The sequence below is a fragment of the Shimia sagamensis genome, from assembly GCF_900182745.1.
Taxonomy (GTDB): Bacteria; Pseudomonadota; Alphaproteobacteria; order Rhodobacterales; family Rhodobacteraceae; genus Shimia; species Shimia sagamensis.
Genome location: NZ_FXTY01000009.1, coordinates 1 through 55057 on the forward strand (window position 1 = coordinate 1; position 55057 = coordinate 55057).

General features: G+C 57.7%; 59 protein-coding genes and 1 riboswitch (1 of these 60 cut by a window edge). Of the genes, 32 read left to right on the forward strand and 27 right to left on the reverse strand.

From position 1 onward, the window contains the following. The first annotated feature begins 115 nt into the window (after positions 1 to 115). The 6 genes from QOL67_RS18710 to QOL67_RS18735 all read left to right on the forward strand — a co-directional run bounded on the left by QOL67_RS18710 (position 116) and on the right by QOL67_RS18735 (position 6917). Positions 116 to 799: an adenylate kinase gene (locus QOL67_RS18710; protein WP_283427514.1), complete on the forward strand. Its 684-nt coding sequence runs from the start codon at positions 116 to 118 to the stop codon at positions 797 to 799. Between the two features lie 71 nt (positions 800 to 870). Next, positions 871 to 1131: a DUF4212 domain-containing protein gene (locus QOL67_RS18715; protein WP_168591549.1), complete on the forward strand. Its 261-nt coding sequence runs from the start codon at positions 871 to 873 to the stop codon at positions 1129 to 1131. A gap of 17 nt (positions 1132 to 1148) precedes the next feature. Further along, positions 1149 to 2936 (forward strand): sodium:solute symporter family protein, encoded by a 1788-nt coding sequence (locus QOL67_RS18720; protein WP_283427515.1) that lies wholly within the window; start codon positions 1149 to 1151, stop codon positions 2934 to 2936. Positions 2937 to 3113: 177 nt separating this feature from the next. Further along, positions 3114 to 4949: a DUF294 nucleotidyltransferase-like domain-containing protein gene (locus tag QOL67_RS18725; RefSeq protein WP_283427516.1), complete on the forward strand. Its 1836-nt coding sequence runs from the start codon at positions 3114 to 3116 to the stop codon at positions 4947 to 4949. Between the two features lie 19 nt (positions 4950 to 4968). After that, a complete protein-coding gene (locus tag QOL67_RS18730; protein ID WP_283427517.1) occupies positions 4969 to 5490 on the forward strand; it encodes a hypothetical protein in 522 nt (173 codons plus the stop codon). Beyond that, positions 5490 to 6917: a 3'-5' exonuclease gene (locus QOL67_RS18735; RefSeq protein ID WP_283427518.1), complete on the forward strand. Its 1428-nt coding sequence runs from the start codon at positions 5490 to 5492 to the stop codon at positions 6915 to 6917. Before QOL67_RS18730 ends, QOL67_RS18735 begins: the two co-directional genes overlap by 1 nt. A 9-nt stretch (positions 6918 to 6926) precedes the next feature. Here QOL67_RS18735 and QOL67_RS18740 read toward each other — a convergent pair whose 3' ends face one another. Beyond that, positions 6927 to 7286, reverse strand: coding sequence for a PaaI family thioesterase (locus QOL67_RS18740; RefSeq protein ID WP_283427678.1), 360 nt, complete (start codon positions 7284 to 7286; stop codon positions 6927 to 6929). Between QOL67_RS18740 and QOL67_RS18745 the strand changes: the two genes are divergently transcribed. Next, on the forward strand, positions 7285 to 7440 hold the full coding sequence (locus tag QOL67_RS18745) for a hypothetical protein (protein WP_283427519.1): 156 nt from the start codon (positions 7285 to 7287) through the stop codon (positions 7438 to 7440). The genes QOL67_RS18740 and QOL67_RS18745 overlap by 2 nt on opposite strands. Positions 7441 to 7457: 17 nt before the next feature. On the opposite strand, the gene pdeM is transcribed toward QOL67_RS18745, so the two are convergent. From pdeM to tmpA, 6 genes are all read right to left on the reverse strand, one after another. Next, positions 7458 to 8120: a ligase-associated DNA damage response endonuclease PdeM gene (pdeM, locus tag QOL67_RS18750; RefSeq protein WP_283427520.1), complete on the reverse strand. Its 663-nt coding sequence runs from the start codon at positions 8118 to 8120 to the stop codon at positions 7458 to 7460. Between the two features lie 113 nt (positions 8121 to 8233). Beyond that, positions 8234 to 10657, reverse strand: coding sequence for a ligase-associated DNA damage response DEXH box helicase (locus QOL67_RS18755; protein ID WP_283427521.1), 2424 nt, complete (start codon positions 10655 to 10657; stop codon positions 8234 to 8236). Positions 10658 to 10661: 4 nt separating this feature from the next. Next, positions 10662 to 10952 carry an ArsR/SmtB family transcription factor gene (locus tag QOL67_RS18760; RefSeq protein ID WP_283427679.1) on the reverse strand — a complete coding sequence of 97 codons (291 nt, stop codon included), beginning with the start codon at positions 10950 to 10952 and terminating at the stop codon, positions 10662 to 10664. Positions 10953 to 11055: 103 nt separating this feature from the next. Then, the gene (locus tag QOL67_RS18765) at positions 11056 to 12285 is read right to left on the reverse strand and encodes a mandelate racemase/muconate lactonizing enzyme family protein (RefSeq protein ID WP_283427522.1); all 1230 of its coding nucleotides are present in this window, start codon (positions 12283 to 12285) and stop codon (positions 11056 to 11058) included. A gap of 122 nt (positions 12286 to 12407) precedes the next feature. Then, complete coding sequence (gene tmpB, locus QOL67_RS18770) at positions 12408 to 13007, reverse strand: (R)-1-hydroxy-2-trimethylaminoethylphosphonate oxygenase (protein WP_283427523.1); 600 nt, start codon at positions 13005 to 13007, stop codon at positions 12408 to 12410. Then, positions 13004 to 14131: a 2-trimethylaminoethylphosphonate dioxygenase gene (gene tmpA, locus QOL67_RS18775; protein WP_283427524.1), complete on the reverse strand. Its 1128-nt coding sequence runs from the start codon at positions 14129 to 14131 to the stop codon at positions 13004 to 13006. The genes tmpB and tmpA overlap by 4 nt, the downstream gene beginning before the upstream one ends. Positions 14132 to 14238: 107 nt before the next feature. Here tmpA and QOL67_RS18780 point away from each other — a divergent pair, with 107 nt between their 5' ends. Further along, the gene (locus QOL67_RS18780) at positions 14239 to 15102 is read left to right on the forward strand and encodes a LysR family transcriptional regulator (protein ID WP_283427525.1); all 864 of its coding nucleotides are present in this window, start codon (positions 14239 to 14241) and stop codon (positions 15100 to 15102) included. Here the strand turns inward: QOL67_RS18780 and QOL67_RS18785 are convergent, their stop codons facing one another. The 10 genes from QOL67_RS18785 to QOL67_RS18830 form a co-directional block, all read right to left on the reverse strand. Beyond that, a complete protein-coding gene (locus QOL67_RS18785) occupies positions 15103 to 15474 on the reverse strand; it encodes a hypothetical protein (RefSeq protein ID WP_283427526.1) in 372 nt (123 codons plus the stop codon). Positions 15475 to 15497: 23 nt separating this feature from the next. Then, positions 15498 to 16586 (reverse strand): Zn-dependent alcohol dehydrogenase, encoded by a 1089-nt coding sequence (locus QOL67_RS18790; protein ID WP_283427527.1) that lies wholly within the window; start codon positions 16584 to 16586, stop codon positions 15498 to 15500. 96 nt (positions 16587 to 16682) lie between these two features. Then, entirely contained in the window at positions 16683 to 17885 is a 1203-nt protein-coding gene (locus QOL67_RS18795) for a TCR/Tet family MFS transporter (RefSeq protein ID WP_283427680.1), read from the reverse strand. A gap of 172 nt (positions 17886 to 18057) precedes the next feature. Continuing rightward, entirely contained in the window at positions 18058 to 18822 is a 765-nt protein-coding gene (locus QOL67_RS18800) for a lyase family protein (RefSeq protein ID WP_283427528.1), read from the reverse strand. 19 nt (positions 18823 to 18841) lie between these two features. Continuing rightward, a complete protein-coding gene (locus QOL67_RS18805) occupies positions 18842 to 19552 on the reverse strand; it encodes an alpha/beta fold hydrolase (protein ID WP_283427529.1) in 711 nt (236 codons plus the stop codon). After that, the gene (pcaD, locus tag QOL67_RS18810) at positions 19545 to 20333 is read right to left on the reverse strand and encodes a 3-oxoadipate enol-lactonase (RefSeq protein WP_283427530.1); all 789 of its coding nucleotides are present in this window, start codon (positions 20331 to 20333) and stop codon (positions 19545 to 19547) included. The genes QOL67_RS18805 and pcaD overlap by 8 nt, the downstream gene beginning before the upstream one ends. Positions 20334 to 20335: 2 nt before the next feature. Next, positions 20336 to 21538: an endonuclease/exonuclease/phosphatase family protein gene (locus tag QOL67_RS18815; RefSeq protein ID WP_283427531.1), complete on the reverse strand. Its 1203-nt coding sequence runs from the start codon at positions 21536 to 21538 to the stop codon at positions 20336 to 20338. Then, entirely contained in the window at positions 21539 to 22513 is a 975-nt protein-coding gene (locus tag QOL67_RS18820; protein WP_283427532.1) for a threonine ammonia-lyase, read from the reverse strand. After that, positions 22510 to 23355 carry an alpha/beta fold hydrolase gene (locus QOL67_RS18825; protein WP_283427533.1) on the reverse strand — a complete coding sequence of 282 codons (846 nt, stop codon included), beginning with the start codon at positions 23353 to 23355 and terminating at the stop codon, positions 22510 to 22512. Before QOL67_RS18825 ends, QOL67_RS18820 begins: the two co-directional genes overlap by 4 nt. After that, complete coding sequence (locus tag QOL67_RS18830) at positions 23356 to 24051, reverse strand: haloacid dehalogenase type II (RefSeq protein WP_283427534.1); 696 nt, start codon at positions 24049 to 24051, stop codon at positions 23356 to 23358. Between the two features lie 141 nt (positions 24052 to 24192). Between QOL67_RS18830 and QOL67_RS18835 the strand changes: the two genes are divergently transcribed. Next, positions 24193 to 24621, forward strand: a complete 429-nt coding sequence (locus QOL67_RS18835; RefSeq protein WP_283427535.1) for an FKBP-type peptidyl-prolyl cis-trans isomerase — start codon at positions 24193 to 24195, stop codon at positions 24619 to 24621. A 62-nt stretch (positions 24622 to 24683) separates the two neighbouring features. Here QOL67_RS18835 and QOL67_RS18840 read toward each other — a convergent pair whose 3' ends face one another. Further along, positions 24684 to 25013: a hypothetical protein gene (locus QOL67_RS18840; protein WP_283427536.1), complete on the reverse strand. Its 330-nt coding sequence runs from the start codon at positions 25011 to 25013 to the stop codon at positions 24684 to 24686. Positions 25014 to 25296: 283 nt separating this feature from the next. Between QOL67_RS18840 and QOL67_RS18845 the strand changes: the two genes are divergently transcribed. Continuing rightward, on the forward strand, positions 25297 to 26352 hold the full coding sequence (locus QOL67_RS18845; protein ID WP_283427537.1) for an NAD(P)H-dependent flavin oxidoreductase: 1056 nt from the start codon (positions 25297 to 25299) through the stop codon (positions 26350 to 26352). Between the two features lie 59 nt (positions 26353 to 26411). Here the strand turns inward: QOL67_RS18845 and fabB are convergent, their stop codons facing one another. The 5 genes from fabB to QOL67_RS18870 form a co-directional block, all read right to left on the reverse strand. After that, entirely contained in the window at positions 26412 to 27641 is a 1230-nt protein-coding gene (fabB, locus tag QOL67_RS18850) for a beta-ketoacyl-ACP synthase I (RefSeq protein ID WP_283427538.1), read from the reverse strand. Between the two features lie 158 nt (positions 27642 to 27799). After that, positions 27800 to 28207, reverse strand: a complete 408-nt coding sequence (locus QOL67_RS18855) for a GFA family protein (protein WP_283427539.1) — start codon at positions 28205 to 28207, stop codon at positions 27800 to 27802. An 83-nt stretch (positions 28208 to 28290) separates the two neighbouring features. After that, positions 28291 to 29091, reverse strand: a complete 801-nt coding sequence (locus tag QOL67_RS18860) for an ABC transporter ATP-binding protein (protein WP_283427540.1) — start codon at positions 29089 to 29091, stop codon at positions 28291 to 28293. Continuing rightward, positions 29088 to 30149, reverse strand: a complete 1062-nt coding sequence (locus QOL67_RS18865) for a FecCD family ABC transporter permease (RefSeq protein WP_283427541.1) — start codon at positions 30147 to 30149, stop codon at positions 29088 to 29090. Before QOL67_RS18865 ends, QOL67_RS18860 begins: the two co-directional genes overlap by 4 nt. A gap of 69 nt (positions 30150 to 30218) precedes the next feature. After that, a complete protein-coding gene (locus QOL67_RS18870; RefSeq protein WP_283427542.1) occupies positions 30219 to 31373 on the reverse strand; it encodes an ABC transporter substrate-binding protein in 1155 nt (384 codons plus the stop codon). Between the two features lie 357 nt (positions 31374 to 31730). Between QOL67_RS18870 and QOL67_RS18875 the strand changes: the two genes are divergently transcribed. Both QOL67_RS18875 and QOL67_RS18880 read left to right on the forward strand, forming a co-directional pair. Then, positions 31731 to 32243 (forward strand): hypothetical protein, encoded by a 513-nt coding sequence (locus tag QOL67_RS18875; RefSeq protein ID WP_283427543.1) that lies wholly within the window; start codon positions 31731 to 31733, stop codon positions 32241 to 32243. 73 nt (positions 32244 to 32316) lie between these two features. Beyond that, a complete protein-coding gene (locus QOL67_RS18880; RefSeq protein ID WP_283427544.1) occupies positions 32317 to 32790 on the forward strand; it encodes a tRNA (cytidine(34)-2'-O)-methyltransferase in 474 nt (157 codons plus the stop codon). Between the two features lie 143 nt (positions 32791 to 32933). On the opposite strand, the gene fabA is transcribed toward QOL67_RS18880, so the two are convergent. After that, the gene (fabA, locus tag QOL67_RS18885; RefSeq protein WP_283427545.1) at positions 32934 to 33440 is read right to left on the reverse strand and encodes a 3-hydroxyacyl-[acyl-carrier-protein] dehydratase FabA; all 507 of its coding nucleotides are present in this window, start codon (positions 33438 to 33440) and stop codon (positions 32934 to 32936) included. Positions 33441 to 33619: 179 nt separating this feature from the next. Between fabA and irrA the strand changes: the two genes are divergently transcribed. Next, positions 33620 to 34036, forward strand: coding sequence for an iron response transcriptional regulator IrrA (irrA, locus tag QOL67_RS18890; protein WP_283427546.1), 417 nt, complete (start codon positions 33620 to 33622; stop codon positions 34034 to 34036). 85 nt (positions 34037 to 34121) lie between these two features. Further along, positions 34122 to 35105: an NADPH:quinone reductase gene (locus tag QOL67_RS18895; protein WP_283427547.1), complete on the forward strand. Its 984-nt coding sequence runs from the start codon at positions 34122 to 34124 to the stop codon at positions 35103 to 35105. A 4-nt stretch (positions 35106 to 35109) separates the two neighbouring features. On the opposite strand, the gene QOL67_RS18900 is transcribed toward QOL67_RS18895, so the two are convergent. Both QOL67_RS18900 and QOL67_RS18905 read right to left on the reverse strand, forming a co-directional pair. Beyond that, entirely contained in the window at positions 35110 to 36600 is a 1491-nt protein-coding gene (locus QOL67_RS18900) for a phospholipase D-like domain-containing protein (protein ID WP_283427548.1), read from the reverse strand. Between the two features lie 44 nt (positions 36601 to 36644). Beyond that, a complete protein-coding gene (locus QOL67_RS18905) occupies positions 36645 to 37514 on the reverse strand; it encodes a hypothetical protein (protein ID WP_283427681.1) in 870 nt (289 codons plus the stop codon). 122 nt (positions 37515 to 37636) lie between these two features. Here QOL67_RS18905 and miaB point away from each other — a divergent pair, with 122 nt between their 5' ends. The 14 genes from miaB (at position 37637) to QOL67_RS18975 (ending at position 51211) form a co-directional block, all read left to right on the forward strand. After that, positions 37637 to 38971, forward strand: a complete 1335-nt coding sequence (gene miaB, locus QOL67_RS18910) for a tRNA (N6-isopentenyl adenosine(37)-C2)-methylthiotransferase MiaB (RefSeq protein ID WP_283427549.1) — start codon at positions 37637 to 37639, stop codon at positions 38969 to 38971. Between the two features lie 262 nt (positions 38972 to 39233). Beyond that, entirely contained in the window at positions 39234 to 39788 is a 555-nt protein-coding gene (locus QOL67_RS18915; RefSeq protein WP_430458979.1) for an OmpA family protein, read from the forward strand. 12 nt (positions 39789 to 39800) lie between these two features. Beyond that, positions 39801 to 40100 (forward strand): hypothetical protein, encoded by a 300-nt coding sequence (locus QOL67_RS18920; RefSeq protein WP_283427551.1) that lies wholly within the window; start codon positions 39801 to 39803, stop codon positions 40098 to 40100. A gap of 168 nt (positions 40101 to 40268) precedes the next feature. Further along, a complete protein-coding gene (locus QOL67_RS18925; RefSeq protein ID WP_430458974.1) occupies positions 40269 to 41309 on the forward strand; it encodes a PhoH family protein in 1041 nt (346 codons plus the stop codon). A 40-nt stretch (positions 41310 to 41349) separates the two neighbouring features. After that, the gene (gene ybeY / locus QOL67_RS18930; RefSeq protein ID WP_283427552.1) at positions 41350 to 41856 is read left to right on the forward strand and encodes an rRNA maturation RNase YbeY; all 507 of its coding nucleotides are present in this window, start codon (positions 41350 to 41352) and stop codon (positions 41854 to 41856) included. Positions 41857 to 41892: 36 nt separating this feature from the next. Continuing rightward, positions 41893 to 42789, forward strand: coding sequence for a hemolysin family protein (locus tag QOL67_RS18935; RefSeq protein ID WP_283427553.1), 897 nt, complete (start codon positions 41893 to 41895; stop codon positions 42787 to 42789). Beyond that, the gene (gene lnt / locus QOL67_RS18940) at positions 42782 to 44287 is read left to right on the forward strand and encodes an apolipoprotein N-acyltransferase (protein WP_283427554.1); all 1506 of its coding nucleotides are present in this window, start codon (positions 42782 to 42784) and stop codon (positions 44285 to 44287) included. Before QOL67_RS18935 ends, lnt begins: the two co-directional genes overlap by 8 nt. A gap of 35 nt (positions 44288 to 44322) precedes the next feature. Continuing rightward, positions 44323 to 44371, forward strand: a riboswitch (SAM-SAH riboswitch). Between the two features lie 4 nt (positions 44372 to 44375). Next, a complete protein-coding gene (gene metK, locus QOL67_RS18945) occupies positions 44376 to 45557 on the forward strand; it encodes a methionine adenosyltransferase (protein ID WP_283427555.1) in 1182 nt (393 codons plus the stop codon). A 154-nt stretch (positions 45558 to 45711) separates the two neighbouring features. Next, a complete protein-coding gene (locus QOL67_RS18950) occupies positions 45712 to 46566 on the forward strand; it encodes a bile acid:sodium symporter family protein (protein ID WP_283427556.1) in 855 nt (284 codons plus the stop codon). A 58-nt stretch (positions 46567 to 46624) separates the two neighbouring features. Further along, entirely contained in the window at positions 46625 to 47362 is a 738-nt protein-coding gene (trmB, locus tag QOL67_RS18955) for a tRNA (guanosine(46)-N7)-methyltransferase TrmB (RefSeq protein WP_283427557.1), read from the forward strand. A gap of 55 nt (positions 47363 to 47417) precedes the next feature. After that, positions 47418 to 48464: an amidohydrolase family protein gene (locus QOL67_RS18960; protein ID WP_283427558.1), complete on the forward strand. Its 1047-nt coding sequence runs from the start codon at positions 47418 to 47420 to the stop codon at positions 48462 to 48464. Between the two features lie 104 nt (positions 48465 to 48568). Further along, a complete protein-coding gene (gene aroA, locus QOL67_RS18965; protein WP_283427559.1) occupies positions 48569 to 49915 on the forward strand; it encodes a 3-phosphoshikimate 1-carboxyvinyltransferase in 1347 nt (448 codons plus the stop codon). A 92-nt stretch (positions 49916 to 50007) separates the two neighbouring features. Beyond that, on the forward strand, positions 50008 to 50511 hold the full coding sequence (locus tag QOL67_RS18970; RefSeq protein WP_283427560.1) for a hypothetical protein: 504 nt from the start codon (positions 50008 to 50010) through the stop codon (positions 50509 to 50511). A gap of 85 nt (positions 50512 to 50596) precedes the next feature. Further along, on the forward strand, positions 50597 to 51211 hold the full coding sequence (locus QOL67_RS18975) for a (d)CMP kinase (RefSeq protein ID WP_283427561.1): 615 nt from the start codon (positions 50597 to 50599) through the stop codon (positions 51209 to 51211). Between the two features lie 11 nt (positions 51212 to 51222). Here the strand turns inward: QOL67_RS18975 and QOL67_RS18980 are convergent, their stop codons facing one another. After that, on the reverse strand, positions 51223 to 51609 hold the full coding sequence (locus tag QOL67_RS18980) for a winged helix-turn-helix transcriptional regulator (RefSeq protein ID WP_283427562.1): 387 nt from the start codon (positions 51607 to 51609) through the stop codon (positions 51223 to 51225). 139 nt (positions 51610 to 51748) lie between these two features. Between QOL67_RS18980 and QOL67_RS18985 the strand changes: the two genes are divergently transcribed. The 4 genes from QOL67_RS18985 to QOL67_RS19000 form a co-directional block, all read left to right on the forward strand. Next, positions 51749 to 52384, forward strand: coding sequence for a nitroreductase family protein (locus QOL67_RS18985; protein WP_283427563.1), 636 nt, complete (start codon positions 51749 to 51751; stop codon positions 52382 to 52384). 139 nt (positions 52385 to 52523) lie between these two features. Further along, entirely contained in the window at positions 52524 to 52781 is a 258-nt protein-coding gene (locus tag QOL67_RS18990) for a DUF6525 family protein (RefSeq protein ID WP_283427564.1), read from the forward strand. Between the two features lie 219 nt (positions 52782 to 53000). Then, positions 53001 to 54677: a 30S ribosomal protein S1 gene (gene rpsA, locus QOL67_RS18995; RefSeq protein ID WP_283427565.1), complete on the forward strand. Its 1677-nt coding sequence runs from the start codon at positions 53001 to 53003 to the stop codon at positions 54675 to 54677. A 143-nt stretch (positions 54678 to 54820) separates the two neighbouring features. Continuing rightward, positions 54821 to 55057, forward strand: partial view of an alpha/beta hydrolase family protein gene (locus tag QOL67_RS19000; RefSeq protein ID WP_283427566.1) — the beginning only. Its footprint extends 609 nt past the window's final position; the window shows 237 of its 846 coding nt (coding positions 1-237); its start codon is at positions 54821 to 54823; its stop codon lies beyond the right edge, outside the window.

The following is a 55057-nucleotide window of genomic DNA, read 5'->3' on the forward strand; positions in this document are numbered from 1 at the left end:
ATCCTGCGCAAGATTGCTGAGAACGACTATGGCGCCCTGGGTGATACCAGCACACTGGCCGATCCCGGCGTGGTCGATGATCTCATCGAAAATCGCATGAACAAAGGGTAAGCGCATGTTGGATACAGTCAAAACAAGCGCCCCTGTCCTGATCTTGCTCGGGCCCCCTGGGGCCGGGAAAGGCACTCAGGCGCGGATGCTGGAGAACCAATTTGGTTTGGTACAGCTGTCTACTGGCGATCTGTTGCGTGCGGCTGTGGCGGCGGGTACCGAAGCCGGTAGGGCCGCGCGGGCGGTGATGGATGCAGGCGATCTGGTCTCTGATGAGATTGTGATTGCCATCCTGCGCGACCGCCTGAAAGACGCAGATTGCGCCAAAGGTGTGATCCTTGACGGGTTCCCACGCACCGGTGCGCAAGCTGAAGCCTTGGACGCATTGCTGGCTGACAGTGGTCAGCGCATCAATGCCGCCATCAGCCTAGAGGTGGAAGACAACGCCATGGTGAGCCGGATTTCTGGCCGCTTTACCTGTGGTGATTGCGGCGAAGGCTACCACGACAGCTTTAAACAACCGGCCAAAGACGGCGTGTGTGATCAGTGTGGAAGCGCTGACTTCAAGCGCCGTGCGGATGACAACGCGGAAACCGTTGCCAGCCGACTGGAGGCGTACCACGCGCAGACCGCGCCTTTGATTGCTTACTACGACGGCAAAGACGCGCTGAAGAAAGTGGATGCGATGGGCGCGATTGACGCCATTGCCAAAGAACTGAGCGCGATCGTTTCTGAAACGACCGCATGAGGGAAAGCACTGCGCGTCCCTAGCTGGGCGCGTCGGTGTGGAGGAACGGAACCGAGAGGGAGGAGACATTAATGTCTGACAACTCATCCAACGACGCATATTGGAAAGCCAATGTGCGCATCATTTTGATCAGCCTCGTGATTTGGGCGCTGGTCTCTTTTGGGTTTGGCATTCTGCTGCGCCCAATGCTTGCGGGGATCTCCGTGGGCGGGTCTGATCTGGGCTTCTGGTTTGCCCAGCAAGGATCGATCCTGGTCTTCCTGGCGCTGATCTTCAACTACGCCTGGCAGATGAACAAACTCGACATCGCCCACGGCGTTGACGAAGAATAATAAGGATCTGAGGGACAATGAGCCAATTCGCAATCAACCTGCTGTTTGTGGGCGCGTCATTCGCGCTTTACATCGGCATCGCGATTTGGGCCCGCGCTGGGTCCACATCTGAATTTTACGCCGCAGGTCGCGGCGTTCACCCGGTCACCAATGGTATGGCGACAGCGGCGGACTGGATGTCCGCAGCCTCGTTTATCTCCATGGCTGGCCTCATCGCCTTTACCGGCTATGACAACTCTTCCTTCCTGATGGGCTGGACCGGTGGCTACGTGCTACTGGCGTTGCTGCTTGCGCCGTACCTGCGTAAGTTTGGCAAGTTCACAGTGTCGGAATTCATCGGCGATCGTTTCTATAGTCCAACCGCCCGTATTGTGGCTGTGGTCTGTTTGATCGTGGCCTCCACCACCTACGTGATTGGTCAGATGACCGGTGTGGGCGTGGCCTTTGGCCGCTTCCTGGAGATTTCCAACACCGCTGGTTTGCTGATCGGTGCTTGTGTGGTTTTCGCCTATGCTGTTCTTGGCGGCATGAAAGGTGTGACTTACACCCAAGTGGCCCAGTATTGCGTACTGATCACCGCCTATACCATTCCAGCGATCTTCATCTCGCTGCAGCTGACCGGAAATCCGATCCCAGCTCTGGGCCTGTTTGGCGATCACGTTGCCTCTGGTGAGCCGCTGCTGGCCAAATTGGATGCAGTTGTGACTGAGCTTGGGTTTAAGGAATACACAGCCCACCACGCCGACACGCTGAACATGGTGCTCTTCACCCTGTCTCTGATGATCGGTACTGCGGGTCTGCCACATGTCATCATGCGTTTCTTCACAGTGCCTAAAGTGTCTGACGCTCGTTGGTCCGCTGGCTGGGCGCTGGTGTTTATTGCTCTGCTCTATCTGACAGCCCCGGCTGTTGGTGCGATGGCGCGTTTGAACATCTCTGAGCTGATGTGGCCAAACGGCGGCATCTCTGGTGATGCTGTGACAACACAGCAGATCGAGAACGAGCCAGAGTATGACTGGATGGCCACATGGCAGAAAACCGGTCTTCTGAATTGGGAAGACAAAAATGGCGACGGCAAGATCCAGTTCTACAATGACAAGAACGAAGATCTTCAGGCGATGGCCGCGGAAAAAGGCTGGGAAGGCAATGAGCTGACCAAGTTTAACCGTGACATCCTTGTGCTTGCGAACCCGGAAATCGCAAACCTGCCGTCTTGGGTGATTGGTCTTGTGGCCGCGGGTGGTCTGGCGGCGGCGCTGTCGACTGCTGCGGGTCTGCTGTTGGCGATCTCTTCAGCCGTGTCTCACGACTTGATCAAAGGGGCGCTCAACCCGAACATTTCGGAAAAGAACGAGCTCCTGTCCGCGCGTATTGCGATGGGTGTGGCGATTGCAGTGGCAACGTGGCTGGGTCTCAACCCTCCTGGATTTGCGGCGCAAACCGTGGCCTTGGCCTTTGGTCTGGCAGCTGCATCGATCTTCCCAGCACTGATGATGGGGATTTTCTCCACCAAAGTGAACAACGTGGGCGCCGTGTCTGGCATGCTGGCAGGTTTGACCGTGACCTTGGTCTACATCTTCCTGCACAAAGGCTGGCTGTTCATTCCGGGCACCAACTCCTTCACCGATGCTGACCCACTTTTGGGTACGATTAAGTCGACCAGCTTTGGTGCCATTGGTGCAGCCGTGAACTTTGCAGTGGCTTACACTGTATCGGGCATGACCAAGCCAATTCCCCAAGAGATCAAAGATCTTGTGGAAAGCGTGCGAGTCCCCCGTGGCGCAGGTACGGCTCAGGACCACTGAGCCCTTGCGCCCCCCTGACGGCGGGTTGTCCCCCAATCCGCCGTCATTTTAATTTGGTTGCCTCCGATCACGTCGGGGGCAACTTTTCTCTTCGATGATAGTATCTTGATGTCGAAAGCACTGCTGCGGCAGCGCGCCCGATTGCCGCCCGATACCCCTGCGTGACAAGGTGAGCCCATGTCGTTAACTCATGATCAAATCACCCGTTTTTTGCGTTCTGTGCATCCTTACGACAGCCTGCCTGATGAGGCGTTGCAGGGATTGGGCGCGGCATTTGAAATTCAAGTTCTGCCCAGAGATGCGCAGATCTATCGCCTTGGGGAGACACTCAAGGGCTTGTACCTAATTTACAGTGGCACCGTTGAGGTGACCGACGAGAATGGTGTCGTGGTGTCCCATTTGGGGTTGCGCAATTCTTTCGGCGAGCGTGGGCTGCTGCGCGATGGTGTGGCTGTGACCAGCGCCCGTTGTGAGAGTGAGACCACTTTATTGATGTTGCCCGTTGCGGCGTTTCAGGACGTGCGCAGCACCGAAGGTGCCGTGCAGCGTTTCTTTGACCGGGCAGGGCCCGTGGGTCGCAAGGCACCAACCAACGATCTGGCGACGACAGAAGTGGCCACCATGATGGCACGCAAGCCGATCACGCTCACGCAAAATGACACGGTGCGAACGGCGGCACAAAAAATGCGTGACTCCGGTATTTCGTCGCTTTGTATTGCGGACGGAAAGGTGCTTGTTGGCATTGTCACCACGGGTGATTTGGTGGGCAAGGTACTGGCTGGAAACCAACCGCCTGACACAGCCGTGGCAGAGATCATGACACGATCGCCGCGCACGTTGCCGTCCTCTGCAATTGGCAGCGATGTGCTTCATATGATGATGGAACATGGCATTGGCCATATTCCGATTGTCGATAATGACAAGCTGGTGGGCATTGTTACCCAGACCGATTTGACTCGGTTTCAGGCAGTCACCAGCGCGGAGATGGTGCGTGAGATTGCGCAAGCCGAGACGGCGGAGGAGATGGCCAAAGTCACCGCGCGTATTCCGCAGCTTTTGGCGCAATTGGTGGGAACCGGGCATCGGCATGACATTGTCACGCGCTTGATCACCGATGTGGCCGATACCGCCACGCGGCGGTTGCTTGCGCTGGCTGAGGCCAAATTTGGAGCACCACCGGTGCCCTATGTCTGGCTGGCCTGTGGTTCTCAAGGACGACAGGAGCAGACAGGTGTCAGTGATCAGGACAATTGCCTGATCCTGAATGACGCGGCCACTGACGAGATGCGCGATGGCTACTTTGCCGATTTGGCCGGATTTGTCTGCGATGGGCTCAATACTTGTGGCTATGTGTATTGTCCCGGAGACATGATGGCGACAGCGGACCGGTGGCGGCAGCCGCTGCGGGTGTGGCGTAAGTATTTTGCCGGGTGGATCACGACCCCAGACCCAGAGGCGCAGATGCTGGCCAGCGTGATGTTTGATCTGCGCCCAATTGGCGGAGCGCTCAATTGTTTTGCGCGGCTGCAAAACGAAACATTGGCGGCCGCGTCACATAACTCCATTTTTGTAGCGCATATGGCATCCAATGCGCTCAAGCATCATCCGCCGCTTGGCGTGTTGCGCGGATTGGCGACCATTCGCTCTGGCGAGCACAAAAACCAGATTGATATGAAGCACAACGGGGTAGTGCCGGTGGTCGATCTGGGCAGGTTGTGTGCCTTGCAAGGTCGGCTGACGCCTGCGAACACACGCGCGCGATTGCGAGCCGCTAGTGACGGTTCGGCGGGTATCTCGTCCTCTGGCGCAGCGGATCTGCTTAACGCGTATGACTTGATTGCGGAAATGCGGCTGGACCATCAGCTGCGGCAAATCCATGCTGGGCAGGCGCCAGACAACTACTTGTCTCCGGCGGATTTGTCAGACTTTGAACGCAGCCATCTGCGCGACGCCTTTGTGGTGGTCAAATCGCTTCAATCCGCGATTGGCCATGGGCGCGGCGCATTGAACTAACAACAAAAAGGGGCCGGAAATGTTTCTGGAACTGATCGCGGTAATTTTTGCAGGCATGGCCGGCGCAGGGTTGATGGCAATCATCAGCAAGGTTTCCGGCGGACGTTTGCCCAAATGGATGACACCATTGGCCGCAGGTGGGGCCATGATCGCAGCAACAATAAGCTCTGAATACAGCTGGTTCAGTCGCACCACGGAAACTTTGCCGGAGGGGTTTTCGATTGTGGAGACCGTGGAAACAACGGCGTTTTACCGCCCTTGGACCTATGTGGTGCCTTTGACCGAACGTTTTGTGACGCTGGACACAGCTTCTGTGCAGACCAATCCGACGCAGCCAGATTTGCGGTTGGCGCAGGTCTATTTTTATGGTCGTTGGTCGCCGCTCAATCGTCTGAACGTAGGAGCCGATTGTGGCAAAGGCCAACGCGCGGCACTGACCGACGGGATTAGCTTTAATGACGGAGGCACCATCGAAGGTGCCAAGTGGGTAAACGTGCCGGACCAAGACCCGTTGCTGGATGCGATATGTGAGGTGCGGTGATGGCTAAGGGGGCAATTTTGGCGGGGTTGTCTCTGCGGTTTCGGATCTTGCTGTTCTTTGTGCTGTTGGCGCTTGGCGGTCTGGCGGTCATGCTGGGCGCGCTTTGGGTAGGCTATCGCAGCGCGCTCAGTGATGGGATTGCCAACGGGTTTTTACTGGCTGGGATCATCGGCGGGTTTGGCTTTCTGGGGCTCGCTGTGGGCATCTGGCTGTTGTTTGACGAGAACGTCGCCAAGCCGATCCAAGCACTGTCCACCACTTTGCGCGCACGGGCACATTCTGGTGTAAACGCCACGGTGGACACCCATTCGGCCCGATATTTGGGGGACCTTGCGCCTGCGGTTGAGGCCGTGAGTACGCGGTTGAGCAATGCCACAATTGATATTGCCCAAACCGTGGCGCAGGAAACTGAGACCCTGAGTTCGGATCGGGATCAGTTGACCGCCTTGTTGACTGAAATTCCGGTGGCGATCTTGTTGGTCGGGCCAGACCACCGGATAGTGCTTTATGATGGACAGGCTGCAGGCACCTTGGCGCAAATTGCGCCACCGCGCCTGAATGCGTCGATCTTTGATTACCTGTGCAAGGAGCGGGTGTTGGATGCACATGAGCGGTTGATGCAAGAGGGGGCAGAGGTGGCATTTGAGGCCGCGTGTCCTGATGGGCGGGTGTCGTTTGATGCACGCTTAAAACCGTTGCGGGGCACGCACAGTTATATGATCCTGATTGATGATGCCCATGCTGAGATTGCACCAGACGCAGAGCGCCCGCTGACGTTTGATTTTGAACTGTTGGGGGATCAACCAATTTCAGACCTGGCAGCGCGGCGGCTCGATCAAATCCCGTTTGTGGTGTTCGATTGTGAAACCACGGGATTGCTGCCACACAAAGACGAGCTGGTGCAACTTGGCGCGGTGCGCGTTCTGCGTGGCGAGATTGTGCATGGCGAGTCGATGGACCGGTTTATCCATCCCGGCCGTCCCATTCCGCCAGCCTCCACTAAGGTGCACCACATCACTGACGCGATGGTGGCTTCTGCGCCGCCACCCAAATCGATTGTGGCAGAGTTCCATCACTTTGCGCGAGACGCGGTGATTGTGGCCCACAACGCACCGTTTGACATGGCATTTATGCATCGGCACGGCAATGAGATGGAGATCGACTGGCCGCAGCCAATACTGGATACGGTGCTGTTGTCAGCAGTGTTGTTTGGCACCACGGAAAAACACACGCTGGATGCGCTGTGTGAGCGATTGGACGTGGTGATCCCGGAACACTTGCGCCACACGGGGCTTGGCGATGCGCAGGCCACGGCGGAGGTGTTGTGTCGTATGCTGCCAATGCTGGCAGCGCGGGGGCACACGACGCTGGGTGATGTGTTGGAACAGACGCGCAAACATGGGCGCTTGCTGGACGACATGAACTGAGTGGCGGGCCTACTTAGGCCAGATGGGAACCATAGTGCCGGTCATCAGCGCGATCTGGGTGCGGGCGTCGCTGTCGATGGCAAAGACCTCTGCCTGTACAATCACCAACCGTTTGCCAGGCTTGATCACCTTACCAATGGCTTCCAAGCGGTCTCCCTTGGCGGGCGCAAGCAGGTGGATTTTCATTTCGCTTGTGAGAACTTCGGCCTCTAAAGGCATGACAGATAACGCAGAGTAGCCCGCAGCGCTGTCGCCAATGCCAAAGGTGAGGGCCGCATGGCCAAACCCGTGCTGCTGTTTGCATTCTTCAAGAATGGGGGCGCTGAGAGTTACACTGCCGTGTGATGTCTCTGTGATGGATGCGCCAATGGTTTACATCATGGATTGCTTGCCAAAGCTACTGTGGATTTTGGTGTTGATGTCTGGTGACATGGCCGTGGGCTCCCTCTCATCGCTGGCCAGCTTGAGTGCGCAAACCAAAGAGGTCAACGCGCGACGTGGCGTATTTCTTGAGAAGCAGTAAACGATTAGCCGCGCCGGTTAACGTGGCATGGGCAGTTGGCGTGGGGTTTGACCGGTCATGATGGCCATGGCTTCGGATCGCATGAGGGTGGCCAAAGCAGAATCGTCGGACCGAAGGCCGCCAGTGTACGTTCCATAAGCCGGAAGGATCACGCGGTCGCTGTCAAACAAGAAGGCGGGCCGCGAGATATTGCGTAGGCGAGTTTGGACACGAACTTTGGGGTGGTAATGTCCTGAAACCTCGCCGCTTTTTCCTTTTTGTGCGATATGACGAAACGTCAACGGTGGGACCGGCAGTTCCGCCAAATGCGTGCCACCTAGGTCAACGGGCCCGGGATCATGATTGCCTTCGATCCAGACCCAGCGACGTCCAGCTTGAAGACGGGAAATCCACAGCCGATCCGCTTCTGACAGGGTCTTGGCGGCTTCGACGTCATCAAAGCTGTCGCCTAGGCAAACCACGGAAGCCGCGTTGCTGGACTGGAGGTCATTTTCCAATCTTATCAATGTGTCACGGGTCTCATACGGCGGCATTGCGGGCCCGCCACGGCGCAAAACACGTTCGGTTTTGCCCAGATGCAAGTCGGAGACAATCAAGATGCGCTGATCTTCCCACCACAAGGCGCCTGAGCCAAGTGCCGTGAGGGTAATGCCTGCCAGAGAGAAGGTAACGCCGTTCATGGTATGTTCGTACGCTGACCGCCCAATTGGATCAAGAGGGCAGTTACTCCAGTTGCATAATTCGAACATTTCTCTGTCAATTAGGCGGCTTTGTGCGCGTCAGACTTCAATACCTAAACCTTTGAGAGCCCGCTGTCGTTCATCAAGGCTGCGGTCTCTTCCGCAAGCAAACGCTCCTCTGCGCTGCCGCTTTGAACGGGCACTTTGCCCACTTCCAATAACAATGGCGCGGCGAGTGGTGTCACGTGAGGCGCCGCGACATGGTCAATCCGGCCCTCGACATTATTAAGCAACACCTCGATCCGCGAAAAATCCACCAGACCGCGCAACGCCTCTTCGCGAGTGATTTGCATCAAGACGTGATCAGGATCGTATTTGAGCAAGGTATCGTAAAGAATGTCTGAACTGAACGTTGCTTGCCGTCCCGACTTACGCGCACTTGGGCTGTTGCGCTCGATCAGGCCTGCAATGGTGGCGGCGCCTCGGAAGGTTTTCTTCATCAGCGCGTTGCCCGCGAGCCAGCCGTCGAGACCGCTTTTCAGGGTTTGTAAGTCAAACAACGGGTGTGGATCGACCACTTTGTCCAGGCCCCAAATAAGGGTGGCATAGTCTGAGGAAACAAACCCCATGGGGGCCAGGTCCATGTCTTCCATGCGCTTGGTCAGGAGCAGGCCCAGAGTTTGCTGCGCGTTGCGCCCGGCAAACCCATAAACACACATGTTTTGGCGGCCATCACGCTCAAATGTTTCCACCAAAAGGCGGCCTGGTTCTGGCAGGCGAGACATGGAACGCTGTAGCTGTAGCCAGTCGGCGGTGTGGGCGGGCAGGTCAGGCCAGCTGTCCGCCTGCAGGTAGCGCAGGGTGCGTTGCGATAGCTGGGTTGAGGTGGAGAACTTTGTACCGGAAAACACAGCCACGCGCGGTTTGCGACTGGCGTTGCGGGAGACCTGTACGGTCATGTCCCGCAGGCCTTCGTAGCGCACAATTTGGCCGCCAATCAGGAAGGTATCACCCGCAGTTAGGGTTGCGGCAAAGGCTTCTTCGACTTCGCCCAGAGGTTTGCCACCGCGGTTGCGCTTGAGCTGTACTTTCAGCGTGTCGCTGTCTTGGATGGTGCCTGCGTTCATCCGCAGGCGGGCGGCGGCACGTGGGTCGCGCAGTCGCCATTCTCCGTCAGGGCGTTGTTGCAGTCTTTGCCAGCGATCATAAGTCTTTAGCGCGTAGCCGCCAGTGGCGCAGAACTCTAGGCAGGTGTCAAAAGCGTCGCGGGTCAGGTCAACATAGGCACCCGCAGTGGTCATTTCGGTGTAAAGGCCGTCTGCGTCAAAAGGGCCGGAGGCGGCGCGCAACAGGATGTGTTGGCACAGCACGTCACGCGGACCGGGACCGCGGGGATCACCGTCCAGATCACCCTCCAGTACGGCCTGAAGCGCGTTGACGCATTCAACAACTTCCCAGCGGTTGGCGGGCACCAGAAGGGCTTTGGAAGGGGCGTTGTAGCGGTGGTTCGCGCGGCCAATGCGTTGTACCAGGCGTTTGACGTTTTTGGGGGCACCCACCTGAATGACAAGGTCGACATCGCCCCAGTCAATGCCAAGATCGAGGCTGCCGGTGCAAACTATGGCACGCAGGTCGCCGCGCACCATGGCGGCCTCAACTTTCTCCCGCTGCTGGCGATCAAGGCTGCCGTGGTGGATGCCGATTGGCAGGCTCTCGTCATTGGCAAGCCACAGATTGTGAAAGAAAATTTCCGCTTGTGCGCGGGTGTTGTGAAAGATCAGCGTGGTCCTATGCGCCTTGATCTGCTCCAGCACAGCCGGGATGGCGTAAGCCGCGCCGCCGCCGAGCCAGGGCGGGGCCTCGTCGGTTTCCAGCATGGCAATGTCCGGTGCGGGACCGGGATCCGCGTAAAGGATTTTGCACGGGTCCGGATTGCGCGCGAGGAGTTTGGCGATGTCTTCCGGGTGGTCCACCGTGGCGGAGAGACCAACCCGTTTGAGGTCTGGGCAGAAGGATTGCAGGCGGGCGAGCGCGAGGAAAAGCTGATCGCCGCGTTTGCTTTCGGCCAGGGCGTGGATTTCATCAACAACCACGCGTTTGAGGCCTTTGAAGATGCGGGGTGCATCTTCGTAAGAGGTTAAAAGCGCGAGACTTTCCGGGGTCGTGAGGAGGATGTGCGGCGGGTCGACGCGTTGGCGCCTTTTCACGGTTTGCGAGGTGTCACCGGTGCGGTCCTCAATGCGGATGTCGAGATCAATCTCCTCCACCGGTGCGCGCAGATTGCGTTTGATATCAGCGGCCAGCGCCTTGAGTGGGGAGACGTAGAGAGTATGCAACCCTTCGTGTGGGGTGGTCGCGACATCGGCCAAAGTGGGCAGGAACCCAGCGAGGGTTTTACCGCCGCCTGTGGGTGCTATCAGCAGGGTGCAGGGATCGTCGGCACGGGCGAGCATGTCGCGTTGATGTGGGTGCGGTTGCCAACCTCGGTTGGCAAACCAAGCCTCGATATTGTCTGGGATCGCCGTTGCGTTCGGCAAAGGGTCAGGCCGCGTTGGGGTCGCAGAAAAGGTTATACAACAAAGAGATAACCTGGGAGGTGTTGTCGTCTGCCAAGTTGTAGAAGATGGTCTTGCCGTCGCGGCGTGTTGAGACAAGGCCTTCGTCTCGAAGACGCGCCAGCATCTGGCTGACAGCGGCCTGGCGCAAGTCCAAAAGCGCTTCCAATTCGGACACCGATTTTTCACCAGATCCCAAGTGGCACAGGATCATCAAACGGCCCGAATGCGCCAGCGTTTTGAGGTAAGCTGCTGCGGCTTCGGCGTTTTTCTCCATCTCGGAGGGCGGTGCTGGCGGGGTTTGGATATTCACGGTAATGGGCCCAATTGCTCCTGACTGTGCCTCATATAGCATCGACCGCTCCGGTTTTCGAGATGTCTTACGATTTTAGTGGGGCACCGCCTGCAAACGCGTTGCCGTTGACATAGTCACAAGGGGCGTCCTGCATTTGTAAGTGTAGTCCAGCACCGTCAAATTTGTGTTTTCTGGCAAGGGTTTCGTTGACTTCGATGCCGAGCCCTGGAGCTGTTGGTGGTATGACAAAGCCATTCTCGACTTTGATCGAAGAAGAGATCAAAGCGTCGTGGAACTTGGTTTCGATGGTTTCGATCATCAAGAGGTTGGGGATGGAGGCCGCCAGGTGGATGTTTGCGGCCCACTCAACGGGGCCGGCGTAGAGGTGCGGGGCGATTTGGGCGTTGTAACACTCTGCCATTGCAGCAACTTTTTTCATTTCCCAGATGCCGCCCGCGCGGCCAAGAGCGGGTTGCAGGATTTCGGCAGCGCCGGTGCGCAGGACTGTTGCGAATTCGGACTTGGTGGTCAGGCGTTCGCCGGTAGCCACTGGAATCCTTACGTTTTTTGCAACACGGGCCATGTCTTCGATGTTGTCCGGTGGGGTGGGTTCTTCATACCAGAGCGGGCTGTAAGGTTCCAGCGCTTGGCCGAGGCGGATAGCGCCTGCTGTGGTGAATTGACCATGGGTGCCGAAGAGCAAATCTGCTTTGTTTCCAACGGTTTCGCGTATGGCAGCGCAGAAGGCGACGGACATGGAGATGTCGCTCATTGCAGGCATGTGGCCGCCGCGCATGGTGTAGGGGCCAGCGGGGTCGAATTTCACCGCTGTGTAGCCTTTTTCTACCATGGTCAGCGCGCTTTCTGCGGCCATTTCCGGCGAGGTCCAGAAGTTGGAAATGTTATGGTGGTCAAGGGGATAGAGGTATGTGTAGGCGCGTAGGCGTTCGTTCATCAACCCGCCCAAAAGCGCATAGACCGGGCGGTCGCGATCTTTGCCCAAGATGTCCCAACAGGCGATTTCGAGCCCCGAGAAGGCGCCCATAACCGTTAAGTCAGAGCGTTGCGTGAAGCCGGATGAGTAGGTGCGGCGGAACAAACGTTCAATGTTTTCAGGGTTTTCGCCCTCAAAATACCTTTCAAAAACATCGCGGATCACGGCTTGCATGGCGTCGGGGCCAACGGAGGAGGCGTAACATTCGCCCCAGCCGGTGATGCTGGTATCTGTTTGAAGTTTCACCAAAATCCAGTAGCGCCCGCCCCAGCCAGGGGCGGGGGGCGCGGTGACGATGATATCCAGATCGGTGAGCTTCATCGGCTTAATCCTTACGACAGCGTTCGATGAAGTAAGGGGCCTTTTTGAAGTCAAAATCAACGTCGGTATTTTGTCTGTATCGCGACTGTTTCGCGGTGGTGCGTATTTGCGCGGTGGGTTTGTTAATCTGAAGACGTGTTAAGGTGCGCATCCACCACCCGCTGTACCATGGGCGCAAAATGCCAATAATCCGGCGTGACCATGTCGGCGCGTTTTCCAGCCTCGTCGAGGTAACGAACCTGAATGATCTTCTCCAAGTTGGGGTTGGCTTCAAAAGTGGTGACTTCGTCCTCAGACATTGGTCCGCCTTGTAACTCCAATGTGTGCACAGAGGCGGCGGAGAGGCGTTTGAAGTATTCCGGTTTGGTGGCGCAGAGGTAGCGTTTGGCGGCGACGTGATAGAGCACGCAGTCGGTGACCACCGAGGGGAAGAACGGCGCCAGCACTTCGGCGCCGGCGTCTTCGTGGTGGCGGTCTTCGGTGTCGTTGGGATGGTAGGTGCCAAACTCGGAGGTGAAATGGCCGATGTCATGTAGGAGGGCGCTTACGATGACGTCTTCGGGCATGCCGTTTTGCTCGGCAATGGTGGCGCCTTGTAACATGTGTTCCGCCATAGTGACTGGCTCACCGAGGTATTCCTCGCCGCCGCGGCGGTCAAAGATGTCTCCCAAGAAGGCGACGATGTTGCCCTGCGATAGGGTAGAGAAATCTGGCTTGCTCATGCGTTTGCCTCCAGCGCCGCGAGGGTGGAGAGCAGCCCGTCTTTGTCTGCGTAGCAGCCTTGGAGCCAGCGTTTGCCGGCGCCGGAGTAGCCTTTGCGGGCGTGCAGGACGCGGGTGTTGTCGACAATGAAAGCTTCGCCGGGGTTCAGCTTGAAGCGAACTTCGGATGCTGGATCGTCGATGATGTCTGAAAGCTGACGCATGGCGGCATAGTACGCGGGCATTTTGTCAAATGGTACGTCCACCGGAGCAGCAGAGGAACGGGCATTGAAACGCACCGATTGCAGTGTGCCTTCCGGCGTGAGTTCGATCACCGGACGACGGGAGGAAAGGCGTACGCCTGCCTCTCCGGCGTATTCAAAACGAGCCGAGTAGTTGTGCAAAAGTGCAAATCCTTCGGGGTTTTGTTCGCGTAGCTTTTGTGCAGCTGCAAAGCCATCGACCACCATATTCGCGCCACCCTCAGCAGAGTTCTCAAGGCAGGATAAGATTTGCAGTGAAGGCACCGGGTCGCGGTAGGGATTGTCGGTGTGAGCCTGGAGACCCAACCCAGTAAAGGCGAGGTTGGTTGGGTTGACCTCTGTGCGAACCTCAAAATGGCGGCCGTAGTTGGTTTCGCGCACATAGCCGAAAAGGTCGACAACCTTGAACAACGCGCCGGATTCCGTGGGCAGGCCGGAGACTTTGGCAAAGCCGTAACGGCGGATGGCGGCGAGCCATGTGCGTTTCGCCTCGGCGTTTGTGGCGAGGTCGGGGTAGTGGCCGGTGGGCACGGTGTCATTGAGAGCTTCGCCCCAGGTTTCTGCGTGTTCCGGCAGGTGGCCGGGCGTGGTGTCCTGTGGGAGGTCATAGGCGTTTGCGAGCAGCCACGCGATGGGGAAGGAAACCGATTTGTTGTCATCTGCAAAGGAGATATCAACGGCGCTCTCGGAGGCTTCTGCCGTGGCGAGTGCGCAGTTGTCTGGGAGGTCCGCCAAGGTTATCAGCCGCTGTCCATTTCCGGGATCGCGCGTATCTGCATCCAGCGCGTTGTGGCGCAGCCAGACACCGTGGAAACGGTGGGCGCCGGACGGTGTTGTGAGCGTAAGGATTTGATTGTCGGGAGAGAGCTGCACCTGGGTCATGAGACGTCCTTGGGTTGGGTGAGGGCGATGATATCTTGTCGACAAACTGGGGATGCGTAGGCATAAATTCAAATTATCCTTTTTCATCCTGAGAGGTGGTTTTTCTAATGGATAAAACTGGGTTTGATCATCTGCCACTGGAGTGGGTGCGGGCGTTTGAGGCGGCGGCGCGGCTGGGCAGTTTCACGGCGGCCGCACAGGAAACAAGTTTGACGCAATCGGCGATCAGTCAGCGGATTGGGCATCTGGAGGCGCGCCTTGGAACGCAGTTGTTTGTGCGCCAAGCGCGGCGGATCACCTTGACAGCGGATGGCGAGGCCTGGCTGCCGCATGTGCAGGCTGCCTTGGTGGGGTTGCGCGACAGCACGGAAGCGCTGTTTGGCGTGTCGCGTAATCGGCTGACCATTTCAGCAAGCGGCTCGATCAATGAGCTATGGCTGGTGCCGCGATTGGAGCAGCTCGCTGAGGTGAGCGGGGCGCAGATCACGCTGAGCACGATGGTTGTGGCGTCCGGCGATACCAAAGACGATGCGGCGGTTCGCATTCGGTATGGCAGTGGCGATTGGCCGGTGGCCTACGCGGTGCCGCTGTATGAGGAGCGGTTGAGCCCGGTGGTGGCACCCGCGTTGCTTGGGCGAGGAGCCTGGCAGACGTTGCCACGGTTGTCGGTCTCGGGGCCACGGCCAAGTTGGCGGCGGTGGTGTGCACAGACGGATACGTCTACGACGCCGGTATCCCATCTGCGGTTTGACAGCTTTTGCGCGGGACTGGCGGCGGCGCGGGCCGGGCAGGGGGTGCTGCTGGCGTCCCTACCTTTGGTGCAGGCGGAGTTGGACGCCGGGCGGTTGGTGCGGGTGGCGGATGAGGTGCTGCGCCACCATGAGACCTATTGGCTGCTTGGTGCCAAAGAGCGGTTGTCGCGGCGGCAGTGGCGGCAGTTGTCGGGATGTTTGGTGGACGGCACGGCGTAGTTAGGTCCCTATGGATTCGGCGAAGGCTTCCAGCTCGCGCTCGATTTCACTGATCGCAGCCTGGGTGCTGAAGAAGTAGAGGTCCGGGGCGTCGACGTCATCCATGAAGGCTTCGATTTCGACCCGGACTGGATGGCCGTCAAAGTCGGCTGTGATTTTCCAGCGTTTTGTGTCCTCGACAGGGATGTCACTTACAGCACCGCCGATGGCTTTGGCGATGTCTTCGGGGAAGGCAAAGCGGCGGTTGTTGGCCAGTTGGGTCAGGAAAGGCGCCACTTCTTCTGCGTCGAAGTTCATCGAGGTCTCAGACGTGATCGGCGGCGGCGCCTTGGGGGCGTTGGGTTTGAACAGTTCGGTGACAAACTTAAGCACGGTGGTCTCCTGACGGAATGGGGTCAGCGCTCAAATACAATCACATTGCGCTTTGCGCTACCGGTTTTGGTGTCGGCGATGGCCTCGTTGATCTGGTCCAGCGTCCAGCGGCCAGAGATCAGCTCGTCCAGCTTCAGGCGGCCTTGCTCATAGAGGTCGACCATCCACGGGATGTCGCGTTTGATCACCACGTCTCCCATTTTGGAGCCCTGCATGCCCTGGCCGATGGCAGCCATGATAACCGGCTCGTAGGTGGATTTGGCACCGGAGTGTGGCATGCCAACCATGATGACCTTGCCGCCCGGTGCAAGGTAGCGCGGGGCGTCGTCATAGGCGGGGATGGCACCAACGGTGACAATCACGGCGTCCGCGCCGCGACCCATGGCGCGCATGGCTTTGATGAAGGGCTTTTTGTCGGTGGCAAGCACGCCGTCGGTGGCGCCGAATTCCTTCGCGATGGCGAGTTTTTCTTCGCTCATGTCGACGGCGACGATGCGGCGGGCACCGGCAATGCGCGCGCCCTGGATGGCGTTGAGGCCCACGCCGCCGGCGCCAATCACCACCACGTCCTGACCGGCGCGGATTTGGGCGGCGTTCACAACCGCGCCAACGCCGGTGATCACACCACAGGCAATCAGGCTGGCGGCTTCCATCGGGATGTCTTCGGAGATTTTCACCACTTGCGATTGGTCGACCACGACCTTTTCAGCGAAGGCACCACAGGCCATGGCCTGATGCAGTTTGCCGCCGTCGGCGGTGGTCAGCGGGCCTTTGTCGCCGTCGTATGGCGTGGAGCAGATGACTGGCTTGCCTTCGGAACAGGTGGGGCAGGTGCCGCAGGCGCGGATCAGGGTGACAATGACTGGGTCGCCTTCCGCGAGGCCGGTCACGCCATCCCCCACGGAGGTGATATGTCCGGCGGCTTCGTGGCCGTAGACCGCAGGCAGACTGCCACCCCAAGCGCCGTCAGCAAAGGAAATGTCGGAATGGCAGATGGCGACGGCGGAGAGGTTGACCTCGATCTCGCCCATTTGTGGCGCGCGCAGGGTGACGTCTTCGACGACAAGGGGCTGGCCAAATTCATGGCAGACGGCGGCTTTGATGGTGCTCATGAGCGAGGAGTCCCTTGTGTTTGGTGTCACGTCCAGTTTGCGCCAGCTTAGGCACGGGCGGACGGTTCAATCCAGACATAGGGTGTCGTTTTTTGCCTAAGTGGCGCGACGTGACTTTGCAAAAACCGCAATTGCGATCATCAAAAGGGCAGCGGCGAGCAAGAAGGGCGCCCCCGGCAGGTAGAGCACAGCGTGTTTGTCGGAGAAATGCGCGAAGGTTTGCGTCATCACCAAAGGGGCCGCGATATGGGCCAGTGAGGTGAGTGAGGCGGAGATGCCTTGCAACTCGCCCTGGGCATCGTCCGAGACACGGCGGGACATAATGCTTTGGAGTGCGGGCAAGCCTACAGAGGAGAGTGCAGCGACGGGGATGCCGATGAACAGGAGGATGCCGTTGGAGATCACGGCGAGATAGATCAGGGCGACAACTTCCAATCCCAATCCGATCACAACGGTGCGGCGGTTGCCAAACCACTTGGTGAACGGGCCAATCAGGGTCGCCTGCACAATGGCAAAGCAGAGACCATAGGCGGTGAGGCTGAGGCCAATCATGGCTTCTTCCCAGCCAAAGCGCTCGATGATGAAGTAGGGCCAGATCGCGGGATAGACTGCCGCAGCAATTTGGTAAAAGAAGAAGACAATCAGTAGGTTGGTCATGGCAGGCAGCTTGCCAAGCGCTTGCAGGGCTCCCAGTGGATTGGAACGACGCCATTCAAAAGCGCGGCGGTTGGCGTCGGTCACAGTTTCCTTGAGCACCATCCAACCCAAAAGCGCGTTGCCACCTGCCAGAACTGCGGCGGCCCAGAACGGTGCGCGGGTGCCAAATTGGCCCATAATCCCGCCTATGACAGGCCCAAAGACAAAGCCCACGCCCATGGCGGCGCCGATCATGCCAAAGGCTTTGGCCTTTTCTTTGGCGTCGGACATGTCCGCCATATAGGCCATGGCGGTGGCGTAGGTGGCCGCGGTGATCCCGGCCACGATACGGCCAATCACCAAAATCCAGATGTTATGTGCAAGGGCCATGATGACATAGTCCGCCGACATCACCGCAAGCGACACCAGCAACACCGGACGGCGGCCAAAGCGGTCTGAGAGATTGCCCAGAAGTGGACCGCAAAGGAACTGCATGAAGGCAAAGACGGTCGCAAGAATACCACCCCAAACCGCCGCTGAACCAAGATCACCGCCAGCAACCTCTTGAATGAGGTCGGGCATCACCGGGATGATCAGGCCGATACCCATGGCATCGATCATCACCGTGGCCAGAATCACAAATATTGGCAGGCGGTTGCGCATCATAATGACTTTAACTCTATGGTTGCATCAGGGCAGGAAAACGCATGTCGGTCAACTGATTACTTGGCTGGGCAGCTACATTCTGTGCGTTGCATGTAACGCACGGGGCGCGTGTCGCGCAGGCTGGCGCGGCCCAAAGGCCGCTTCAAGCCTTCCGTCACGGAAACGGTACTCAGCTAGCGGTGGCCATCAGGAGCAGCGACAGGCTGCTGAGCGCGATCTGTGGCAGATAAAGGGGTTCGCTGGCCGCGCAAGAGGTTTCCTGAAGCAGGGCGTTGAGGCCAAGCAGCTGCGCGCGCAGGGCGGTGCTGGTCGCTGTGTTTGGGGCCGTGTCTGCAGCGGTGTCACCTGCCAAGGTGAGCCAGTTTGCGACGGCGCGGATTGGGGCGCGGGCATCTTGCGGCGCGCCGAGCTTGAGTGCTTCAGCGATGGCCGCGCCGATCTCAGGGGCATCTTTGAAGGCGACACGCAGACAGGTTTCCTTCAGCATCGGCAGCTCGGCCAGCAGCTGTGTTTGTGCATTGCTGTCCGGCAAAGCCTTGAGCGCGGTTTCAGCCTGAGCAAGTAGTTGGCGCAGACGCAGTATCAGAGCGGTGTCCGCCACGTCCTGTGGGTCGGTGTTGTGCATCAGGTGCTGGCTGTGTGGCGGGGCTTCCATGGCTTTGGCAAAGGCAGCCACCATACCCGGGATATAAGTGCCGTCTTGGGCCATTTCGTTTGCCAATCCCGCCGGATCGACCTGCACTTCCATGGAACTTCTGTGAATAAAATAGGCGCTGTCCTGAGGGATATCGCCGCGCGCGCCCTGAGCCTCGGCCAATGTACCCAGGACCAGCAGTGCGGCGCGGATTTCGGCGCTGTGGGTGAACAGGCGACCAGCCTCACCCACCGGGTAGAGTTTGGTGAACATCGGGCTGTCAAAAACGGAAGCGGTCATGTGCGCGGTCTTTCTGGCGTCAGGCTTTTAGGATGCGATCAATCAGAGCGGCAAGGCCGGTGGGATCGGCAAAGAAGGGAGAGTGGCTTGTGGCCATTTCATAAACGTCGGCCGTTGGCCAGTCTTCTGTCATGGTGACCTGAAACTCTGGTGGGATGGCTTGGTCATTCATGCAGCGAATGTAGCTGCGTGGGGTTTGGCGGTGCCCGTCGCCTAGGGCGATTTTGATGTTTTGTGCGGCGATGGATTGCGGCGACAGGTGTGCCAGGGCGAAGTCTTCGGTGCCGGGTGGACAATCGTGGTAGAGGGCGTCGCGAAGCTGCGCGGGGTCGAAGGTGTAGCTTAGGCCATCTTCGTGTCGCTGGATGGCTTGCATCAACGGCTGGCGCGGCGCGGCGATGCGCATGTCGGCGGTGGAGTGGTTGTCCCACGGAGTATAGGCACAGAGGTAAATCAGGCGGGCGATGCGGCCGGGGGCAAGGTCCGCGGCGCGGGTGATCGGGAAGCCGCCCCAACTGTGGCCCAGAACAACGGTGTTGTCGCCAAGTGCGTCGATGACGGATTGGGCGCAGCTGTCTAGGGTGACGTCGGCCACCGGGGTTGTGTCCTCACCGTGCGACGGCATGTCGATGGCGCGGGCGGTATGGCCCAAGGCTTCGAGGGCCGGGATCAGATCGCGATAGCACCATGCGCCGTGGCAGGAGCCGTGTACCAAAAGAATGTCAGACATGGCCGGTTTCTTTCATGAAGTCAGTGAGGAGTGCGGCGTAGGCTTCCGGTTTCTCGACGCAAGGCAGGTGGCCGGTGCGGCGCAGCAGTTCCAGACGCGCGCCGGGGATCAGCTCTACGGTTTCACGCACCAGATCGGGTGGCGTTGCGCCATCTTCGGAGCCGGCAATGCCCAGTGTGGGCAGGCGTAGGCCTGAGGTGGGTGTGTAGAAATCGGTGCCTTGGATAGCGGCGCAGCAGCCTGCGTAGCCTTCGGGTGGGGTCGCTTCCAGCATGGCTTTCCAATGGGAGAGTTCTGGGCGGGTTTGGAAATCACGGGAGAACCAACGCAGCATGATGTCGTCTGACATGGCGGGCAGGCCTTTGGTCCGCACCGCGTCGATCCGCTCTTCCCACATCTTGGGAGAGCCGATTTTGGCGGCGGTGTTGGACAGCACCATGGCACGCACCAGATCGAGGCGTTTCACGGCGAGGCCTTGCGCCACCATGCCACCGATGGACAGGCCAACAACCAAGGCGTCTGTCACGTTGAGATGCTCCAGCAGGGCTTCGGCATCTTTCACCAATGTGCCCATGGAATAGGGGGCGGGCGGCACCTCACTTTCACCATGGCCGCGCATGTCATACCGCAAGATGCGCAACCCGTCGGGCAAGTGCGCCAGGATCGGGTCCCAGAGGTGCAGCGTGGTGCCGAGCGAGTTGATGAACAGCACCGGCGCGCCGTTGGGGTCACCTTCGTCGCGGTAGTGGGTGTCGATTTGGTTCAGAGTGGCGGTTGGCATGGTCAGTCTTGGTCTTCGGTTTTGAGGCGCATGTGGGCCATGATTTGCCCGTGGTCAGAGGCGAGTTTATTATAGGGCGCTTCGGCGTGGCTGCCATCGGTGAGATGGTCGTTGAGCACGCTGAAGTATTCCATTTCGCCGAGGCGGTCCGGGTTGTCCGGGTGGAAGTGCTGGCTGAGATAGATTTGATCGATGCTTTCGTAAACCCCTCCAAAGGCGGTGGTGTAGACCATGTCGCGCAGGGATTTGCGGGTGAACAAGGCTTCGGCGGAGGTCAGGCGGACGGAGGTGACAGCCTGTTGGATGGCGTCGTTTTCGGCGCGTTTATACCGGTCATTGGCGTGTTTGGCATCATGGCGCAGCATCCAGCTGTAGTTGCGGAAGGGCACTTCGCCGGAGATGATTTCGGAGCTGACCGCATGTTCGCCATCGTTGAAATCCCCCAGCACCATGACCGGGCGGCCTTGGTTCAGCTCTTCGACAATGGCGCGGCGCAGCACCCAGGCTTCGGCCATACGGCGCAGGGCGGCGCGCATGGCGCCCATGGCGCGGCCCAGCGGGTCGTAGTTGGTGAGGTCAGCCTCAGACGCATTGCCGTCGGCGTCACGGGGGAATTCACCCAGTTTGGATTTGAGGTGGCAGTTGAAGACGGTGATGACTTGGTCGCCAACAGGAATGCGGGCTTTGAGGATCGGGCGCGAGGTGCGGCGTAGCACAAAGGCACCGGAATCGTCGCCATCAAGGCCCTGAAAGGGGATTTCGACGGGGGTGTCGAGGTCTTGGATGATCTCGGGTGGTTCGGCAAAGCCATAGCGCGACAGGATAGCGACCCCGGGGCGGCGATGACCGGGCTCGCCGGTGTCGTTCACGTTGGGCGCGACAAATAGGCCGCCGTCGCCATAGGGCGTGTAGCCGAGTTTGCGGAAGATGGCCTTGCGATGGTAGCGCTTGGATTTGTCGGGGATTACGGCTTCGTTGGACTCTTCGCCGATGCGGTCCGCCTCTGCAATCACGGCGCGCAGGGACGGTTCGTCAAAGATCTCCTGAAAGCCTACGATGTCAGCGTCCATGGAGAAGAGCTGACTGGCGGTCCAGTCCTCTTTCCAGGCGTGTTCTTCGGGCGTGTAGGATTGGAAGGTGTAATACTCCTGATCCGGGCCAATCAGGTTTTTTACGTTGAAAGAGGCGATGGTGAAGTTGGTCATTTACGGGAACCTTTTAAGAGCATCAGCAAAGACACTGGCGTCGACATTGCCGCCGGTACAGACGGCAACCACAGCGTCGCCTTCGATTTTGTCGCCATGAAACAGCGCGGCAGCCAGCGCGCAGGCGCCGCCGGGTTCGGCGACAATTTTCAGGCGTTTGAAGGCGAGGGACATGGCCTGCAGCACTTCGTCTTCACTCACAACAAAGCCAGGGCCGACCAAGCGTTGCAGGATTGGGAAGGTGAGGTCGCCGGGTTGCGGCGTGATGATGGCATCGCAGATGGAGCCGGTTTCAGTTGCGTTACGTTGAATGCTGCCAGTGGCCAGCGAGCGGGCGGTATCATCAAAGCCTTCGGGCTCTGCTGGGCGCGCGCGCATGTTGGGGGCTTCGGCCTCCAAAGCCAATGCGATGCCCGCGGTCAAACCACCGCCACCGCAACAGGCAATCACGTCGCCAGAGGTCACGCCAAGCTCGGCGGCTTGGGTTGCGATTTCGAGCCCCACGGTGCCTTGGCCTGCGATCACTTGAGGCTCGTCATAAGGCCGGATCAGGGTCAGGCCGCGCTCGTTTGCAATTTTGTCGCCAACCTCTTCGCGGCTTTCGCCACCGGTGCGGTCATAGAGTACCACTTCGGCCCCCAGCGCGCGGGTGTTGTCGATTTTCAGTTTCGGCGCGTTAGTGGGCATGATGATCACGGAAGGCGCGCCGTGCGCGGTGGCTGCGGCGGCAACGCCTTGCGCGTGGTTGCCAGAGGAGAAGGCAATCACACCGCGTTTGCGGGTGGCTTCCTCCATCGCGGATACAGCTGACCAGCCGCCTCGGAATTTGAACGAGCCTGTGTGTTGGAGACATTCGGCTTTCACTAGGACGCGACGGCCAGCAATTTCATCCAGAAACGGCGAGGTCAGCATGGGCGTCACCCGAGCATGGCCTTGGATGCGGTGCGCGGCGGCGCGGATCATGTCGATGTTCATGCGGGTTCTCCGGTGGGCAGTTGCGCAATCCACTGGTGCAACACGTCGAGGCACTCTAGCTCATCGAGGAAAGGCACGTGGGCGCGGTCTTTGACTTCGGTGGCCAACATGGGCGCGCGGCCCTGCATCTCAGCAAATACCTCCTGGCTGAGAATGTCAGAGTTTTTGCCACGCAGCACGGCAAGCGGACGGCCTTTGAGTTTGTCGAATTGGGGCCACATGTCGCCAGCCGGGGCTTTGGGATCAAACTCGGCCAGCACTGCGTTGCGCAGTTTGGGGTCGTAGTTGATGTTGAGGCCGGTGTCTGTTTCGACAAAATGGTGTGCGGCCTCTTCGGCCCAGCGGCTGGCCGGCACATTGTGAAAGCCGGGCAGGCGGGTGGCGAGCGCTTCAGTGGCCTCGGCGTGGGTGGTCCAGACCGGTTTGCGGCCGATGAAGACAAGGATGACCTCTAGGCCAGCGGTTTCAATCACCGGACCAATGTCGTTGAAGCAAGCGCCGGTTATGCGGTTGGGGGCCATCTCCATCAGGGTGAGGGCAATCAGCCCCCCCCGTGAGGTGCCAAGAATGGCGGTGCGGTCGATGGCCAAGTGGTCGAGCAGGTCCAACGCGTCTTGGGCTTCGCGAACGAGATTGTAGGTGTTGAAGTCTTCCGCCCAGTCCGATTGGCCGCGGCCGCGATAGTCCATGCGGATCACGCGGGCGTTGCTCAAGTGAGGGCGCACATAGTCAAAATCGCTGGCATTTCGGGTCAGGCCGGAGAGGCAAAGCACAACCGGGCCGGGCCCGCCGGTGTCGTCAAAATAGAGCGACAGGCCATCAGAGGTGGTGAAATGGGGCATTTACAGTCTCAGCAAATCAGGAACAAATTTCAGGTCGGTTAAAACAAACTCGGGTTTCCACGGCAGGCGATCAACTTGTTCGCCGCTGTTGCGATGCACCCAGCAGGAGCGGAAGCCAAAGCCAGCGGCACCGGCGGCGTCCCAGCCATTGGAGGAGACAAAGATCACCTCTTCGGGTTGGCAGTCAAAACGTTTGGTGACCAGTTCGTAAACCTGATGCGCGGGCTTGAAAATGCCCACGTCTTCGACGCTGAGCACATCATCCAGCAGGTGGGCGATACCGGCGTTTTGCACCGCGCCGTCGAGCATTTTGGGGGAGCCGTTGGAGAGAATCGCGGTGTTCATACCGGCGTCTTTGAGCTCTTGAAGGGCTTTGGGGGCTTCAGGGTATGCGCTGAGTTCCCAGTAGAGCTGCAACAAGCGTTCGCGCAACTCCCAGTGCTCCGGCGCATTGAGTTTCACCACGTCCAGTGCGTTGTCGAGGGCGTTTTGGGTGACTTCCCAGAAATCGGTGTGGGCGTTGGTGATGGCCCGGATCCAGGTGTATTGCAGTTGTTTGGCGCGCCAGACTTCAGCCACTTTGGGCCAGTGTTTGGCAAAGTCTTCGCGGCCCGGCTCTGCAGCCAACTCGCGGGCGGCGGCAGATACATCAAAAAGTGTGCCATAGGCATCAAAGACAAAGGTTGTGGTCGCCATCGTTTCCTCCCGATTTGCAGGCAGATTGGCAGGTTTGATGCGGCGCGAAAAGGCCTGTTTGCTATTCAGGGGTCGGCCCTTTAGGTTGCCGCGCGAAAGCCGGCCGGAGGGGTCGGAAAATGCTTGCAGATGGGACATATTATGACCGCAGCAAAATCGGGCGACACCGTCCGCATCCACTACACCGGCACCTTGAATGACGGCACCACCTTTGACAGCTCCGAAGGCCGTGACCCGTTGGAGTTTACGCTTGGCTCCGGTCAGGTGATCCCAGGGTTTGACACCGCGGTGGACGGCATGGCTGTGGGTGACAAAAAAGTGGCGGAAATCCCGGCGGATCAAGCCTATGGCCCACGTCACGAGGAAGCCATTCAGGATGTGCCTCGGGAACAGATCCCGGCAGAGATTCCGCTGGAAGTTGGGCTGCAGCTGCAGATGCAGTCTCCAACTGGCCAAGTTATGCCGGTGACGGTTGTCGAGATTTCCGATGAGATTGTGAAGCTGGACGCGAACCACATGTTGGCAGGCAAGGACCTGACCTTTGCAATCGAGCTTGTGTCGATCAACTGATCTGAGGATTGGTGATGTAGATTTTAAAGCCCGCCGGTTTCGGCGGGTTTTTTGTAGGTGGATCAGGGGCGCAGCACTTGTTTATCTGCCACAAACTTGCCGCGCTTGCAGTAGGCCATATCCTCAAAAAATGAGGCCACGCCACCAAGTCGATTTTCGCAATGCCGGCTGAACTGAAACTCATGCAGGATGGATTTTGGGCGATGGGTGTTGTTGTGCTCGGCGCTGTCGGAGATGGTGCTTTGCAAGGCGACAAAGACAATCACCAGGCTGACAATCACCAGAAAAGGTTCCGCCCGGTGCAGCCATGGCCTGCCGGAAAAGGCATTGGTGGTTAGAAACACCAAGAGCGCCAGGCCGGATGCAGCAAGAATGATCGCGGAAATGGGCATTTGCAAAAGGGTCCATGCAAGCGAGAACGAAACATTCCGGGTCTATACTGTGGGCGTTGTTCAACCTCCAAGGCATTTCCCGGTGCCCATTTCGCCCATTTGCTATGCGTTTTGCGCATGGCTTGGGTAATAGGCTGATAAATTTCACCAAATTGGTAAGGGGATTTACCGATTGGTGTGTTTTGAAAATCTTGAAACTGTTTTGTACTGGTTTTGTGCCCGTAGTTTGACGGGCTTTTCTTTTGGCGGGGCTGCGCTAGCGTGTGGTTAGGGAGGACGTCATATGGATTTGGCTGCGGGTTTGAGATTGAAATGGCCACTGTTGCAGGCGCCGATGGCCGGTGTTTCTACACCGGAGATGGCGGCGGCGGTGAGCAATGCCGGTGGGCTGGGTGCGCTGGGTCTTGGCGCGGCGGGTGTGGATGGGGCGCGGGAGATGCTGCGGGCGACGCGGGCACTGACGGTTCGGCCTTTTAATGCCAATGTATTTTGCCACGCGCCCGCGCTACGGGATGCGGATGTGGAAGCGGATTGGCTGGCAGCACTGGCGCCGACGTTTGCGCGGTTTGACGCAAAGCCCCCTGAAGCGTTGCATGAGATTTACCGCAGTTTTGTGGTGGACCGGGCGATGTGCGACATGTTGATCGAAGAGGCGCCGGGAGTGGTGAGCCTGCATTTCGGAGTGCCGGAGAAGGCGTGGATTGCGGAATTGCAGGCGGCAGGCAATTTGGTGTTTGCCAGTGCGACCAATGTGAACGAGGCACGCGCCTGCGAAGCTGCGGGTGTGGATGCGATTGTGGCGCAGGGCATTGAGGCGGGCGGCCATCGCGGGGCGTTTGATCCGGATGTTGAGGATGAGGCATTGCCGACGCTGGCGCTGGTGGAGCGCTTAGTGGCAGTTTGTGAGCGGCCAGTGATTGCCGCTGGTGGTTTGATGGATGGCACTGATGTGGCGCGGGCTTTGGGACGTGGCGCAGCAGCAGCGCAGTTGGGCACGGCGTTTTTGGATTGCACGGAGACGGCGGCGGATGCGGCCTACCGCGCGGCGTTGCGGGACCCGGAGCAGGGGCCGCCGGTGTTGACGACGTCAATATCCGGACGGGCGGCGCGCTGTATGCGCAATGACTTTGTCAAGTTGGGACAGGGTCTGCATGCCAAGGTGCCGGACTATCCGGTGACTTATGATGCGGGCAAGGCGCTCAACGCGGCAGCAAAGGCAGCAGGCGAGAATGGATTTGGCGCGCAATGGGCTGGCACTGGCGTGGCGCGGGTGCGCTCTGGTGGCGCGGCGGAGATTTTGGAAGCGATTGGCGCGGGTTTAGATGCGGCGCAGGCCTGACATCAGAAACAAGAAATGCCCCACGTGGGGGCATTTCTGAAAGCGTGTCGCAGGGCGTGTTAGCCGCGATACTTGGACAGCAGCATGGAGCCGTTGGTGCCGCCAAAGCCGAAGCTGTTGGTCATCACCGTGTCCAGACCAGCGTTTTCAACCAGATCCGTTGCCACTTCGCCCGGGTTGATCGCAGGGTCTAGGGTTTCCACGTTGATCGACGGCGTGATGAAGTCGCCATCCAGCATCAGCAGGCAGAAGATTGCTTCCAGCGCACCTGCCGCGCCCTGGGCGTGGCCGGTCATGGACTTGGTGGAAGAGATCGGAGGCGTGGTGCCTTCGCCAAAGACGCGGCGCACGGCCTCAACTTCACCAACATCGCCCACTGGCGTGGAGGTGCCGTGTGCGTTGATGTAACTGACCTTGCGGTCTTCTGGCAGCGTGGCTGTTGCCAGACGCATGGCGCGTTCGCCACCTTCACCAGAAGGTGCCACCATGTCGTGGCCGTCCGAGGTTGCGGCAAAGCCGGTGACTTCGGCGTAGATTTTGGCACCGCGGGCCAGCGCGTGGTCGAGGTCTTCGAGAACAACAATGCCGCCGCCGCCGGAGATCACAAAGCCGTCGCGGCTTTCATCAAAGGCACGGGAGGCCTTTTCCGGGGTGTCGTTGAACTTGCTGCTCATCGCGCCCATGGCGTCAAACAGACAGGAGAGAGTCCAGTCGAGCTCTTCGCCGCCGCCCGCAAACATCACATCCTGTTTGCCCATCATGATCTGTTCCGCCGCATTGCCGATGCAGTGCAGGGAGGTCGAGCAAGCGGAGGTGATGGAGTAGTTGATGCCTTTGATTTTAAAGGCGGTGGCCAGGTTCGCCGAAATGGTCGAGCTCATGCATTTTGGCACTGCAAAAGGCCCGATACGCTTGGTTGCGCCGGTTTTGGCCACGGTCTGGTGTGCCACCAGCATCGCCGAGGTGGAAGGACCACCGGAGCCCGCCACAAGGCCGGTGCGTTCGTTCACAACCTGATCGTCAGAGAGACCGGCATCGGCAATGGCCTGTTGCATGGCGATATGAGCGTAAGCCGCGCCGGGACCCATGAAGCGCAGGGTGCGTTTGTCGACCTGCTCTTTGATGTCGATGTCGATGTGACCGGCAATCTGGCTGCGGAAGCCGTGCTCGGTCATTTCGGCACTGGCGGAAATTCCGGATTTGCCCGCTTTCAATGAGGCGGTGACTTCTTCGGCATTGTTGCCAATCGAGGATACGATACCCAGTCCGGTAACGACGACGCGACGCATGTGCGCTCTCCCTTAGTTTGTTGAGCACTATGTAGGGGATGAAGGGGGGGCGGCGCAAGGTGGGGCGTTGCGACAGGGCGCCTAGGGGCGGGAAATTTGTGACCCGATGGTTGGTGCCGCTGCCAGCCTGGGTGTTGGAGGCTGGCAGCGGTGCAGTTTCAGCCCGGCATCTTCTCAAATGCGGGAAGGCCGTCCTCCAGAACCGTGGCGTCCAATTTGCTGGACACGTAGACGTTCACTTTCGGGGCAAACTCTTGATGTTCTTTGATGTTCCCGGCGCGGATGCCCAGCATGCCTTCGCGGGCAGAGTTTTGCGTGAACAGGGGGGTGCCGCAGGTGGCGCAGAAGTGTTTGGTCATTGTGGTGCCCGCATCCGAGCCGTGTGAGAATGTTTTGGGCGTGCCGGTGATCTTCACATCATCCTGCTTCATGAACATCAGGGTTGCATAAGCGCTGCCGGTTGAGTGACGGCAAGCGGTGCAGTGGCAATTGGCCATGACCGGCACGTCGCCGTCCGCTTCAAATGAGATTTCGCCGCAGAGGCAGTGACCTGTGAGATGTGTCATGGGATGTCCTTCGATGTTCGCACCATTGCCTCGCGAGAGTACGGCAATAAGGCGATGCATCAAGGATTCATCCCATGAGTCACTTAATGGTGAGTGGGGCCTGCTGTTCCCTGGTGGGCCAACCGCGCATCCACATAAAGCACATTGCGCTGGGTGCGCTCCAGGTCTGTGAGAACGCGGTAGGTTTCTTCGATCTGGGGCAGGGCAAGGATGTGCTCGGGTTTGCCGTCCGCCAGTATGGCACCGTCGCGCAAGAGCACGAGGCGGTCGCAGAATTTGGCAGCGAGGTTGAGGTCATGCAGGGCGGCCATCACCACGGGCTTTTTGCGGTCCATCTCGTTGCGGACCGAGGTCAGGATGGAGAGCTGGTGGTGCAAGTCCAGCGCGCTGGTAGGTTCATCCAGCAGGATCACATCCGGCGCACGCACGATGGTTTGGGCGACGGCGACCATTTGCGCTTGCCCGCCGCTCAGATCCGCCACGCCACGGTTGGCGAGGTGGGACAGGCCAAGCGCGTGTAGCGTGTCAGAGACGCGGTCGAGGTTGTCGTTGTTCACCCGCCAACCGGTGGTTTGCTTGAGGGCCAGCAGTACGCTTTCAAACACCGAGAGAAGCGCGTTGCAGCCATAGGCTTGCGGCATGTAGGCCACCCGTTTGGCGCGGTCTTTGCGGCCCAGCTGGGTGACGTCTTCGCCTGCGATGGTCAACGTGCCTTTGGTAGGCGTGATTAGGCCCGCGATGGTTTTGAACAGGGTGGATTTGCCCGCGGCGTTAGGGCCGATAAGGCCGACAAAGGCGCCGGGGGGGATGTTGCTGACGGTCACGTCTTGCAGGACATTGGTGCGGCCGTAGCCTGCGGACAGATTGGCGATGGTCAGGGTCATTGCAGGCGCTCCCGTCGTGAGCTGAGGATGATTGAGATGAAGATCGGCACACCAATCAGCGAGGTGATGATGCCTATGGGATAGATGATGCCCGGCGTAATGGTTTTGGAGATCAGCGAGGTGAGCGACAGCACCAAGGCGCCAACAAGCGCGGAGAGCGGCACAAAGTAGCGTTGGTCTTCGCCCACCAGCATGCGGGCAATGTGCGGCCCAACAAGGCCCACAAAGCCTACGGTGCCGACAAAAGATACGGCGGTGGCGGCAAGCAGTGAGATACAGATCAGCATTTCCACGCGCAGACGGCCTACGTCCACGCCCATGCTTTGCGCGGTGGCTTCGCCCATGCGCAGGGCGGTCATCGGCCAGGTGCGGTAGAGGCTGAAGGGGATGGCGAAGCAAAGGAGGATGGTGCCGAGGCCGATCTTTTCCCAGCTGGCGCGGCTGAGCGAGCCCATCATCCAGAACACAATGCGGGCGATTTGGTCCTCTGAGGCCATGTATTGCATCAGCGCCAGCAGGGCGGAGAAGGTGAAGAAAATTGCGATGCCAAAGAGGATCATGGTTTCAGATCCCACCCCTTTGAGGCGGGTGGCCAGCAGGATGAAACCACAGGTGCAGAGCGCAAAGACAAAGGCGTTTACAGTGACCAGCAGGGGGCCGACGGCGGGGATAACGCTGATGCCAAGCACAATGGCAAGCGAGGCGCCAAAGCTGGCGGCGGCGGAGACGCCAAGTGTGAACGGTTCGGCCAACGGGTTGTTCAGGATGGTCTGCATTTGCGCGCCTGCGACAGCGAGCAGAGCACCAACCAGAACGGCGGTCACGGCAACAGGCAGGCGATAGTCCCAGACAATGACCTTCAATCGCGCACCATGGGACATTGGATCAAACAGCACTTCGGCAACGGTGGACAGGCTGTAGCCACCCGGTCCGGTGGTGATGTCCAGTAGGAAGCTCAGGCACAGAAGGCCAAAGACGGCGGCGATAACGCCGTAACGGCGGGATACACGCGCCACATAGGCGTGGCGCAGTGCCACGGGATCAACATTGAGGGTCACGAGGGAGGTCTCCGGAGGAAAAAGGTGTCCGGCCCCGCAATCTGCGGAGCCGGGTGTTGGCGGGGGGATTTAGCCGCCAACGTCCAGACTGCCCCAGAACACGCCGGAGTAGTCGATCGGAAGGAACTTATCGTGCAGCTCCTTCATGGAGGCCTCTGGATCTACGTCCTCAAACAGCTCCGGATGCATCCATTTGGCAAAGGCTTGCATCGCTACGAAGTGGTAGGGGCTGTTGTAGAACTGGTGGTAGACCGAGTGGAAACGACCGTTTTTCACGGCCGACAGCTCGCCCCAGCCTTCGCGGGAAGCCAGCGCGGTCAGGCGTTCTTGCACCTGTGCTTGCTCCGCTTCGTACCCAAACAGCACGGCCGTGGTGGCCGGGTTTGCCTCAGACCAGTTGGCGCCGGTGCCGATGATGATTTCTGGATCATCCGCAAAGATTGCCTCAAGGCTGACGCTGGTGCGGAAGCCCGGGAATTTCAGAGAGCCCCAGTTGCGGCCGCCGGACATATCGACCAGACGGCCCAAGTTGGCCGCGCCAAAGGTGTTGCAGCATTTGTTTGGGTTATAGCCCGCAGCGCTCTCGATGAAGACAACAGGGCGGTCTTCAACCGGGATCTGCTCTACGCGGGAATAGATCAGCTTCATCTGTTGTTGATAGTAATCGCTGAAGGCGTCCGCATTGTCGCGCTTGTCAAAAATGCGACCCATCAGCTGAATGCTGGGCACGGTGTTCTCTGTTGGGTTTTGACGAAAGTCGACAAAGACCGTGGCCACGCCAGCCTCTTCGAGCTTTTCGATGATGCCGCTTTCCTGCGCCTTGAGCAGGTTGCCGAGGTTCATAAACACCACTTCGGTGCCCAGGGTGATCACGGCCTCCAGATTCCATTCATCAGAATAGGGGCTGCCAAAGCTCTTGAGGCTGGCAATTTCCGGGAATTTTTCGAGGTATTTGCGGTAGGCGTCCGGGTCATATTTGACCATGTCGTCTTTCCAGCCAACAACGCGCTCAAACGGGTTTTCCTGATCCACAACCGCAATGGAATAAATCATGCGGCCTTCGCCGATCACGATTTTGGATGGGTTTTTCTCAACTTCGACAACGCGGCCTGCGACGTCGGTGACGGTGATGGTCTCTGCGAGGGCGATCGTGGCGGACGTTACGGAAAACGTCATTGCTGCGGCAGCGGAGCAAAGACCCCGTGTCAGTGTACTGACTTTCATGGGTCTCTCCTTGGATGTGTCGCGACAGGAGTCGCGAACTGACGGCAAACAATGATGATTTACTAAAATTGTCAAGTATGAGTCTCGGTTTATTAACGAATTGGCAAACTAAAATGGAAGGTTGTGGTTTGTTCATTAGGGGGAGGCTTGGGAGCTCGGAAATCGGGTCTTTGCGCGCTGGGCAAATGTCATGACAAGCGGTTTTGAACCATTGCGACATCATTCTGTAGCCGACGAGGGAAAGTTCTTGAGCATTTTTCAGTGAGTCATTGATGAAAGGCCACAATGAAACGTTCCAGCCACTATCATTCCTAGCCGCGTAGCTTAAAGGAGGGGGGACCCCACGGAGATTGAACGATGAACACTTCACAAACGCTGCCGGAACTGATTGCGGCAGCACAGGTCAAAGCAAAGATCTCTGAAGATTGTATCTTGGAAATTCGAGACCTTCTGGAAAAGCAGACCGCGTCCGAAGCACAAGTCGAGGAGTTTCGCGTGGCGCACGTCGCGCTTGAGCTGGCGGCGGTCGATACCTTTACCCTGTTTGAGGCGCGCATGCAGCACCACTTCAGACGGGGCCCATTTTCCCGAAAGTTAAGAGCCGCACTTTTGGATGCCGGGCATAGTGACCTCGCCGACAGGATCCACAAATACTATTTGGCAATCAACGTGCTCAAACACGGAAAAGGCGCGAGCTATAGGGAACTGTGCAATACCCCGACCGAGCTTTTTCATGTGAGGCGCACTGAAACGGTCATGTCACAGGACGAAGACGCTCCTTCAAGCTTTATAGATATTGGCGTACGAGGCTTTTTTGATGGACTCGCCGCAACCCTTCTTGAAGCTCAGAAATTCCTCGAAGACCAGTAGCTTTCAGAGCTCGATTTACAAAACGCGTGCATGGCGAATGCTACGTCCTCAAGTGAGAAAGTTTACACACCGAATGTCTGAACCGTGCCTGAAAATTGTGTTGGTAACACCCGAAATCCCTTACAATACAGGCGCTATTGGACGGACGTGCGTTGCATTGAACCTAGAGCTGATTTTGATCAAACCGTATGGGTTTTCGCTTGATGAGAAAGCCGTGCGGCGTGCTGGAACAGACTACTGGAAATATGTTCATCTCAGCGAATATGAGAGTTGGCAAGCCTTTCTAGATGAGCGCCGCCCGCTGCCCGAAAGCCTATACTTCTTCGAAGAACATGGCGACCAAACCATTTACGATCCTGACTATCAACAGGATGGCTACCTGGTGTTTGGGTGTGAATCCAAAGGCCTGCCTTCGGAAGTTCTAAATGGGATGGAAGATCGAACATTCAGTTTGCCGATGCTCGATTCACGTGTCCGATCGCTCAATTTGGCAAATGTGGCCACAGCAGTTGTCTATCAAGCCATGCGGACGCAATTGGGTGGTTGAAGGCCGCCAGTGGTGAGTTGATTAGTGCTGCCTGCAAGAGTGCGTAGCGGTCGATATCCAATGTACTGAATGACAAAAGCTCCCGAAGAGTACTTCGGGAGCTTTTGATTGTAGTGGCAGCGCCGATACGGCTGTGGCGCAGATTATTCCGTCGCCAAGCCGACTTTCATGTCTTTGACCGCGTAAATCTCTTCACCGTCTGCGTGTACGGTACCGTTGGCGACGCCAAGCTTCAGCTTACGGTCGATGATACGTGTGTATTGTACATTGTAGGTCAGCATCTTGCGGTCAGGTTTGACCATGCCTTTGAGCTTCACTTCGCCCACACCCATCGCCATACCTTTGCCGGGCATGCCGCGCCAGCCAAGGCCGAAGCCGGTCAGTTGCCACAGGCCGTCAAGGCCCAAGCAGCCTGGCATGATTGGGTTGCCGGGGAAGTGGCAGTCAAAAAACCAGAGGTCGGGCGTGATGTCGAATTCTGCGATCACGTGGCCTTTGCCAAACTCACCGCCGTCTGCGGAGATGTCGGTGATGCGATCCATCATCAACATCGGTGGCATTGGCAGTTGGGCGTTGCCGGGACCAAACAATTCGCCACGGGCGCATTTCAGCAGGTCGTCTTTGTCAAAGCTCGTGGGGTAGTCGGCCATTCTGGTGGTCCCTTGTCATCTCGGTGTTGCTTTTGCCTGCTTTATCACCTGCCAGCGTGGTCCTGCAAGGCAACTGTCGACAAGGGGCGCCGGGCCGCAGATTTGTTTGCGACTCATTTTCATTTGAAATTGGGGTGCAGTTCGCGTTAAATATGCAGCTGACGCACAGGATATGACTTATGACCACTGAGGCACTTCGTAACGGCACCCAATGGCTCGCATCAGCTGGACTGCGCCCAACACGGCAACGTGTGGCGCTGGCCGGGTTGCTTGTGGGGGATGGTCAGGACCGGCATGTGACAGCGGAAAGCCTGTTTGCCTCGGTGCGTGAACATGGGGATCGTGTGTCTTTGGCGACGGTTTACAACACGTTGCGGGCGTTTTGCGACGCGGGTCTGATGCAGGAAATCACCGTGGATGGGTCAAAGAGCTATTTTGACACCAACACCGGCGACCATCCGCATTTCTTCTGGGAAGATGATCGCGTGCTGACCGATGCCCCTGCGGACGAACTGGAGATTTCCCGGTTGCCAGGCGCGCCTGAAGGGGCTGAGATATCCAAGATCGATGTTGTGATCCGCTTGCGCCGCACCTGAGCGACGCTGGGTCAAACCCTCCCTCCTGCAATTGTTCCTGATTTGCACCTGTGACAGCATGGGCGCAGAGCAAAGAGGATTTGTCATGAAAGCAGTGACGTGGCGTGGCTTTGGGCCAGCGCGGGAAGTTTTGCGGATCGAAGAGTTGGCAGCGCCGACGCCAAAGGCTGGCGAGGTTTTGGTGCGGGTGGCGTTTTCCGGGGTCAATCCGTCAGATTGCAAGGCACGGGGGGGCGCGCGACCAGGTGTGACCAAGCCGCCGTTTGAGGTGATTGTGCCGCATAGCGATGGTGCGGGTGTGATTGAAGCGGTTGGCGCAGATGTTGACGCGGATCGTGTTGGGCAGCGGGTGTGGATCTGGAACGGGCAGTGGCAGCGGCCATTTGGCACCTGTGCGGAATACGTTTGTCTGCCAGCGGAGCAGGCAGTGTCTTTGCCAGACGGCGTGTCCTTAGAAGACGGCGCGGTGATGGGCATTCCGGGGCTGACGGCAGCGCAGACGGTGTTTGGTGGTGGAGATGTCATGGGGCAGACCTTGCTGGTGTCTGGCGGCGGTGGCTCTGTGGGGTATCTGGCGGTGCAGCTGGCAGCCTGGGGTGGCGCGACGGTGATTGCCACCTGTGGTGCGCGGGATGTGGAACGGGTTAAAGCTGCCGGTGCGTCACATGTATTTGACTACGCAAGCCCAACATTGGCGGCGGATATCCTCGCCGCGAGTGGCGGTGGTGTGGATCGGGTTGTGGAAGTTGAACTTGGGCCGAACTTGGTGCTGCTGACTGAAGTATTGAAGCCTTTGGGCACCATTGCGGCTTATGGGTCGGCTAAAAACATGGCTCCGGAGATGCCGTTTGGACCGATGCTGTTCAAAGCGTTGAAGCTGGATATTTCGCTGATTTACATCCTGCCGCTGGCAGCGCGGGAGGCCGCGATTGCGCGGCTACACGCAGCCTTTGCGGATGAGGCGTTGACGCTGGACGCGCCCAATGTGTTTGGGTTGGATGAGGTGGCAGCCGCACATGAGATGGTTGAGGCTGGTGGGCGCACGGGCGCGGTTTTGGTGAAATGTTAAGTCGTTAGGTGAGGCCTTCGAGGCCAAACCATTGTGGCAGCACCGACATGAAACGCCGCCAGAGACCTGCATCTGGGTCTTTGGTGACAACCGTGGGCACGATCGTTTTGGGCTGATGCGTCCATAGTAGTCCGGTTTCGGTTGCGGTGACTCGATAGGCAAAATCCGCGAGGTTGGCTTCGATGCTGGCAAGCATGCTGCGCGCGTAGGCGGGGCTGTCGACCAAGAGGCCAATTTCGGCGTTGATTTTGATCGAGCGCGGGTCGAGGTTGAGGGAGCCGACCAGCACGGAGCTGTTGTCGATGATGGCGAGCTTGGTGTGCAGGGTGATGTGCGGCGGGCTGTCCTGATCGGTCAGGTTGAGCGCGGCAATGGAGTCGTGGCGCAACTCGTAGAGTTCCACACCGGCCGTCAAAAGATCCGCGCGATGGCGGGCGTAGCCGCCATGCACGTAAGCGTGGTTGGTGGAGGCAAGCGAGTTGGTCACAATGCGGACTTTGACGCCAGATCGAGCGAGGTTGGCATAGAAGCGCGCGCCGTAATCTTCGGGCACAAAATAGGGGCTGATCAGGGTGACCTGAGATTTGGCTTCGCCGATGGCGGCAAAGAAGGCTTCGCCCAAGACATGCGGGCCTTTTCCGTCGGGATTGCGCAGCTTCTGCGGCGGGTCTGCGATAATGCGTGAGGTGCCACGAAATGGGGCGACTTTTCGATTGGAGATGTCTTGTAGATAAGGCGCGTTGATGGCTTTGGTGTAGGCGACAACTTCGGGACTGTCCGGGTCATAGGCCCAGTCGGACAGGCTGATTTGCGGTGGTTGTGGCGCCGATTTGGCGCGCAGGTTGGCAACGGGAACGGCGTAGGTGTCGTTCCAGTAGGTGTCAAAGATCGGATTGATCTCAGCCGCTTCGGGGCCAAAGACAGCGAGGTCGTAGTCGGCAAAAACTTCGGTGGGTTTGAGTTCGTAATACTCATCCGCAAAATTGCGCCCACCGATGATCGCCATGTCATTGTCGACCACAAAGGTTTTGATGTGCATGCGCCGGTTCACGCGTTTGAAGTCCCAGAGAAACCCCATGGATTTGGGCGCGTTGCGGGAACTTGGATTAAAAATGCGGATCTCGATGTTGGGATGCGTGTCCAGTACGGCGAGGTCGGTGTCATCAGCGGTGGTGAAAACATCATCTACCAGAAGCCGCACACGCACGCCGCGATTGGCCGCATCAAACAGGCGGTGGGTGAGAATGCCGCTGGCGGTGTCCGGTTTGATCAGGAAGGTGGCAATGTCGATGCTGTGCTGCGCGCTTTCGATCATGCGCAGTCGGGCACCAAGCGCGTCGGTGCCGTTGGTCAGCTCAAAATAGGCGGATTGGGAACCGGTTTGGGCGGATACAGCGCGACTGACGGCGTCAGAAGAGGTGTTGGCGGCTGTAAGGGCATAAGAAGGTGTGCGTGGTCCATCAAAGGGGACTTTGGCGCAGGCTGTGAGGCTCATCGCTATCACTATGGCGGTTGCAATCCTAAGCGGGGGCACCGCGGTCAGAACCACTGTCCGGGTTCCATCAGGCCGAGGTCGAGCAATTGGCGAGAATGCCAATCAAACCGCACCGAATTGTGCCAGGTGAACTCGTGAATATCGAAGGTTGAACCGGGGTTGAATTTTAAGGCCTTGGCTGTGCGAAAAGAACAGACGGCCGCGGTGAGGTTGTTATGCCACGGGCAGGCGTAGGTGTTGTATTCTTCGTCTGAAAACGTGAAGTCGTCACGCAGTTTCAGGCCGGGTTTGGTGCGAAAAATCGAGATGCGATCAATCTTGCGTTTTTGCGCTGGGATGTGTTCTTCAAAACGCCAGCGCAAGCCACCAAAAAAGTCCAGTTGGCGCTCCTTGGGGTGGTTGTGATTGGCCGCATCGGTGCGGGCCAAAGCATAGTAGCCTGAGCGATCAAGCTGCGCGTCTTCCAGTGACACGGCACCAGGCGTGACTTTCAGGTCAGGCGCATAGAGGTCAATCACATAGGTGAGCATCGCGTCGCGCTGCTCTTCGGTATGAAAGGCGAGCATTTCTCCAATGCCACGGGTCTCACAGAACGGGAAAAAAAGATATTCAGCGTTAAAGCAATAGTAGAGCCAGAGTGCGGGGGCCGCCTCAATAACTCTGTTCACGGCCTCAATCATTGGCTGGCCACGCGCCACATCCATTGTGATGCGGGGGCAGAGCGCCGCCAATTCGTCAGGCAGGGCAAATTCGGCGGGCATAAACACGATGACCTTTGCGAAGCCAAGATCGAGATGATGATACAGCGTACTCGCGATTTCGACGACATCTTCGGCAAAGATCAAGGCCACCGGCCCTTTCGCCAGTTCAGCTGTGCCGCTGCGCAGAAACTGCTCCAACGAGTCGTATGTCATGCGCGGCCCCATCTGCGTGTTTTTGTCCTTGTTGTGCTCAAAATCCGCTAAAAGCGATCGCATTGCAAGCGCCCCTCGTTTTCTGTAGTGAGGCGCCTTAAAACCGCTGCAGGATATGTCCCATGGCCGACAACACCACCGCTGAGAAAAAGAAGCTCTTCATCAAGACCTACGGCTGTCAGATGAACGTCTATGACAGCGAACGCATGGTCGAGGCCATGGATGGCGCAGGGTATGAGACCACGGACACACCGGATGACGCGGATATGATCCTGCTCAACACCTGTCACATCCGGGAAAAAGCCGCGGAAAAAGTCTATTCAGAGCTGGGCCGTTTCAAAGGGCTGAAGGCCGAAAAGCCAGACCTGAAGATTGGCGTGGCAGGTTGTGTTGCGCAGGCCGAAGGCAAAGAGATTATGCGGCGCCAACCGATTGTTGATTTGGTTGTGGGGCCACAGGCGTATCACCGCCTGCCGGAAATGGAAGCCAAGACCCAGGAAGGCGCGAAGGCGTTGGACACTGACTTCCCGGAAGAAGACAAATTTGAGAAGCTCAAACGCCGCCCAAAGGCCAAACGTGCACCAACGGCGTTTTTGACTGTACAGGAAGGCTGCGACAAGTTTTGTGCCTTCTGTGTGGTGCCGTACACGCGAGGCGCCGAGGTCAGCCGTCCGGTGGATCGTGTGATCACTGAGGCCCAAGACTTGGTTGAGCGCGGTGTGCGCGAAATCACTCTGTTGGGCCAGAACGTGAATGCCTACCACGGGACACACAGCAGTGGCGACATGACCCTCGCTGGTCTGATCTGGGAGCTCGATAAGATTGATGGGTTGGAGCGTATTCGCTTCACCACGTCTCATCCCAACGACATGATGGATGACCTGATCGAAGCACATGGCACCTGTTCCAAGCTGATGCCGTATCTGCATCTGCCGGTGCAGTCAGGCTCCGACAAAATTCTGAAGCGTATGAACCGCAACCATGATCGCGACAGCTACATCAAGTTGATTGAGCGCATTCGCGCAGCACGGCCGGACCTGATGCTGTCTGGCGACTTTATTGTTGGTTTTCCCGAAGAGACCGAGGCCGATTTTCAGGACACATTGGATCTGATCAAAGAAGTCAAATACGGGCAGGCGTACAGCTTCAAGTATTCAACACGCCCGGGCACCCCTGCAGCGGAGCGCCCACTGGTGGATGAGGCTGAGGCCAATGATCGGCTGCAGCGCCTGCAAGCCTTGCTCAGCACCCAGCAGAAAGAGATCCAAAACAGCATGGTCGGCAGAGAAGTCAACGTGCTCTATGAAAAGGCCGGGCGGCTTGAGGGGCAGATGGTGGGCAAATCTGACTACTTGCACGCGGTGTTTGTGGCGGATCCAAAGGGCAAAGTTGGCGATATCAAACGTGTGAGAATCGTGGAAAGTTCAGCCAACTCCCTGGGTGCTGTGCTGGTCTGATATTGATCCAAGCTCGGAAACAATCTTGGTTAATTTGAGAATATTGATGCGTGCGCTCACCTTACGGTAGGGCATGGCTGCCACATTTTGGGCATATTTCTTGTCCCCGGACAGGGGAATTAAGCATTTCTTCTTCACATGACGTGCAACTCAGTGCATCTTGATCGAATAGAGAAAGCTTTGATTTAGAACGTGTTTCAAAAAATAAATAGCTTTCGGGGGATATGGAGAGGAACTCGCTGTGGCGAATAAGTCCAAAAAAATGGCGCGGGCGGCGCTTGGAGGTGTGGCAGCTGCCTGCGTTGCACTTCTGGCCATTGCTCAGCCCGCTGCGGCCCAAAACCAACGCACCGTTCTGGGCCAACCGTATGTGCCAACCGTCTGGGTTGATCCGGATGGCTGCGAACATTGGGTGATGGATGACGGCGTGGAGGGATACATGACTCCACACGTGAACCGTCAAGGTATTCCGGTGTGTCGTCGAGGTAACGTCTGTGGTGTGATGAACTCTGACCAGTTTTTCGCGACCGACAAATACGCGATCAATTCGGCCAATCGTCAGCGTTTGGCAGAGTTCTTTAGCAGCTCTACCGCGTCGGCCTTCATTGTAGCTGGTCACACGGACAGCCGGGCAAGCGACGACTACAACATGCGCCTGAGCTACAACCGCGCCAATGCTGTGGCCAAAGTTGCCCGCGGCACCGGTGCACGGGTTGTGGATGTGCGCGGGTACGGGGAGCGCATGCCGCGCGCAACCAACCGCACCGCCGCGGGCATGTCGGAGAACCGTCGTGTCGAAATCATCTGTCTGCGCTGAGGGAGAGAAGACATGAAACTGACCAAAAGCGTTCTGCTTCTCGGCCTCGCAGTGAGTGTGTCGGCCTGTGTTGACAATAAAGTCGACAAAACCGTGGACAATTACACAGACAACGGTCACTTGAGCAATCTGATTGCCGGTGTCTGGGTGGATCCAAATGGCTGTGATCATTGGATCATTGATGACGGCGTTGAGGGCTACCTGTCCCAGCGTTTGGACCCATACGGCAAGCCAGTGTGTTCCGGTGCAGCTCCTCCCGGCGTGGCGACCGGTCCGTTCAAAGCCGGTCAGGGTATCGGCGACTGGATCTGATCCACATCACATAAGAGTTTTGAAGGTCGCTGGAAATTTCCGGCGGCCTTTTTTGTGTTTTGGGCATGGGCAATGTTGTGCGCGTCACGGAAAATTCACGCCGCTGCGCTTGCGCCCGTCTGCGCAACTTGGCACGATGGGGCATAACCCGCTTCACAGGAGATGTGATTGGCCACTGGCACCATGACCCCACCGCCTTCATCCGATGCCCCGAAAAATATTTCGGTGGAATTCCCGGACAACAGACTGCTGATTGAGCTTTGCGGCGAATATGATCGCAACCTTGCGGATATAGAGCAAAAACTGGGTGTGCAGATTCTGCGCCGGGGAAATTTGCTCGACATTCATGGCGAAGAGGCGGCGCAAGCTGAGGCCGCTGAGGTGCTTACCGGGCTCTATACGCGCCTGGAGAGTGGCAAGTCTGTTGAAGGTGGCGACATTGATCGCGAGATTCGCATGGGTGGCTCTGAAGAAGACACCGGCGTGCGGGACGGCGATCAGATCGAGATGTTCAAAGGCGGCGCTGTTGAAATTAAGACCCGCAAAAAGCTGGTCGAGCCGCGCACGGATGCCCAGAAAGCCTATGTGCTGTCCTTGTTTGACAATGAGCTGGCGTTTGGAATTGGCCCGGCTGGCACCGGCAAGACTTATTTGGCTGTCGCCGTTGGTGTGAGCATGTTCATTTCGGGGCAGGTGGATCGGATTATTCTGTCGCGCCCGGCTGTCGAAGCTGGCGAAAAACTGGGCTACTTGCCCGGTGACATGAAAGACAAAGTCGACCCCTACATGCAGCCGCTGTATGACGCGCTAAATGATTTTCTGCCCGCCAAGCAGCTTGGCAAGTTGATCGAGGAAAAGAAGATCGAGATTGCGCCACTGGCCTTTATGCGGGGCCGCACATTGGCCAATGCGTTTGTGGTGCTGGATGAGGCGCAGAACGCAACCACGATGCAGATGAAGATGTTCCTCACCCGTCTGGGCGAGGGCAGTCGTATGGTGATCACCGGCGACCGCAGCCAGATCGATTTGCCACGTGGAGTTCCCTCTGGCCTAAAAGATGCGGAGCGGCTTCTGTCCAATATCAAAAATGTCAGTTTCAATTACTTTACGGCGGATGATGTGGTGCGCCACCCGCTTGTGGCTGCGATCATCAAAGCGTATGACGCGGATGCGATGCGGGCGTTGAAAGATAAGGACAAAAAGTCCTGAAACGCCCTTTTGCCAGATATAATCACGCGGTGCGCGGGCGATGCTGACGGACACCATTTTTGAAGACGACCGCTGGAATTCTGTGGCGTTTGAAAGCTTGGCCGAAACAGCGGCGCAGGCGGTTTTGGGGCATCTGTGCTTGGAGACCGCCGCGTTTGAGATTGCGGTGCTGGCCTGTGACGACGCGCGCATTGCGGAGCTAAATGCTGATTTTCGAGACAAGGACAAAGCCACCAATGTGCTGAGTTGGCCCAGTGAAGAGCGCGGTGTCGACATGGATGGGGACACGCCGGACCTGCCAGAGCAGAGCTTTCCTAGCATGCCGGAAGAGCTTGGTGACATTGCGATTTCATATGACACCTGTGCGCGTGAAGCGGTGGAGGCTGGCAAATCCATGGCTGACCATGTGATGCACTTGATGGTGCACGGTACTTTGCATTTGTTGGGCTACGACCATGTGCGTGACAAAGATGCCACTTTGATGGAAGGTTTAGAGGCCACCATACTTGGCAAACTGGGTCTGTCGGACCCATATGACGTGAGTTAGCGGCCATAAGGTCGCGGTAAACCTTGGAAAGGGCCCATGGGCGATAGTTCAGACGGGTCTTCTAACGCAGCGCCAAGCGCGCAGCCGGAAGGCCAGATAAAGAAACCAAAAGGGTGGATTGGCCGCCTGTTTGGCATGAGTGACACAAAAGATGCCGTGGTAGAACGCCCGGCCCGCGTAAACACGCCCGTGCCGCAGGCACATGGTATGATGAACCTGCGTCGCATGCGGGTGGAAGACGTGGCTGTGCCCAAAGCCGATATTCAGTCGGTGCCCACAACCATCACCAAAATTGAGCTTGTTCAACTGTTTCGCGACAGCGGGCTGACTCGTGTGCCGGTGTATGAAAACACGCTGGATACGCCGGTGGGGTTTGTGCACCTAAAAGATTTTGCGCTGCGGCATGGGTTTAACGGCGACAAGGCCAAAGACTTTGACATCACCAAAGTGCTACGCCCGCTGTTGTTTGTGCCACCCAGCATGTCGATTGGCGTGTTGCTGACCAAGATGCAGGCCGAGCGGCGGCATATGGCGTTGGTGATTGACGAATATGGCGGCGTGGACGGTTTGGTCACCATCGAAGATCTGATTGAACAGGTCATTGGGGAAATCGAAGACGAGCACGACGTGGAAGAGGCTGACCTCTTTGTAGAAGAGAAGCCTGGTTGCTACCTCGCGCTGGCAAAAACGCCATTGGATGAGTTTGAAACAGCTGTTGGTCGGTCTTTGACACACCACGAAGAGGTGGACCCGGAGGAGATCGATACGTTGGGCGGGTTGGTCTTTATGCTGGCGGGGCATGTGCCGGCCCGTGGCGAGGTGGTTGAAAGTCCGGATGGCGTGGAGTTTGAGGTGGTGGATGCCGATCCGCGCCGGATCAAACGCCTGCGGGTATTCCTGCCAAGCCCAAGCGTGGTTGTGCAGGATGGCTGACGGCGCTTTGCGCCGCCGGTTGCGGGCTGTTCCATGGAAGACAATTGGCTGCGGCGCGCTTGCCGGGGTCGTCGCTGCGCTGGGGCACCCGCCGTTTGATGTTTGGGTCTTGACGCTACTTGGCTTTGGCACCGCGTTTTTTCTGTTGATGCGAGCTGTTTCTGGCAAGCCGGCTTTCTGGCTGGGGCTGGGGTTTGGCACCGGTTACTTTGCGCTCTCGCTGAGCTGGATTGTCGAACCGTTTCTTGTGGATCCATGGTTGCACGGCTGGATGGCCCCGTTTGCGATCACGTTTATGTCGGTTGGGCTGGCGCTGTTCTTTGCATTGGCTTTTTGGGCGGGCAAACAACTGAGTTCCACCACTTGGCCTGTCGTGCTGACGCTTACCTTGGCGGAGCTTGTACGGGCGTATCTGTTGACCGGGTTTCCTTGGGCGATGCCGTCATATGTGTTGATTGATCAAGCTGTCGGGCAGGGGGCGGCGTTTGTTGGTCCGCACGGGTTGAACGCAGTATTCTTCTTGGTGGCCTGGTGTTTGGCGTGGGTGGTGTTCAGCGGTGATCGACGGCGGTTCTGGGCGCCCATTGCGATGATTGGCGTCGCAGGTCTGTTTGTTCCGCTTACCGTCTCTGACCCAATACCGGGTGACGATCGTCCGACAATCCGTCTTATCCAGCCAAATGCACCACAACATCAAAAGTGGGATCCAAACTACGCCGGTGTCTTTTTTGAGCGTCTGGTGCGCTTTACACGCGCCGGGGAAGAACGTCCCGACCTGATTGTCTGGCCGGAGACTGCGGTGCCGGTGTGGCTGCACAATGCGGCAAGGACGTTAGGGATCATTTCTGATGCCGCAGGGGATGTGCCGGTGGTGCTGGGCATCAACCGGGCAGAAGGGGCGCGGATCTTTAACGCGGCAGTGTTGATGGACGCGGAGGGACGTGTCACCCAGACCTATGACAAGCACCATCTGGTGCCGTTTGGGGAATACATCCCGCTCGGTGATATGCTGAGCAGAATTGGCATTCAGGGGTTGGCCAGCCGCACTGGAGATGGGTTTTCGCCCGGCGCAGGGGCGGATGTCATCGACCTTGGGGCGATGGGCAAGGCGCTGGTGTTGATCTGTTATGAGGCAGTGTTTCCGCAAGACGTGCGCGCCGCGCCGGAGCGGCCGGATTTCATTTTGCATCTGACCAATGACGCTTGGTTTGGCAATTTTTCGGGGCCTTATCAGCATTTGTCTCAAGCACGCATGCGCGCAATTGAAAGTGGGCTGCCAGTGCTGCGCGCAGCCAATACTGGCGTGAGCGCAGTGATTGATAGCAAAGGCCGTGTGTTAGACGCCTTGCCGCTCAATACCGAAGGCTATTTGGATGCGGCGTTGCCGGAGCCATTGTCTAGAACACTTTATGCAAAGAGTGGTGATCTGCCGTTAACCATTGTGATTGTGCTGCTGCTGTTAACAACGCTTTTACTGCGTTGGCGCGAAACACATTGACCCTGCACTGGCACGGGCGTAAGTCAGACTGGAAATTATCGCCACAACGGCTTCCTGACGTGGCGAAGTACGCATATTGGAGCACTTCATGACACGACAGAACTACACGTTTACTTCCGAAAGTGTTTCGGAAGGACATCCTGATAAGGTGTGCGATCGCATTTCCGATGCTGTATTGGACGCTTTTTTGGCAGAAGAACCTGAAGCCCGCGTGGCAGCGGAAACGTTTGCGACAACAAACCGGGTGGTGATTGGCGGTGAGGTTGGTCTGTCAGATCAAGACAAGCTGCATGATTACATGGAGCGCATCGACGAAATTGCGCGCGCATGTATCAAAGACATCGGCTACGAACAGGAAAAGTTCCACCACGAGACCGTGGAGATCACAAACCTGCTGCACGAGCAGTCCGCCCATATCGCGCAAGGCGTTGATGCGGATGGCGACAAGGATGAAGGTGCCGGTGATCAAGGCATTATGTTCGGCTATGCGACCACTGAAACTGACGCGCTGATGCCAGCCCCTATCCAATACGCCCACGCGATCCTACGGCGTTTGGCGGAGGTGCGTAAATCCGGTCAGGAGCCAACGCTTGGTCCTGACGCAAAGTCGCAGTTGTCCGTGGTCTATGAAGGTGGCAAGCCGGTTGGCATTGACTCGATTGTGCTGTCGACACAGCATTTGGACGAGAGCATGACCAGCGCGGATGTGCGCGCGGTAGTAGAGCCCTACATTCTTGAAACGCTGCCTGATGGGTGGATCACGGATGCGACGGCATGGCACGTGAACCCAACCGGCAAATTTGTGATTGGTGGCCCCGATGGGGACGCGGGGCTGACAGGCCGCAAAATCATCGTGGATACCTACGGCGGTGCGGCTCCGCATGGCGGCGGGGCGTTTTCCGGCAAAGACCCAACCAAGGTTGACCGCTCTGCAGCTTATGTGGCGCGGTATCTGGCCAAGAACGTTGTGGCGGCGGGCATGTCAGAGCGCTGCACCATTCAGCTTTCTTATGCGATCGGCGTGTCTGAACCCTTGTCTATCTATGCCGACACGCATGGCATAGGAGATGTGGCACCTGCTGATATTGAGAAGGCGATCCGCAATGTGATGTGCCTGACCCCACGAGGCATTCGCGAGAAGCTGCAGCTCAACAAGCCGATCTATGAGCGCACGGCTGCCTATGGCCACTTTGGCCGCACACCCAGTGACGACGGCGGCTTCAGCTGGGAGCGCACCGATCTGGTTGAGGATCTGAAAAAAGCGATTTGATCCACGAAACATCGTGAGATTGAAAAGCCCGCCGAGTTTCTTGGCGGGCTTTTGTGGTTTTGTGGGTGGCCAATCAAAAGCTGCCCCAACGGAAGTCTTTGGAATTGTTAAAGACCTGTGCCACGGTCGCCTTGCGAAACGGGAGGAATGCGCGATGTTGATCGATGTGGCTTTGCCGCTGTCGTTGGCCATAATTATGTTTTCACTGGGGTTTGGACTGACCTTTGCCGACTTCGGCCGGGTGTTGACCATGCCAAGGGCTGTCATTGTTGGGGTGCTGATGCAAGTGGCGGCAGTGCCTGCGGTGGCGTTGCTTTTGGTATCATTCACAAACTTGCCGCCTGCGATGGCCTTTGGGGTGATGCTGCTGTCATTTTGTCCTGGGGGGGTGACCTCCAACATCCTGACCAAGTTGGCCGGCGGCACGGTCGCGCTTTCGATCACATTGACAGCTGTGGTGAGCCTGTTGTCCGTGCTGACAGTGCCTGCCTTGACGGGCTGGGCCGCAACCACCTTTCTGGGCGGCGATGCGCCGGTGATCAATGTGACCGCGATTGGCATGAGCATGTTTGTGATCACCGCAATTCCAGTGGCGATTGGCGTGTTGCTGCGGTTTGTTGCACCGACATTTGCCGACAACAACGAACGGCGTGTGTCTGCATTGGCATTGGTGTTGTTTGTGGTGATCGTGGGGGCGGCGCTGGCGACCAACTGGACGATGTTCATGGAAAACATTGGTGGTTTGGGGCCGGTTCTGATGGCGCTGAACGCAGTTCTGCTCGTTGTGGGTGTTGTGGTGGCTCGGGTGCTTGGACTTTCCGGGGCGGACGGGCTCTGTATTTCTGTGGAGATGGGGGTGCAGAACGCAACCTTGGGCATCGCTGTGGCAGGCATAATTGCGCAAACCGGCGGCATTCCGGAGTATGCTGTGCCTGCGGCAGTTTATGGGATCACCATGTATATTGTGACCATTCCCGGAATGTTCATTTTGCGCAGAATTTTTGGCTGAACTTGACCTTTGCTGCAGGTTTGGGCAAAGGCAGGCCCGCAGCATAAGGTAATTTGGCATGTCCGACGACAAACACCCCGGCAAAGATTCTGGCAGACACGCAAGCGGTGCGCCATGGCGCAACTTCTATGGCCGTTTCAAAGGCAAAGGCTTGCGGCCCAGCCAAGAGGCGTATCTGGATGAAGATCTGGCGGCGTTGTCTCCCGGTAAAGTGGGCTGGGATGTAAACCCAGAGCGGGAAAACCTTGATCTAGAGGCGCTGTTTGGCGGCAAAGATGTTTGGTTGGAAGTTGGTTTTGGCGGCGGCGAGCACATGGTGCATCAAGCGGCGCAGAACCCGGATGTGGGCATCATTGGGTGTGAACCCTACATCAACGGTGTGGCCATGCTGCTTGGCAAAATCCGTGAAGCCGGAGCGGAAAACATCAAGGTGCATCCCGGTGATGCGCGGGACATGTTTGACGTGCTGCCGGATCAAAGCCTGAGCCGGGCGTTTTTGCTTTATCCAGACCCGTGGCCAAAAAAACGCCACCACCGCCGTCGTTTTGTGACGCCAGAACATCTGGAGCCTTTGTCGCGCAAGTTAAAACCTGGTGCAATTTTCCGCGTGGCGACGGACATTGAAGACTATGTGCGCCAGACGTTGGAAGAAGTGCCGCGTCAGGGGTTTGAATGGTTGGCGGAGAAACCTGAGGATTGGCGTGAGCCGTGGGGGGATTGGATTTCCACGCGCTATGAACAGAAAGCCTTCCGGGAGGGGCGCACACCGCATTATCTGACCTTCAGGAAGACTTGATAAAGACGCGGGTTTGAACAATTCTGGGGGCATTTAGTTATATATTGAGTGCCCCATGTCAGATCGCCATATCATCAATTGTCACCTTCACTTGTTCACGCTGGACAATGTTCCCGAAGATTTTCCGAGCCCGATTGTGGGCAAATTGCGCAACAAGCCTCGACTGATCAGTTTTCTTGCAAAAATGCTCAAGGGCGTTGCGCCGCAGATTGAGCGCCTTGCACGAATGGCGGATGTCGGGCGGCTTGAGTCACAAGAGAAGGTCTTGCAGCGGGTGCTGCCACATTACCCAGACGATACGCAGTTTGTCATACTTCCAATGGACATTGCGCCGGGCGGCTATAGTGAGGCGCCTGTGGGGTTGCGAGAGCAGCATGATCTTCTGGCACAGCTCTGTCGGACAGGAAAATATGCCGAGAGATTGATCCCCTTTGCCGCGCTGCACCCAGCACGTGAGGGAGCGTTTGATGAATTTCGCCGCTGTGTGGAGGAACATGGATTTCGCGGGCTGAAGCTTTATCCCAAGCTGGGATACTATCCCTATCATCCAGTTTTGATGGACAAGGTGTACCCTTACTGCGTCGACAACAATCTGCCTGTCATGACCCATTGTTCGCGCGGCGGCGTTTATGGAAAAAACGCCGCGGGTGTTTGGGGAGAAGACCTTGGCGCGCCGCACCGCTATATCCCGGTTATGGCACAGTTTCCGGAGTTGCGCATTTGTCTGGCGCACTTTGGCGGCAGTGACGAATGGGAGGACTATGTGGCGGGGATTGATCCGCTGGACCCGGACGCGCGAATTGTGAATTGGGTGACCATGATCCGCGACATGATCAAATCACCGGAGTATCCAAACCTGTTCACTGACATCAGCTATACGATGTTCGATTTTGAAGAGAACCTGCCGTATCTTGATATTTTCCTGAAAAATGATGCGCTGCGTTCTCGTGTTTTGTTTGGCTCTGATTACTACATGACCAAGCAGGAAGATTTGTCGGAGCGGGCGGTGTCGATGCGGATGCGGCATGCGCTTGGGGATGAACTCTATTACCAGATTGCTCATGACAACGTGAGGCATTGGCTGACGGGGGAAGCGGTTTGAAACAGCGCCGGCTGTGGTGGCGCAATAATCGCGTCAATCCTGCCATGGACCTTGGGCATTTGTTGCGCTAACAGCGTTGGCAACAGCAATAAGGATGACGCGCTATGTCTGGCCACGGCACCCCAATTCCGATGACTTCTTCCCCTTGCGGCCCCTTGTCTGGAGAGGCGCACGTGCCTGGCGACAAGTCGATCAGCCACCGCAGTTTGATCCTGGGTGCGATGGCCGTTGGCGAGACCAAAATCTCTGGCCTGCTGGAAGGCGAAGACGTGCTCGACACCGGTAAGGCGATGGCGGCGTTTGGGGCAGAGGTGATCAACCACGGCGAAGGCAATTGGTCGGTGCATGGTGTGGGTGTTGGTGGCTTTGCTGAGCCGGACAATGTGATTGACTGTGGCAACTCTGGCACTGGCGTGCGCCTGATTATGGGCGCAATGGCGACAAGCGACATCACCGTGACCTTTACTGGGGATGCAAGTTTGAATGGGCGTCCGATGGCGCGGGTAACCGATCCGATTGATCTGTTTGGCACCGTGTCTGTGGGACGGTCCGGTGGGCGTTTGCCAATGACCATTGTGGGCGCAAAAGACCCGGTGCCGGTGCGTTACGAGGTGCCGATGCCGTCGGCGCAGGTGAAGTCTGCCGTATTGTTGGCGGGGTTGAACGCGCCGGGGCAAACTGTGGTGATTGAGAAAGAGGCGACGCGGGATCATACTGAACGTATGTTGGCGGGTTTTGGTGCAGAGATTTCCGTTGAGGAGACCGACGAAGGCCGCGTGATCACCCTGACCGGTCAACCTGAGTTGAAACCTCAGACCATTGCAGTGCCACGTGATCCAAGCTCGGCGGCATTCCCCGTTTGTGCGGCGATCATCACGCCGGGATCAGATGTGCTGGTGCCAAACATCGGTTTGAACCCAACGCGGGCAGGGCTGTTTTATGCGCTGCAAGCCATGAATGCCGACCTGACGTTTGAGAATGAGCGCGAAGAAGGCGGGGAGCCTGTGGCGGACCTGCGGGCGCGGTTCTCGCCTGATCTCACGGGCGCTGAGATCGACCCGGCGCGGGCGGCGAGCATGATTGATGAATATCCGGTGTTGTCTGTTGTCGCAGCTTTTGCCAAAGGCGAGACTGTGATGCGCGGCGTGAAAGAGCTGCGTGTCAAGGAAAGCGACCGGATCGACGCCATGGCCAAAGGCCTGCGGGCCAATGGTGTCGAGGTTGATGAGGGCGACGATTGGTGGATCGTGAAAGGTCTGGGCCACGGCAAAGTTCCGGGCGGCGCGACCTGTGAGAGCTTTCTGGACCACCGCATCGCCATGAGCTTTATGGTGATGGGTATGGCCACCCAGAAACCAGTGAGCCTAGATGACGGCAGTCCAATTGCGACATCTTTCCCGATTTTTGAGCCGTTGATGGATGGCTTGGGCGCGAAGATCACCCGCGCTTAAACCAGCGGCATACGTTTTTGTTGATTTTGGCGGTGGCTTGGTCATGATCGGGCCACACTGCGTTGTGTGGTGTCAATCAGTAGCGAGGCCACATGCAGCGGGTGTTTTGGAGCAGTTTTGCAGCGGCAACCGCCATCTATTTGGTGATGGTGTTTTGGACCATGCCCACGATCAGCGCGGCGGCTGGCGGGATGGTACCGTTTGATATGCGGCCGTTTGGATATACGGCGCAAGAAGCGCGCAACTTCTTGGCATCGTTGACGGCTGACGGGCGCGATTTTTATCTTTCGGTTCAGTTGCGTTTGGACCTGATCTATCCGGCGGTGTTGGGTATCATGCTGATTGTCGGGTTCCAAAACCTGTTTGAGCGCCCCTGGAGCATGCTGTTTTCATTTGTCGCATTGATCATGGTGTCTGCCGATTACCTTGAGAACTATATGGTGGCGACCATGTTGCACAGCGGGGCCGATGGGCTTGAAGACAGTGTGGTGGCCTTTGCAAGTTTTTGGACACGGTGCAAATCGGCCGCAGCCACGGTTGCTTTCGTTGGGCTTTTGGCGGGCGCGGTGATGCAGGTGCGCCGCCGGTGGGCATAAACCGGCGCAGCGCGACGCCGCCGGCTTGCTTCGAGAGGCCGGGCTCGGTAGAGCGACGAGAGATCAACCAAAGGCAGGGCAAGACATGCGGTTTACCATTGCAATTGATGGGCCAGCGGCAGCAGGCAAAGGCACAATTTCCAAAGCTGTGGCGGCGCATTACGGATTTGCCCATTTGGATACCGGCTTACTCTATCGCGCAGTGGGTGCACGGACGCTGGATGGCACCGATCCAATCGAAGCTGCCAAGGCGCTGACCGCTGACGATCTGGACGCGGGCAACCTGCGCACGCCAGAAGTGGCCCAAGCGGCCAGCAAGGTGGCCGTGATTGGTGAAGTGCGCGCTGCTTTGGTGGATTTTCAGCGTGCTTTTGCACGTCGCGCGGGGGGCGCCGTTTTGGACGGGCGGGATATTGGCACGGTGATTTGTCCCAATGCTGACGCCAAGCTTTTTGTGACGGCAAGCGCAGATGTGCGTGCTGAGCGGCGCTATCTGGAACTGGTGGGCAAAGGCACGGAGATCGACCGCGAGACCGTGCTTGCGGATGTGAAAGAGCGGGACGCGCGCGATATGGAGCGGGCAGAGGCACCGCTGAAGCCTGCCGACGACGCGGTTTTGATCGACACCTCCGACCTGGCCATCCAGGAAGCTATCGCGGCGGCGGTGGCGGCGATTGACAAGCTAAGTCCGGCGGAGTGAGTCGCGCCTGATCAGGCGGACTTTTTTTCGTCCGCCTGCATGTCAAACTCCGCGCGGGCTTCGTCGATGTTGGGCAGGTTGTCCAACGCCCATGTGCCAAGGGTTTTGACAGGCTCATAGAACGAGTAGCCGAGATCAGTGAGGGCGTATTCCACTTTGGGTGGGATAGTCGGGTGATAGGTTCGGTTGACCAACCCGTCGCGTTCCAACTCCCGTAATTTCAAAGATAACATGCGCTGGGAAATGCCCAAGTGACGTTTCAATTCGTTGAAGCGCAGCACTTTGTATTGCGCTAGCGAGAGCACGATCAACACCGACCAGCGGTCGCCGACGCGGCCGAGAACCTCATTGATGCGGGAGCATTGCGGGCAGCCTTGGTAGGCAGACTTCTCAGGCATAGCGGTTCCTTTTGTGTAACCGGGTCTCAAACATGTGCCTTCTTGTGGCGATTTTCAGTGCTACTTATATCGCAGGTATCGAAAGTATACCAGCCTCGGTTCCGGTGAGTTTGCCGGCCGCAAGAAGGATCATGTGAGAATGACAAGCCTGAAGGACCTGATGACCTGGCGCTACGCCACCAAGAAGATGGACCCGGCGAAAGCGGTCCCCGAAGAGAAAGTGGAGGCGATCCTGGAAGCGATCCGCATGGCGCCGACCTCCAGTGGTACGCAGCCGTTTGAGGTATTTGTTGTTACCAATGACGAGATGCGTGAGAAGATCCGCAAGGTGGGCTGGGATCAGAGCCAGATCACCGAAGGCAGCCACCTATTGGTGTTTGCGGCTTGGGACAACTACTCGGCGGATCGCATTGATGCGGTGCGTGCGCATATGGAAGAGCTGCGCGGTGAAAATGAGATGCTGTCGCAGTACTTTGAGAACCTCAAAAACGTCTATTTGCCGCGCGATGAGACCGTGAATCATGATCACGCTGCGCGTCAGGCCTATATCGCGTTGGGCTTTGCCATGCTGGCTGCCGCCGAGCTGGGCGTCGATACTTGCCCGATGGAAGGGTTTGACCCGGAGGCCGTAGATGAGATTTTGGGTCTGGAAAAGCTGGGGCTGAAGTCTGTGACGTTGTTGCCGCTTGGCTACCGTCAGGAAGGCGCGGACTGGTTGCTGCCGATGGCGAAAGTCCGCAAGTCGCGTGAGACATTGGTCAACGAGATCAACTGAAGTTTCAGCTGCATTTGGCGTATGATTGGAGGCGCTCTCTAATAAGGGGGCGCCATTTCTGTTTGTAGGGGTTGAAGGTCACGTATATTGCAATGTAATAACGTATCATTTTAGGCGATTGATCAAAGGTGGTCAGGTGGTGCGAAATATAAAAAGTAGCCTTCGGGGGCGGCGTAGGTCAGGCAATGTGATGCAAGCGTATGATCGGTTGCCACCAGAGTTGCGAAATTGGCTGCGCACAGCTGTTCTGCCGTGGAGCCCGGCTTCCGCCCGGGGAATCTGGCGCAAGGCAGGAGGTGCCAAAGATCCGGCGGCGGCACTTGAGCGGCTAAATGTGGTCGAGCAGGCGACGTTGCGCCAAGACCAGCAAATGCAGGGAATCGGCTTGCCGAACTAGGGGTTTAAGGCTATATCGCCCCTGTCTATAAGGCGCAAACGCCATAAAATAACAGGACGAGCAGGGTCGGAAGCACCGGCCCTCTTTGTTTTTTGTGTGTTTTTCCAGTTGTTTGGCGCGCCAAAGACCAAATTGCTCTGCCAGAAGGCGGACACCAACCAAGACCGGCGGAGACAACCGCGCGGCCAGAAAAAATGTTTGAAAAGGAAATGACGCCACATGGCTGATACAACCATGGAGGAATTCGAAGCCCTCCTGCAAGAAAGCTTCGAAATGGACACACCGAACGAGGGTTCGGTTGTCAAAGGCAAAGTCATCGCAATTGAAGCGGGCCAAGCCATCATCGACGTCGGCTACAAAATGGAAGGCCGCGTTGATCTCAAAGAATTCGCAAATCCAGGTGAAGCTGCTGAAATCGCTGTTGGCGACGAAGTAGAAGTCTTCCTGCGCTCGGCTGAAAACGCCCGCGGCGAAGCGGTTATCTCCCGTGAGATGGCGCGCCGTGAAGAAGCATGGGATCGCCTCGAGAAAGCCTACGCAGACGAAGAGCGCGTTGAAGGCGCAATCTTTGGTCGCGTTAAAGGCGGCTTCACAGTTGACCTCGGCGGCGCCGTGGCCTTCTTGCCTGGCTCTCAGGTTGACGTACGTCCAGTACGTGACGCTGGCCCACTGATGGGTCTGAAGCAGCCGTTCCAGGTTCTGAAAATGGACCGTCGTCGTGGCAACATCGTTGTATCGCGTCGTGCGATCCTCGAAGAGTCCCGTGCCGAACAGCGTGCCGAAGTTATCGGCAACCTGACCGAAGGCCAAGCGGTCGACGGTGTGGTCAAGAACATCACCGAATATGGTGCGTTTGTTGACCTCGGCGGTGTTGACGGCTTGCTGCACGTCACCGACATGGCATGGCGTCGTGTGAACCACCCATCTGAGATCCTGACAATTGGCGAAACCGTCAAAGTACAGGTTATCAAGATCAACAAAGAAACCCACCGCATCAGCCTGGGCATGAAGCAGCTGCAGGACGATCCTTGGGATCTGGTTGCTGCCAAGTACCCACTGTCTTCCGTGCACAAAGGCCGCGTGACCAACATCACCGATTACGGTGCTTTTGTTGAGCTGGAGCCTGGTGTTGAAGGTCTCGTTCACGTGTCCGAGATGTCTTGGACCAAAAAGAACGTACACCCCGGCAAGATCGTTTCCACCTCTCAGGAAGTGGACGTCATGGTGCTGGAAATCGACGGCGCCAAGCGTCGCGTTTCCCTGGGTCTCAAGCAGACTCAGCGCAACCCATGGGAAGTGTTTGCAGAAACTCACCCAGAGGGCACCGAGGTCGAAGGCGAAGTCAAGAACATCACCGAATTTGGTCTGTTCATTGGTCTGCCAGGCGAGATCGACGGCATGGTTCACCTCTCCGACTTGTCTTGGGACGAGCGCGGCGAAGAAGCCATCCAGAGCTACCACAAGAACGACGTTGTTCAGGCCGTTGTGTCCGAAGTTGACGTTGAAAAAGAGCGTATCTCTCTCTCGATCAAAGCGCTGGGCGGCGACAAATTTGCAGATGCAGTTGGCGGCGTGAAGCGCGGCTCGATTGTGACCTGTGAAGTGACTGCCATTGAAGACGGCGGCATCGAAGTTGCGTACGAAGGCATGAAGTCCTTCATCCGTCGCTCCGACCTGTCCCGTGATCGTGCTGAGCAGCGCCCTGAGCGTTTCAACGTTGGTGACAAACTCGACGTACGTGTGACCAACATCGACAGCAAGACCCGCCGTCTGGGTCTGTCGATCAAAGCACGCGAGATTGCAGAAGAGAAAGAAGCCGTGGCACAGTATGGCTCTTCGGACTCTGGTGCATCGCTCGGCGATATCTTGGGCGCAGCGCTCAACACCGACGAGTAAGATCAACCGATCTTTCGTTTGAAGATTTGGAAAACCCCGCCAGTGATGGCGGGGTTTTTCATTTTGGCGGCGTGGTTGCGCCAAAGGATCGCCGCAATGCGGTGTGAGGTTGTGGCCGACATCAACATGAGATGAGGTGCATTGTGATACGAGTGGTGGTGCTGTTTGTGGCAGCTATAGCCGTTGTTGCCTGTGCGGGAGCGGGGCTTTTTGTCTGGACAGCGCAGAGTGCCAAAGCGCGGAACGAGGCGGCAACAATGCCGGTTGCGCAAGTGACGCCAGAACCCGCGATTTTTTCGATGGAAAGCGCGACGCAATTCAATGTGCGCCACCTAAAAGAGTTTGACTACGCGCCGTCTGAGAAAATGCAGCGTATTGTG

What these genes read in the sequence shown, in the direction of transcription:
- QOL67_RS18710 (WP_283427514.1), top strand. Translation starts at nt 116, where the DNA reads ATGTTGGATACAGTCAAAACAAGCGCCCCTGTCCTGATCTTGCTCGGG.
- QOL67_RS18715 (WP_168591549.1), top strand. Translation starts at nt 871, where the DNA reads ATGTCTGACAACTCATCCAACGACGCATATTGGAAAGCCAATGTGCGC.
- QOL67_RS18720 (WP_283427515.1), top strand. Translation starts at nt 1,149, where the DNA reads ATGAGCCAATTCGCAATCAACCTGCTGTTTGTGGGCGCGTCATTCGCG.
- QOL67_RS18725 (WP_283427516.1), top strand. Translation starts at nt 3,114, where the DNA reads ATGTCGTTAACTCATGATCAAATCACCCGTTTTTTGCGTTCTGTGCAT.
- QOL67_RS18730 (WP_283427517.1), top strand. Translation starts at nt 4,969, where the DNA reads ATGTTTCTGGAACTGATCGCGGTAATTTTTGCAGGCATGGCCGGCGCA.
- QOL67_RS18735 (WP_283427518.1), top strand. Translation starts at nt 5,490, where the DNA reads ATGGCTAAGGGGGCAATTTTGGCGGGGTTGTCTCTGCGGTTTCGGATC.
- QOL67_RS18745 (WP_283427519.1), top strand. Translation starts at nt 7,285, where the DNA reads ATGGTTTACATCATGGATTGCTTGCCAAAGCTACTGTGGATTTTGGTG.
- pdeM (WP_283427520.1), bottom strand. Translation starts at nt 8,120, where the DNA reads ATGAACGGCGTTACCTTCTCTCTGGCAGGCATTACCCTCACGGCACTT.
- QOL67_RS18760 (WP_283427679.1), bottom strand. Translation starts at nt 10,952, where the DNA reads ATGGAGAAAAACGCCGAAGCCGCAGCAGCTTACCTCAAAACGCTGGCG.
- QOL67_RS18765 (WP_283427522.1), bottom strand. Translation starts at nt 12,285, where the DNA reads ATGAAGCTCACCGATCTGGATATCATCGTCACCGCGCCCCCCGCCCCT.
- tmpB (WP_283427523.1), bottom strand. Translation starts at nt 13,007, where the DNA reads ATGAGCAAGCCAGATTTCTCTACCCTATCGCAGGGCAACATCGTCGCC.
- tmpA (WP_283427524.1), bottom strand. Translation starts at nt 14,131, where the DNA reads ATGACCCAGGTGCAGCTCTCTCCCGACAATCAAATCCTTACGCTCACA.
- QOL67_RS18780 (WP_283427525.1), top strand. Translation starts at nt 14,239, where the DNA reads ATGGATAAAACTGGGTTTGATCATCTGCCACTGGAGTGGGTGCGGGCG.
- QOL67_RS18790 (WP_283427527.1), bottom strand. Translation starts at nt 16,586, where the DNA reads ATGAGCACCATCAAAGCCGCCGTCTGCCATGAATTTGGCCAGCCCCTT.
- QOL67_RS18795 (WP_283427680.1), bottom strand. Translation starts at nt 17,885, where the DNA reads ATGCGCAACCGCCTGCCAATATTTGTGATTCTGGCCACGGTGATGATC.
- QOL67_RS18800 (WP_283427528.1), bottom strand. Translation starts at nt 18,822, where the DNA reads ATGACCGCTTCCGTTTTTGACAGCCCGATGTTCACCAAACTCTACCCG.
- QOL67_RS18805 (WP_283427529.1), bottom strand. Translation starts at nt 19,552, where the DNA reads ATGTCTGACATTCTTTTGGTACACGGCTCCTGCCACGGCGCATGGTGC.
- pcaD (WP_283427530.1), bottom strand. Translation starts at nt 20,333, where the DNA reads ATGCCAACCGCCACTCTGAACCAAATCGACACCCACTACCGCGACGAA.
- QOL67_RS18815 (WP_283427531.1), bottom strand. Translation starts at nt 21,538, where the DNA reads ATGACCAACTTCACCATCGCCTCTTTCAACGTAAAAAACCTGATTGGC.
- QOL67_RS18820 (WP_283427532.1), bottom strand. Translation starts at nt 22,513, where the DNA reads ATGAACATCGACATGATCCGCGCCGCCGCGCACCGCATCCAAGGCCAT.
- QOL67_RS18825 (WP_283427533.1), bottom strand. Translation starts at nt 23,355, where the DNA reads ATGCCCCATTTCACCACCTCTGATGGCCTGTCGCTCTATTTTGACGAC.
- QOL67_RS18830 (WP_283427534.1), bottom strand. Translation starts at nt 24,051, where the DNA reads ATGGCGACCACAACCTTTGTCTTTGATGCCTATGGCACACTTTTTGAT.
- QOL67_RS18835 (WP_283427535.1), top strand. Translation starts at nt 24,193, where the DNA reads ATGACCGCAGCAAAATCGGGCGACACCGTCCGCATCCACTACACCGGC.
- QOL67_RS18840 (WP_283427536.1), bottom strand. Translation starts at nt 25,013, where the DNA reads ATGCCCATTTCCGCGATCATTCTTGCTGCATCCGGCCTGGCGCTCTTG.
- QOL67_RS18845 (WP_283427537.1), top strand. Translation starts at nt 25,297, where the DNA reads ATGGATTTGGCTGCGGGTTTGAGATTGAAATGGCCACTGTTGCAGGCG.
- fabB (WP_283427538.1), bottom strand. Translation starts at nt 27,641, where the DNA reads ATGCGTCGCGTCGTCGTTACCGGACTGGGTATCGTATCCTCGATTGGC.
- QOL67_RS18855 (WP_283427539.1), bottom strand. Translation starts at nt 28,207, where the DNA reads ATGACACATCTCACAGGTCACTGCCTCTGCGGCGAAATCTCATTTGAA.
- QOL67_RS18860 (WP_283427540.1), bottom strand. Translation starts at nt 29,091, where the DNA reads ATGACCCTGACCATCGCCAATCTGTCCGCAGGCTACGGCCGCACCAAT.
- QOL67_RS18870 (WP_283427542.1), bottom strand. Translation starts at nt 31,373, where the DNA reads ATGAAAGTCAGTACACTGACACGGGGTCTTTGCTCCGCTGCCGCAGCA.
- QOL67_RS18875 (WP_283427543.1), top strand. Translation starts at nt 31,731, where the DNA reads ATGAACACTTCACAAACGCTGCCGGAACTGATTGCGGCAGCACAGGTC.
- QOL67_RS18880 (WP_283427544.1), top strand. Translation starts at nt 32,317, where the DNA reads ATGTCTGAACCGTGCCTGAAAATTGTGTTGGTAACACCCGAAATCCCT.
- fabA (WP_283427545.1), bottom strand. Translation starts at nt 33,440, where the DNA reads ATGGCCGACTACCCCACGAGCTTTGACAAAGACGACCTGCTGAAATGC.
- irrA (WP_283427546.1), top strand. Translation starts at nt 33,620, where the DNA reads ATGACCACTGAGGCACTTCGTAACGGCACCCAATGGCTCGCATCAGCT.
- QOL67_RS18895 (WP_283427547.1), top strand. Translation starts at nt 34,122, where the DNA reads ATGAAAGCAGTGACGTGGCGTGGCTTTGGGCCAGCGCGGGAAGTTTTG.
- QOL67_RS18900 (WP_283427548.1), bottom strand. Translation starts at nt 36,600, where the DNA reads ATGAGCCTCACAGCCTGCGCCAAAGTCCCCTTTGATGGACCACGCACA.
- QOL67_RS18905 (WP_283427681.1), bottom strand. Translation starts at nt 37,514, where the DNA reads ATGACATACGACTCGTTGGAGCAGTTTCTGCGCAGCGGCACAGCTGAA.
- miaB (WP_283427549.1), top strand. Translation starts at nt 37,637, where the DNA reads ATGGCCGACAACACCACCGCTGAGAAAAAGAAGCTCTTCATCAAGACC.
- QOL67_RS18915 (WP_430458979.1), top strand. Translation starts at nt 39,234, where the DNA reads ATGGCGCGGGCGGCGCTTGGAGGTGTGGCAGCTGCCTGCGTTGCACTT.
- QOL67_RS18920 (WP_283427551.1), top strand. Translation starts at nt 39,801, where the DNA reads ATGAAACTGACCAAAAGCGTTCTGCTTCTCGGCCTCGCAGTGAGTGTG.
- ybeY (WP_283427552.1), top strand. Translation starts at nt 41,350, where the DNA reads ATGCTGACGGACACCATTTTTGAAGACGACCGCTGGAATTCTGTGGCG.
- QOL67_RS18935 (WP_283427553.1), top strand. Translation starts at nt 41,893, where the DNA reads ATGGGCGATAGTTCAGACGGGTCTTCTAACGCAGCGCCAAGCGCGCAG.
- lnt (WP_283427554.1), top strand. Translation starts at nt 42,782, where the DNA reads ATGGCTGACGGCGCTTTGCGCCGCCGGTTGCGGGCTGTTCCATGGAAG.
- metK (WP_283427555.1), top strand. Translation starts at nt 44,376, where the DNA reads ATGACACGACAGAACTACACGTTTACTTCCGAAAGTGTTTCGGAAGGA.
- QOL67_RS18950 (WP_283427556.1), top strand. Translation starts at nt 45,712, where the DNA reads ATGTTGATCGATGTGGCTTTGCCGCTGTCGTTGGCCATAATTATGTTT.
- trmB (WP_283427557.1), top strand. Translation starts at nt 46,625, where the DNA reads ATGTCCGACGACAAACACCCCGGCAAAGATTCTGGCAGACACGCAAGC.
- QOL67_RS18960 (WP_283427558.1), top strand. Translation starts at nt 47,418, where the DNA reads ATGTCAGATCGCCATATCATCAATTGTCACCTTCACTTGTTCACGCTG.
- aroA (WP_283427559.1), top strand. Translation starts at nt 48,569, where the DNA reads ATGTCTGGCCACGGCACCCCAATTCCGATGACTTCTTCCCCTTGCGGC.
- QOL67_RS18970 (WP_283427560.1), top strand. Translation starts at nt 50,008, where the DNA reads ATGCAGCGGGTGTTTTGGAGCAGTTTTGCAGCGGCAACCGCCATCTAT.
- QOL67_RS18975 (WP_283427561.1), top strand. Translation starts at nt 50,597, where the DNA reads ATGCGGTTTACCATTGCAATTGATGGGCCAGCGGCAGCAGGCAAAGGC.
- QOL67_RS18980 (WP_283427562.1), bottom strand. Translation starts at nt 51,609, where the DNA reads ATGCCTGAGAAGTCTGCCTACCAAGGCTGCCCGCAATGCTCCCGCATC.
- QOL67_RS18985 (WP_283427563.1), top strand. Translation starts at nt 51,749, where the DNA reads ATGACAAGCCTGAAGGACCTGATGACCTGGCGCTACGCCACCAAGAAG.
- rpsA (WP_283427565.1), top strand. Translation starts at nt 53,001, where the DNA reads ATGGCTGATACAACCATGGAGGAATTCGAAGCCCTCCTGCAAGAAAGC.